The 57,671-nt window shown below is 27.4% G+C and carries 50 protein-coding genes and 9 tRNA genes (2 of these 59 running past the window's edge); 22 read left to right on the forward strand and 37 right to left on the reverse strand.

Features of this window, described 5'->3' with window-relative positions; all coding sequences use genetic code 11:
• On the forward strand, positions 1 to 194 hold the end of the coding sequence (gene aroC, locus H0H67_RS02290; RefSeq protein WP_185859165.1) for a chorismate synthase. The gene continues 892 nt to the left of window position 1, outside the view; only the last 194 of its 1,086 coding nucleotides appear in the window; the start codon falls outside the window, past its left edge; its stop codon occupies positions 192 to 194.
• 23 nt (positions 195 to 217) lie between these two features.
• A complete protein-coding gene (gene miaA / locus H0H67_RS02295) occupies positions 218 to 1,135 on the forward strand; it encodes a tRNA (adenosine(37)-N6)-dimethylallyltransferase MiaA (RefSeq protein ID WP_317168122.1) in 918 nt (305 codons plus the stop codon).
• Here miaA and H0H67_RS02300 read toward each other — a convergent pair.
• Both H0H67_RS02300 and H0H67_RS02305 read right to left on the reverse strand, forming a co-directional pair.
• A tRNA-Val gene (locus H0H67_RS02300) sits at positions 1,095 to 1,170 on the reverse strand. The two genes, miaA and H0H67_RS02300, sit on opposite strands and share 41 nt — an antisense overlap.
• A 10-nt stretch (positions 1,171 to 1,180) precedes the next feature.
• Positions 1,181 to 2,452 carry a bifunctional folylpolyglutamate synthase/dihydrofolate synthase gene (locus tag H0H67_RS02305; protein WP_185859616.1) on the reverse strand — a complete coding sequence of 424 codons (1,272 nt, stop codon included), beginning with the start codon at positions 2,450 to 2,452 and terminating at the stop codon, positions 1,181 to 1,183.
• A gap of 87 nt (positions 2,453 to 2,539) precedes the next feature.
• Here H0H67_RS02305 and glnS point away from each other — a divergent pair, with 87 nt between their 5' ends.
• Positions 2,540 to 4,195 (forward strand): glutamine--tRNA ligase, encoded by a 1,656-nt coding sequence (glnS, locus tag H0H67_RS02310; protein ID WP_185859617.1) that lies wholly within the window; start codon positions 2,540 to 2,542, stop codon positions 4,193 to 4,195.
• 12 nt (positions 4,196 to 4,207) lie between these two features.
• On the opposite strand, the gene rpoC is transcribed toward glnS, so the two are convergent.
• The 17 genes from rpoC to ileS all read right to left on the reverse strand — a co-directional run bounded on the left by rpoC (position 4,208) and on the right by ileS (position 21,467).
• Positions 4,208 to 8,443 carry a DNA-directed RNA polymerase subunit beta' gene (rpoC, locus tag H0H67_RS02315; RefSeq protein WP_185859618.1) on the reverse strand — a complete coding sequence of 1,412 codons (4,236 nt, stop codon included), beginning with the start codon at positions 8,441 to 8,443 and terminating at the stop codon, positions 4,208 to 4,210.
• 31 nt (positions 8,444 to 8,474) lie between these two features.
• Complete coding sequence (gene rpoB, locus H0H67_RS02320; protein WP_455737545.1) at positions 8,475 to 12,290, reverse strand: DNA-directed RNA polymerase subunit beta; 3,816 nt, start codon at positions 12,288 to 12,290, stop codon at positions 8,475 to 8,477.
• Positions 12,291 to 12,340: 50 nt separating this feature from the next.
• Complete coding sequence (gene rplL / locus H0H67_RS02325; RefSeq protein WP_185859167.1) at positions 12,341 to 12,712, reverse strand: 50S ribosomal protein L7/L12; 372 nt, start codon at positions 12,710 to 12,712, stop codon at positions 12,341 to 12,343.
• A gap of 52 nt (positions 12,713 to 12,764) precedes the next feature.
• Positions 12,765 to 13,307, reverse strand: coding sequence for a 50S ribosomal protein L10 (gene rplJ, locus H0H67_RS02330; RefSeq protein ID WP_185859168.1), 543 nt, complete (start codon positions 13,305 to 13,307; stop codon positions 12,765 to 12,767).
• On the reverse strand, positions 13,304 to 13,999 hold the full coding sequence (gene rplA / locus H0H67_RS02335) for a 50S ribosomal protein L1 (protein ID WP_185859169.1): 696 nt from the start codon (positions 13,997 to 13,999) through the stop codon (positions 13,304 to 13,306). Before rplA ends, rplJ begins: the two co-directional genes overlap by 4 nt.
• A 22-nt stretch (positions 14,000 to 14,021) precedes the next feature.
• Entirely contained in the window at positions 14,022 to 14,459 is a 438-nt protein-coding gene (gene rplK / locus H0H67_RS02340) for a 50S ribosomal protein L11 (RefSeq protein ID WP_185859170.1), read from the reverse strand.
• Positions 14,460 to 14,469: 10 nt separating this feature from the next.
• Positions 14,470 to 15,024: a transcription termination/antitermination protein NusG gene (nusG, locus tag H0H67_RS02345; RefSeq protein WP_185859171.1), complete on the reverse strand. Its 555-nt coding sequence runs from the start codon at positions 15,022 to 15,024 to the stop codon at positions 14,470 to 14,472.
• A 9-nt stretch (positions 15,025 to 15,033) separates the two neighbouring features.
• Positions 15,034 to 15,219, reverse strand: coding sequence for a preprotein translocase subunit SecE (gene secE, locus H0H67_RS02350; protein ID WP_185859172.1), 186 nt, complete (start codon positions 15,217 to 15,219; stop codon positions 15,034 to 15,036).
• A 37-nt stretch (positions 15,220 to 15,256) separates the two neighbouring features.
• A tRNA-Trp gene (locus H0H67_RS02355) sits at positions 15,257 to 15,329 on the reverse strand.
• Positions 15,330 to 15,345: 16 nt separating this feature from the next.
• Complete coding sequence (gene tuf, locus H0H67_RS02360; RefSeq protein ID WP_185859173.1) at positions 15,346 to 16,533, reverse strand: elongation factor Tu; 1,188 nt, start codon at positions 16,531 to 16,533, stop codon at positions 15,346 to 15,348.
• A 28-nt stretch (positions 16,534 to 16,561) separates the two neighbouring features.
• Positions 16,562 to 16,633: transfer RNA gene (locus H0H67_RS02365), tRNA-Thr, on the reverse strand.
• A gap of 18 nt (positions 16,634 to 16,651) precedes the next feature.
• Positions 16,652 to 16,724, reverse strand: a tRNA-Gly gene (locus H0H67_RS02370).
• Between the two features lie 9 nt (positions 16,725 to 16,733).
• A tRNA-Tyr gene (locus tag H0H67_RS02375) sits at positions 16,734 to 16,817 on the reverse strand.
• Between the two features lie 6 nt (positions 16,818 to 16,823).
• Positions 16,824 to 16,897, reverse strand: a tRNA-Thr gene (locus tag H0H67_RS02380).
• An 84-nt stretch (positions 16,898 to 16,981) separates the two neighbouring features.
• Positions 16,982 to 17,620: a lipoprotein signal peptidase gene (locus H0H67_RS02385; RefSeq protein ID WP_185859174.1), complete on the reverse strand. Its 639-nt coding sequence runs from the start codon at positions 17,618 to 17,620 to the stop codon at positions 16,982 to 16,984.
• Position 17,621: 1 nt separating this feature from the next.
• Complete coding sequence (locus tag H0H67_RS02390; protein WP_185859175.1) at positions 17,622 to 18,017, reverse strand: TraR/DksA family transcriptional regulator; 396 nt, start codon at positions 18,015 to 18,017, stop codon at positions 17,622 to 17,624.
• Between the two features lie 3 nt (positions 18,018 to 18,020).
• Positions 18,021 to 21,467, reverse strand: coding sequence for an isoleucine--tRNA ligase (gene ileS, locus H0H67_RS02395; RefSeq protein ID WP_185859176.1), 3,447 nt, complete (start codon positions 21,465 to 21,467; stop codon positions 18,021 to 18,023).
• 64 nt (positions 21,468 to 21,531) lie between these two features.
• Here ileS and mutS point away from each other — a divergent pair, with 64 nt between their 5' ends.
• The 3 genes from mutS to H0H67_RS02410 all read left to right on the forward strand — a co-directional run bounded on the left by mutS (position 21,532) and on the right by H0H67_RS02410 (position 24,317).
• The gene (gene mutS / locus H0H67_RS02400) at positions 21,532 to 24,099 is read left to right on the forward strand and encodes a DNA mismatch repair protein MutS (RefSeq protein WP_185859177.1); all 2,568 of its coding nucleotides are present in this window, start codon (positions 21,532 to 21,534) and stop codon (positions 24,097 to 24,099) included.
• 50 nt (positions 24,100 to 24,149) lie between these two features.
• Positions 24,150 to 24,222: transfer RNA gene (locus H0H67_RS02405), tRNA-Gly, on the forward strand.
• 10 nt (positions 24,223 to 24,232) lie between these two features.
• Positions 24,233 to 24,317, forward strand: a tRNA-Leu gene (locus H0H67_RS02410).
• Here H0H67_RS02410 and guaB read toward each other — a convergent pair.
• Positions 24,299 to 25,774 carry an IMP dehydrogenase gene (gene guaB / locus H0H67_RS02415; protein ID WP_185859178.1) on the reverse strand — a complete coding sequence of 492 codons (1,476 nt, stop codon included), beginning with the start codon at positions 25,772 to 25,774 and terminating at the stop codon, positions 24,299 to 24,301. The two genes, H0H67_RS02410 and guaB, sit on opposite strands and share 19 nt — an antisense overlap.
• Before the next feature lie 209 nt (positions 25,775 to 25,983).
• Here guaB and H0H67_RS02420 point away from each other — a divergent pair, with 209 nt between their 5' ends.
• Positions 25,984 to 26,253, forward strand: a complete 270-nt coding sequence (locus H0H67_RS02420; protein WP_185859179.1) for a hypothetical protein — start codon at positions 25,984 to 25,986, stop codon at positions 26,251 to 26,253.
• Positions 26,254 to 26,338: 85 nt separating this feature from the next.
• On the opposite strand, the gene rplS is transcribed toward H0H67_RS02420, so the two are convergent.
• Genes rplS through H0H67_RS02465 form a run of 9 tightly spaced genes read right to left on the reverse strand, consistent with a single transcriptional unit; the run spans position 26,339 to position 36,644 of the window.
• Positions 26,339 to 26,683, reverse strand: coding sequence for a 50S ribosomal protein L19 (rplS, locus tag H0H67_RS02425; protein WP_185859180.1), 345 nt, complete (start codon positions 26,681 to 26,683; stop codon positions 26,339 to 26,341).
• Positions 26,684 to 26,689: 6 nt separating this feature from the next.
• Positions 26,690 to 28,078, reverse strand: coding sequence for a phosphoglucosamine mutase (glmM, locus tag H0H67_RS02430; RefSeq protein WP_185859181.1), 1,389 nt, complete (start codon positions 28,076 to 28,078; stop codon positions 26,690 to 26,692).
• Between the two features lie 54 nt (positions 28,079 to 28,132).
• The gene (locus H0H67_RS02435; RefSeq protein WP_185859182.1) at positions 28,133 to 29,365 is read right to left on the reverse strand and encodes an ABC transporter permease; all 1,233 of its coding nucleotides are present in this window, start codon (positions 29,363 to 29,365) and stop codon (positions 28,133 to 28,135) included.
• A gap of 7 nt (positions 29,366 to 29,372) precedes the next feature.
• Complete coding sequence (gene dnaB, locus H0H67_RS02440) at positions 29,373 to 30,935, reverse strand: replicative DNA helicase (protein ID WP_185859183.1); 1,563 nt, start codon at positions 30,933 to 30,935, stop codon at positions 29,373 to 29,375.
• Positions 30,936 to 30,987: 52 nt separating this feature from the next.
• Positions 30,988 to 31,944 (reverse strand): acetyl-CoA carboxylase carboxyltransferase subunit alpha, encoded by a 957-nt coding sequence (locus H0H67_RS02445; RefSeq protein WP_185859184.1) that lies wholly within the window; start codon positions 31,942 to 31,944, stop codon positions 30,988 to 30,990.
• 11 nt (positions 31,945 to 31,955) lie between these two features.
• Complete coding sequence (locus tag H0H67_RS02450) at positions 31,956 to 32,717, reverse strand: succinate dehydrogenase/fumarate reductase iron-sulfur subunit (RefSeq protein ID WP_185859185.1); 762 nt, start codon at positions 32,715 to 32,717, stop codon at positions 31,956 to 31,958.
• A gap of 3 nt (positions 32,718 to 32,720) precedes the next feature.
• The gene (locus H0H67_RS02455) at positions 32,721 to 34,757 is read right to left on the reverse strand and encodes a fumarate reductase/succinate dehydrogenase flavoprotein subunit (RefSeq protein WP_185859186.1); all 2,037 of its coding nucleotides are present in this window, start codon (positions 34,755 to 34,757) and stop codon (positions 32,721 to 32,723) included.
• 14 nt (positions 34,758 to 34,771) lie between these two features.
• On the reverse strand, positions 34,772 to 35,443 hold the full coding sequence (locus H0H67_RS02460; protein WP_238784567.1) for a succinate dehydrogenase cytochrome b subunit: 672 nt from the start codon (positions 35,441 to 35,443) through the stop codon (positions 34,772 to 34,774).
• Between the two features lie 28 nt (positions 35,444 to 35,471).
• On the reverse strand, positions 35,472 to 36,644 hold the full coding sequence (locus tag H0H67_RS02465) for a cysteine desulfurase family protein (protein ID WP_185859187.1): 1,173 nt from the start codon (positions 36,642 to 36,644) through the stop codon (positions 35,472 to 35,474).
• 223 nt (positions 36,645 to 36,867) lie between these two features.
• Here H0H67_RS02465 and rny point away from each other — a divergent pair, with 223 nt between their 5' ends.
• From rny to lpdA, 3 genes are read left to right on the forward strand one after another with little or no spacing between them, the layout of a single operon-like run.
• Positions 36,868 to 38,439, forward strand: a complete 1,572-nt coding sequence (gene rny, locus H0H67_RS02470; RefSeq protein WP_185859188.1) for a ribonuclease Y — start codon at positions 36,868 to 36,870, stop codon at positions 38,437 to 38,439.
• A 13-nt stretch (positions 38,440 to 38,452) separates the two neighbouring features.
• Positions 38,453 to 39,427, forward strand: a complete 975-nt coding sequence (locus H0H67_RS02475; protein ID WP_185859189.1) for a deoxyhypusine synthase family protein — start codon at positions 38,453 to 38,455, stop codon at positions 39,425 to 39,427.
• Between the two features lie 44 nt (positions 39,428 to 39,471).
• Complete coding sequence (gene lpdA, locus H0H67_RS02480; protein WP_185859190.1) at positions 39,472 to 40,890, forward strand: dihydrolipoyl dehydrogenase; 1,419 nt, start codon at positions 39,472 to 39,474, stop codon at positions 40,888 to 40,890.
• 18 nt (positions 40,891 to 40,908) lie between these two features.
• Here the strand turns inward: lpdA and H0H67_RS02485 are convergent, their stop codons facing one another.
• Together H0H67_RS02485 and H0H67_RS02490 are read right to left on the reverse strand one after the other, a co-directional pair.
• Positions 40,909 to 41,565: a uracil-DNA glycosylase gene (locus H0H67_RS02485; protein ID WP_185859191.1), complete on the reverse strand. Its 657-nt coding sequence runs from the start codon at positions 41,563 to 41,565 to the stop codon at positions 40,909 to 40,911.
• 54 nt (positions 41,566 to 41,619) lie between these two features.
• A complete protein-coding gene (locus H0H67_RS02490; protein WP_185859192.1) occupies positions 41,620 to 41,961 on the reverse strand; it encodes a 4Fe-4S binding protein in 342 nt (113 codons plus the stop codon).
• 27 nt (positions 41,962 to 41,988) lie between these two features.
• Between H0H67_RS02490 and H0H67_RS02495 the strand changes: the two genes are divergently transcribed.
• Positions 41,989 to 43,032 (forward strand): acyl-CoA reductase, encoded by a 1,044-nt coding sequence (locus H0H67_RS02495; RefSeq protein WP_185859193.1) that lies wholly within the window; start codon positions 41,989 to 41,991, stop codon positions 43,030 to 43,032.
• A gap of 13 nt (positions 43,033 to 43,045) precedes the next feature.
• Here the strand turns inward: H0H67_RS02495 and ribD are convergent, their stop codons facing one another.
• From ribD to H0H67_RS02515, 4 genes are all read right to left on the reverse strand, one after another.
• The gene (gene ribD / locus H0H67_RS02500) at positions 43,046 to 44,074 is read right to left on the reverse strand and encodes a bifunctional diaminohydroxyphosphoribosylaminopyrimidine deaminase/5-amino-6-(5-phosphoribosylamino)uracil reductase RibD (RefSeq protein ID WP_185859194.1); all 1,029 of its coding nucleotides are present in this window, start codon (positions 44,072 to 44,074) and stop codon (positions 43,046 to 43,048) included.
• Positions 44,071 to 44,847, reverse strand: coding sequence for a shikimate dehydrogenase family protein (locus H0H67_RS02505; RefSeq protein ID WP_185859195.1), 777 nt, complete (start codon positions 44,845 to 44,847; stop codon positions 44,071 to 44,073). Before H0H67_RS02505 ends, ribD begins: the two co-directional genes overlap by 4 nt.
• A gap of 32 nt (positions 44,848 to 44,879) precedes the next feature.
• Complete coding sequence (gene rpsU, locus H0H67_RS02510) at positions 44,880 to 45,077, reverse strand: 30S ribosomal protein S21 (protein WP_185859196.1); 198 nt, start codon at positions 45,075 to 45,077, stop codon at positions 44,880 to 44,882.
• Positions 45,078 to 45,113: 36 nt separating this feature from the next.
• A tRNA-Val gene (locus H0H67_RS02515) sits at positions 45,114 to 45,188 on the reverse strand.
• A 63-nt stretch (positions 45,189 to 45,251) separates the two neighbouring features.
• Between H0H67_RS02515 and recG the strand changes: the two genes are divergently transcribed.
• The 7 genes from recG to H0H67_RS02550 all read left to right on the forward strand — a co-directional run bounded on the left by recG (position 45,252) and on the right by H0H67_RS02550 (position 53,631).
• A complete protein-coding gene (gene recG / locus H0H67_RS02520; protein ID WP_185859198.1) occupies positions 45,252 to 47,312 on the forward strand; it encodes an ATP-dependent DNA helicase RecG in 2,061 nt (686 codons plus the stop codon).
• A gap of 11 nt (positions 47,313 to 47,323) precedes the next feature.
• Positions 47,324 to 49,429 (forward strand): ATP-dependent helicase, encoded by a 2,106-nt coding sequence (locus tag H0H67_RS02525; RefSeq protein WP_185859199.1) that lies wholly within the window; start codon positions 47,324 to 47,326, stop codon positions 49,427 to 49,429.
• Between the two features lie 9 nt (positions 49,430 to 49,438).
• Positions 49,439 to 50,452, forward strand: a complete 1,014-nt coding sequence (locus tag H0H67_RS02530; RefSeq protein ID WP_185859201.1) for a cation diffusion facilitator family transporter — start codon at positions 49,439 to 49,441, stop codon at positions 50,450 to 50,452.
• Positions 50,453 to 50,475: 23 nt separating this feature from the next.
• Positions 50,476 to 51,084: a DUF4290 domain-containing protein gene (locus tag H0H67_RS02535; protein ID WP_185859202.1), complete on the forward strand. Its 609-nt coding sequence runs from the start codon at positions 50,476 to 50,478 to the stop codon at positions 51,082 to 51,084.
• Positions 51,085 to 51,086: 2 nt separating this feature from the next.
• Positions 51,087 to 52,403, forward strand: coding sequence for a UDP-N-acetylglucosamine 1-carboxyvinyltransferase (murA, locus tag H0H67_RS02540; RefSeq protein ID WP_185859204.1), 1,317 nt, complete (start codon positions 51,087 to 51,089; stop codon positions 52,401 to 52,403).
• 348 nt (positions 52,404 to 52,751) lie between these two features.
• Positions 52,752 to 53,234 carry a transcription elongation factor GreA gene (greA, locus tag H0H67_RS02545; protein ID WP_185859205.1) on the forward strand — a complete coding sequence of 161 codons (483 nt, stop codon included), beginning with the start codon at positions 52,752 to 52,754 and terminating at the stop codon, positions 53,232 to 53,234.
• Positions 53,227 to 53,631 (forward strand): HIT family protein, encoded by a 405-nt coding sequence (locus tag H0H67_RS02550; RefSeq protein ID WP_185859206.1) that lies wholly within the window; start codon positions 53,227 to 53,229, stop codon positions 53,629 to 53,631. The genes greA and H0H67_RS02550 overlap by 8 nt, the downstream gene beginning before the upstream one ends.
• A gap of 5 nt (positions 53,632 to 53,636) precedes the next feature.
• Here the strand turns inward: H0H67_RS02550 and H0H67_RS02555 are convergent, their stop codons facing one another.
• Positions 53,637 to 54,407, reverse strand: coding sequence for a type III pantothenate kinase (locus H0H67_RS02555; protein WP_185859207.1), 771 nt, complete (start codon positions 54,405 to 54,407; stop codon positions 53,637 to 53,639).
• Between the two features lie 107 nt (positions 54,408 to 54,514).
• On the opposite strand from H0H67_RS02555, the gene H0H67_RS02560 reads away from it, so the two are divergent.
• Together H0H67_RS02560 and H0H67_RS02565 are read left to right on the forward strand one after the other, a co-directional pair.
• On the forward strand, positions 54,515 to 55,330 hold the full coding sequence (locus H0H67_RS02560; RefSeq protein ID WP_185859208.1) for an alpha/beta fold hydrolase: 816 nt from the start codon (positions 54,515 to 54,517) through the stop codon (positions 55,328 to 55,330).
• A 5-nt stretch (positions 55,331 to 55,335) separates the two neighbouring features.
• A complete protein-coding gene (locus tag H0H67_RS02565; RefSeq protein ID WP_185859209.1) occupies positions 55,336 to 55,923 on the forward strand; it encodes a 5-formyltetrahydrofolate cyclo-ligase in 588 nt (195 codons plus the stop codon).
• Here the strand turns inward: H0H67_RS02565 and rseP are convergent.
• Complete coding sequence (gene rseP / locus H0H67_RS02570) at positions 55,913 to 57,244, reverse strand: RIP metalloprotease RseP (protein ID WP_185859210.1); 1,332 nt, start codon at positions 57,242 to 57,244, stop codon at positions 55,913 to 55,915. The two genes, H0H67_RS02565 and rseP, sit on opposite strands and share 11 nt — an antisense overlap.
• A gap of 105 nt (positions 57,245 to 57,349) precedes the next feature.
• On the opposite strand from rseP, the gene H0H67_RS02575 reads away from it, so the two are divergent.
• Positions 57,350 to 57,592: a FeoA family protein gene (locus H0H67_RS02575; RefSeq protein WP_185859211.1), complete on the forward strand. Its 243-nt coding sequence runs from the start codon at positions 57,350 to 57,352 to the stop codon at positions 57,590 to 57,592.
• Positions 57,577 to 57,671, forward strand: the 5' end (the start) of a protein-coding gene (feoB, locus tag H0H67_RS02580; RefSeq protein ID WP_185859212.1) for a ferrous iron transport protein B. Its footprint extends 1,960 nt past the window's final position; only the first 95 of its 2,055 coding nucleotides appear in the window; its start codon is at positions 57,577 to 57,579; its stop codon lies off the right edge, out of view. Before H0H67_RS02575 ends, feoB begins: the two co-directional genes overlap by 16 nt.

A 57,671-nucleotide genomic window follows, 5' to 3' on the forward strand; every position in this document is an offset into this window, starting at 1 on the left:
CTGTAGCTACAATAATGCAAAAACAAAAAACTATAGATAGAAATGGTAATTTTGTTTTGATAGAAGGGAAGGGAAGACATGATCCTTGTGTTTTACCACGTGCAATACCCATTGTTGAATCGATGATTGCTTTAGTTTTAGCAGATTATTGGATGTATACTAAATTATCTAAATTAAATACACTTCAATATTGAATCAAAAATTTATTATTTTTATTTTGGGACCAACATGTGTTGGAAAAACTTTCGTATCCTTATTTTTAGCTGAAAAATTAAAAACTGAAATCTTATCTTGTGATTCTAGACAATTTTATAAAGAACTCAGAATAGGCACTTCTATGCCTACAGAAAAAGAACTTTCTAGAATTCCTCATCATTTCATAGGACATTTAAATATTCACCAAATTTACAATGCTAAACTATTTGAAATAGACTGTTTAGAAAAAATTTATAAATTATTTGAAAAATATTCTATTCTAATTATGGTAGGAGGATCTGGATTGTATGAAAAAGCTATAACAGAAGGGTTGTCTAATTTACCTGAAATAGACTTAAATATTAGAAATGATTTAATTTTTCATTTTAAAAAAAAGGGAATATCTTTTTTGCAAAAGGAATTTAAAAAATTCAAAAAAAAAGATAAATTAATAATAGATATTAATAATCCAAGACGTCTGATGAGGTATTTGGAAATCGTAAAATCTACAGGACATTCTCCTTCCTTTTTTTTGAAAAAAAGACTAAAAAAAAGAAATTTTGTGATTTTTAAAATAGGATTGATCATGTCTAAATATGAAATCTATTCTAGAATAAATGATAGGGTAGAAAATATGATCAAAAAAGGTCTGTTAGATGAAGCAAAAAACTATTATCATTATAGAAATTTAAATAGTTTGAAAACTATAGGTTATAAAGAAATTTTTGAATTTCTTCATAATAAAGAAAGAAATTGTTTGAATGAAACTATAGAAAAAATAAAAACAAATACTAGAAAATATGCAAAAAGACAATTAACTTGGTATAGAAAAGATTCTTCTATAAAATGGTTTAATCCAAAAGAAAAAGAAAAAATTTTTAATTTCATTTTAAAAATAGTGGGCAATACTGGATTTGAACCAGTGACCCCCTGCTTGTAAAACAGATGCTCTAAACCAAACTGAGCTAATTGCCCTTCTATCCACTTACTCAAATGTAAGAAAAAAATTTTTATAATATAATAAAACTTCAGATACAATAAAGGTACTTCCACTTATTAGGATTAAATCATTTTTATCAGCTTTTCTTTTAGCAGATAAAAAAGCTTTTTCTACAGAATGATAAAAATTTATTTTTCTGCGATCTTGGAATATTTGATCAACCAATATTTTTAGATCATAAATAGGAAATTTTCTATCAATTTTAGGTTGACAAAAGTAATAGAACGATTCAATAGGAAAATGCTTTAATAATTTTTCTACTTTTTTCTCTCTTACAAAACCTAAAACCAAATGCAATTTATCATAAGATTCTTTTTTTAATTGATGATTAATCATATATATCCCTTCTTCATTATGAGCTATGTCACAAACAATCTTTGGATGATTTTTTTGTAAAATATGCCAACGACCTTTAAAATTTGTGTTTTTTATTACATTTTTTAATCCTTTTTTTATAGATTGATTAGATACAAATATATTTTTTCTACGATGTAGAATATTCACAATTTTTAATACAACACTTCTATTTAAATATTGATAATCTGCTTCAAAAGGAATTTTATATTTAAAATCCTCCTTTTTTTTTACAGAAAAATAAATGGGGGAATTCTTTTTTAAAGCTTCTTTAATAAAAAGGAATTGTATATCCTTCGACATTTTACTTCCTACTATTACTGATACGTTTTTTTTAATGATTCCTGCTTTTTCTAAAGCAATTTTTAATTGGCTATTTCCAAGAGTTTCTGTATGGTCTATGCTAATATTGGTTATGATAGATATTTCTGGAATTATAAGGTTAGTGGAATCTAATCGACCACCCATCCCTACCTCAATAATTGCTATATTTACTTCTCTTTCTTTAAAATATTGAAAAGCCAAAGCTGTATTCATTTCAAAAAATGAAATTTTTTCTTTTTCTATAAATTTCTTATTTTCTCTAATGAAGTCAATAATAAAGTTTTTTTCTATTAAAACTCCATTACAGGTGATCCTCTCTCTAAAGTCCATTAAATGAGGAGAAGTAAATAATCCGATTTTATATTTTTCTTCTTGAAGAATAGAAGATAACATATGAACTGTAGATCCTTTTCCATTTGTTCCTCCTACATGTATGCTTTTAAAAAAATTTTGAGGATTTCCTAAATGGGAACAAAAGTTTTGTATTCTTTTTAAACCTGGTTTGTATGATTTCAATCCTGACGTTTGATAAATTGGAAGACGTTTAAAAATCCATTGAACAGTTTCTAAATAATTCAAGTTCCAACTATTAAAAATAACATGACAAAAATATATTTTTTTCAAAAAATTAATTATATTCGCATTAGAATTGATTTCTAATTATTTATTGGGATAGAATCACATCTACATTTTATTGAGAGAATTATAGAGGAAGATATAAAAAATGGATTTCCTGTTGAAAAAATAAGATTTCGTTTTCCTCCTGAACCAAATGGATATCTCCATATTGGACATGTAAAAGCTATATGCCTCAATTTTGAGTTGGGAAAAAAATACAAATCACCAGTCAATTTAAGATTTGATGATACTAATCCTATAGTAGAAAATAGGAATTTTATAGAATCCATAAAAAAAGACATTCTTTTTTTAGGGTTCAAATGGGAGATAGAAAGTTATGCTTCAGATCATTTCTATCAACTTTATAAATGGGCTGTGAGATTAATTAAGAAAAATAAAGCTTATGTAGATGATCAATCTCAAAAAATCATCCAATCTCAAAGAAAAAATACTTTTGAAACTGGAATCAATAGTGATTATAGAAACAGGTCTATAGATGAAAATTTGTATTTGTTCGAAAGAATGAAAAATGGATTCTTTGAGGAAGGATCTTGCGTTTTAAGAGCTAAAATTAATATGAGTTCTCCAAATATGAACATGCGAGATCCGATTATGTATAGAATTTTGCAAAAAAAACATCATAGAACTGGATCCCAATGGTGTATTTATCCTACTTACGATTGGACTCATGGTCAATGTGATTACATTGAACAAATATCACATTCTTTATGTTCATTAGAATTTGAAAATAGACGACCATTATATAATTGGTATTTAGATCAAATTTGTGATCATGAAAAAATAAGACCTAAACAAATAGAGTTTTCAAGATTAAATTTAAGTCATACTATAACTAGCAAAAGAAAAATTCAATATTTAATTGAAAAAAAAATTATCCAATCTTGGGATGATCCACGTATATTAACAATATCTGGATTACGTCGTAAAGGATACACTTCAACCGCTTTAAAAAATTTTGTTCATAAAATAGGAATTACAAAAAGAAATAATATCATTGATATATCTCTTTTAGAATTTTGGATTAGAGAACATTTAAATAAAATAGCCCCTAGAGTAATGGTAGTATTTCATCCAATTAAATTAATTATTGACAATTATTCCATGAATACTACTGAATGGATAGAATCCGAAAATAATCCGGAAAATCCTAATTTTGGGAATAGAAAAGTACCCTTTTCTAAATTTTTATATATTGAAAAAGACGATTTTTTAGAAAAAAAAAGAAAAAATTTCTTTCGTCTTAGTATTGGAAAAGAAGTAAGACTTAAAAATGCTTACATTATAAAGGCTAATTCCATAATCAAAAATTATAAAGGAGAAATCAAAGAAATACACTGCACTTACGACCCAAAAAGCAAGTCTGGAAACAAAGAAAAAATAGAAGAAAAAGGAAGAACAAAAAGCACTTTACACTGGGTATCCATAAAACATTCTTTTCCCATAGAAATTAATTTGTATAATCCTCTTTTTTTGAAAAGAAATCCGGACATAGATTTTCATACATGCATCAACCCAAAATCAAAAGATAAAATCATAGGTTATGCAGAACCTTCTTTAAAAAAAGCGAAAAAAGGAGACCATTTTCAGTTCCAAAGAATTGGTTATTTTTATGTAGAAGATTCTACCATTAATAAAATTATTTTCAATAAAACAGCATACATAAAAAATCAATGGAAAAAATAAAAAAATATTTTCTTACTGAAAAAATCCTGTAGAAATATTTTCATACTCTCTTAATCCAGTTCCTGCTGGAATTTTATGTCCTACTATAACATTCTCCTTAAGTCCATATAAATAATCAGTCTTACTACTTATTGCTGCTTCACTTAGAACTTTTGTTGTCTCCTGAAACGAAGCTGCAGATATGAAAGATTTGGTCTGTAAAGCAGCTCGTGTGATTCCTTGTAATATAGGTCTAGCCGTAGCAGGAATCGCATTTCTAGTTTTTATCAACTTTTTATTTTTGTATTTTAAAACGGAATTTTCATTTCTTAAATCTCTATAATTAATAATATCTCCATTTTTAAAAATTTTGGAATCTCCAGAATCTTCAACTACTATCATCCGATAGATTCTATCATTTTCTTCTATAAAATCATCTTTATACTCAATATTCCCTTCTAAAAATTTAGTATCTCCAACATCTATAACTTCTACTTTTCTCATCATTTGTAGAACAATAACTTCAAAATGTTTGTCATTAATTTTCACACCTTGCAAACGATATACTTCTTGTATTTCTTTAACTAAATATTCTTGAACAGCTCTAGGCCCTCTTATATTTAAGATATCATTAGGAGTTACAGCTCCATCAGACAATGGCATTCCTGCTTTTACATAATCATTTTCTTGAACAAGTATTTGATTAGATAATTTGACAAGATATTTCCTGATTTCTCCTGTTTTAGATTCTACAATAATTTCTCTATTACCTCTTTTAATTTTTCCATGGCTTACTATTCCATCCATTTCTGAAACTACAGCAGGATTAGAAGGATTACGTGCTTCAAATAATTCAGATAAACGAGGCAATCCCCCTGTAATATCACCTGATTTTGCAGATTTTCTAGGTACTTTAACTAAAATTTTACCTACATCTATTTTTTCTTCATCTTCTACCATTAAATGGGCTCCTACCGGTAGATTATATACTTTCAATTCTTCGTTTTTATCATTCAATATTTTTAATGTTGGAACTAAATTTTTATTTCTTACCTCTGTGATTACTTTTTCTTGAAATCCAGTTTGTTCATCTATCTCTACTTGAAAAGTAACACCTTGTTCTAAATGCTGATAAGATATAATTCCGGAAAATTCTGCAACAATAACTGCATTATATAAATCCCATTTGCAAATCATATCTCCTGACTTTAATTGATCTCCATGCTTTACATATAAAGCTGCTCCATAAGGAATATTATTAACCATTAAAATGGATGATTTTTTTTGATTAAAAAGTTTCATTTCTGTAGATCTAGAAACTACTATTCTTATTTCTTCAGAATCTTTTTTTGTTTTTACAAATTTTAAGTCTTCAAATTCTATGATTCCATCATATTTAGCTCTTATTTGTGAAGACTCCGTAATATTTCCGGCTGTACCTCCAACATGAAAAGTCCGTAATGTTAACTGAGTTCCTGGTTCTCCAATAGATTGTGCGGCTATAACACCTACAGCTTCTCCCTTTTGAACGATTTCTCCTGTTGATAAATTACGACCATAACATTTAGAACAAATACCCATTTTTGCTTCACAAGTCAAAGGAGATCGTACTTCCACCATTTCAATTCCAGATTGATCAATTATTTTTGCTATTTTCTCATCAATCATATCACCAGAAGATACTATCAATTGATCATATTTTGGATGATAAACATCATTCAAAGATATACGACCTAAAATTCTATCAAACAAAGTCTCTACTATTTCTTCATTTTTTTTCAATGCCGATATTTCCAAACCACGTAAAGTATTGCAATCTTCCATTTTAATAATTACATCTTGCGCTGCATCAACTAAACGTCTTGTAAGATATCCAGCATCTGCTGTTTTTAATGCTGTATCAGCTAATCCTTTACGAGCACCATGAGTGGATATAAAATACTCCAAAATAGAAAGACCTTCTCTAAAATTGGATAAGATAGGATTTTCAATAATTTCTCCTCCAGAAGATCCCGCTTTTTGAGGTTTTGCCATTAATCCACGCATTCCAGAAAGTTGACGTATTTGTTCTTTAGAACCTCTTGCTCCAGAATCCAACATCATATATACAGGATTAAATCCTTGTCTATCTTCCCGCATATATTTCATTACTTTTTCTGTAAGTATAGCGTTTGTATTTGTCCATATATCAATAACTTGATTATAACGCTCATTATTTGTTATCAATCCCATATTGTAATTTATTTTGACATTGTCAACCTGTTGAATAGCATGATCAACCATATCTTTTTTATTATCAGGAATAATAATATCTCCTAATCCAAAAGAAAGACCTCCTTTGAATGCATTATAAAAACCTAATTCTTTAATATCATCTAAAAAATTGGCAGTGGTAGGAACGTCTGTAAGATGCAATATTTTTCCTATAATTTCTCTTAATGATTTTTTTGTAAGAGATTCATTAATAAATCCTACTTGACTGGGAACTACTTGGTTAAACAAAATTCTACCTACAGTAGTTTCTATCAATTTATTATAAAATTTATCTTCTTCACGAACATTGACTTTCACTTTAACTAAAGCATGTAAATCAACTACTCCTTGATTATATGCTATTTCAACTTCTTCTGGTGAATAAAAAACAAGTCCTTCTCCTTTAACTTTATTTTTAGAATCTGATAATAAAGGTTTCGTCATATAATATAATCCTAATACCATATCCTGAGAAGGGACTGTAATCGGAGATCCATTAGCAGGATTTAATATATTTTGAGAAGCTAACATTAAAAGTTGGGCTTCCAAAATAGCTCCATATGACAATGGTAAATGAACAGCCATTTGATCTCCATCAAAATCTGCATTAAAAGCAGCACAAACTAAAGGATGCAATTGAATAGCTTTTCCTTCTATTAATTTTGGTTGAAAAGCTTGAATTCCCAATCTATGTAAAGTAGGAGCTCTGTTTAATAATATAGGATGTCCTCTTAAAACATTTTCTAAAATATCCCATATCATTGGATCTCTTTTATCAATAATTTTTTTAGAAGATTTTACTGTTTTCACTATTCCTCTTTCAATTAACTTACGTATAATAAAAGGCTTATAAAGTTCTGCAGCCATATCTTTAGGAAGACCACATTCATGCAACTTCAAATGTGGACCAACGACGATAACAGATCTAGCAGAATAATCTACCCTTTTTCCAAGAAGATTTTGTCTAAAACGACCTTGTTTCCCTTTTAAAGCGTCTGATAAAGATTTTAAAGGACGATTAGCTTCCGATTTTACAGCAGAAACTTTTCTTGAATTATCAAAAAGAGAATCAACAGCTTCCTGAAGCATTCTTTTTTCATTTCTCAAAATAACTTCTGGAGCTTTAATTTCTATAAGTCTTTTCAAACGATTATTTCTTATAAGTACACGACGATACAAATCTGTCATATCAGAAGCAGCATAACGTCCTCCATCTAAAGGGACCAGAGGTCTTAATTCAGGTGGAATTACAGATAATACATGAATAATCATCCAAGATGGATTTCCTCCATTTTTTTTCCCTTCTCGAAAAGATTCCACTACTTGTAAACGTTTTAATGCTTCAATTCGTCTTTGTTTAGAAGTTTCATGATTTGCTTGATTTCTTAATTCAAGTGATAAAACATCTAAATCAATACGATTTAAAAGCTCTTCTATACACTCTGCTCCCATTTTAGCAATAAACTTATTTGGATCATGATCTTCTAATTGTTGATTTCCTTTTGGAAGTTTGTTTAAAACATGTAAATATTCTTCTTCAGTTAAAAAATCACCTTTTTGAAAAGAAGATCCATCCGAACGAAAAGCTAATCCTCCTTGAATAACAACATACCGTTCATAATAAATAATCATTTCAAGTTTTTTAGAAGGTAATCCCAATAAGTATCCAATTTTATTGGGAGAAGAACGAAAACACCAAATATGAACAACAGGAACTACAAGACTAATGTGCCCCATCCGTCCTCTTCTAACCTTTTTTTCAGTTACTTCAACTCCACATCTATCACAAACAATTCCTTTATAACGAATTCTTTTATATTTTCCACATGCACATTCATAATCTTTAACAGGACCAAAAATACGTTCACAAAAAAGACCATCTCTTTCTGGCTTGTGAGTACGATAATTTATTGTCTCCGGTTTCAATACTTCACCATGAGATTCTTTTAATATTGTTTCTGGAGAAGCCAACCTAATAGTTACTTTATTAAATTTGTTATTTTTCTTTCTATTCATTGTTTTTAAATAAAACATATAATGACAAAAATTATTCTTCTAAACGAACATCCAATCCTAATCCTTTTAATTCATAACAAAGAACATTAAAAGATTCTGGATTATTAGGTTCAGGCATTGGTTCACCCTTTACTATGGCTTCATAAGTTTTAGCTCTTCCAACCACATCATCCGATTTAACGGTTAGTATTTCACGTAAAATATTAGATGCACCAAAAGCTTCCAAAGCCCATACTTCCATTTCTCCAAAACGTTGACCTCCAAATTGAGCTTTACCACCTAAAGGTTGTTGAGTGATTAAAGAATAAGGTCCTATTGAACGAGCATGCATTTTATCATCTACCATATGGCCTAATTTTAACATATATATAACTCCAACAGTAGCAGGTTGATCAAATCTTTCTCCTGTTCCTCCATCAAACAAATAGGTAGTACCAAAACGAGGAATTTCAGCTTTATCTGTATACTCACATATTTGCTCTATTGTGGCTCCATCAAATATAGGTGTTGAAAATTTCATATTTAATTTTTGTCCAGCCCATCCTAGTACTGTTTCATAAATTTGTCCTATATTCATTCTAGAAGGAACTCCTAATGGATTTAAAACAATATCAACAGGACTCCCATCCTCTAAAAATGGCATATCCTCTTCTCTAAGTATACGTGCAACCACTCCTTTATTTCCATGTCTTCCTGCCATTTTATCTCCTACTTTTAATTTTCTTTTTTTCGCAATATATACTTTTGCCATTTTAATGATCCCAGAAGGGAGCTCATCTCCAACTGTAATAGAAAATTTTTTATGTTTTAAAGTGCTGTTTAAATCTCCAACTGCTATTTTATAATTATGTAATATTTCAGAAACTAAACTGTTGATTTCAGGATCATCAGTCCAACTATTAGAATGAATTCCTATATAATCAGGTATCTTATCAAGTATTTTCATATTGAATTTACTTCCTTCATCTATTATTTTCTTCTCTTTTTCATTAAAAACAGGATTATAACATAATTTACCATTCAAAATAAACAACAATTTTTCTAACAAAAGGTTTCTAAGATCTAGAAATTTTTTTTCATATTCTTTTTCCAAAGACTCTATTTTAATTTTATCCTGAATTCTAATTTTCTTATCTTTTATACTTCTAGTAAAAAGTTTTGTATCTATAACGACTCCAAATAAAGATGGTTCTGCTCTTAAAGAAGCGTCTTTTACATTTCCTGCTTTATCTCCAAAAATAGCTCTTAATAATTTTTCCTCTGGAGTTGGATCAGATTCTCCTTTCGGTGTTATTTTTCCAATAAGAATATCTCCAGGTTTCACTTCAGCTCCAACTCTTATAATCCCATTTTCATCTAAATCTTTGGTAGCTTCTTCACTAACATTAGGAATATCATTAGTTAATTCTTCCATTCCTAATTTTGTATCACGTACATCTAAAGAGTACTCATCTATATGTATAGAGGTAAACCAGTCTTCACTAACTACTTTTTCAGAAATTAAAACAGCATCTTCAAAATTATACCCATTACACGGAATAAAAGCTGCTTTCAAATTTCTTCCTAAAGCTAACTCACCATTTTCTGTTGCATAACCTTCACATAAAATTTGTCCTTTCATAACTTTCATCCCTTTTTTGACAATTGGTTTTAAATTAATGCATGTATTTTGATTAGTTTTTCTAAATTTAATTAAATCATAAACTTTAAGGGGAGAATCAAAACTGACTAAATCTTCTTTATCCGTTTGATCATAACGAATAATTATTTTTCTTGCATCAAGATATTCTACTACTCCATTTTTTTTTGCATTAATCAAAATACGAGAATCTATTGATACCTGTTGTTCTAATCCAGTTCCTACAATAGGAGATTCAGGTTTTAATAATGGAACAGCTTGACGCATCATATTAGAACCCATAAGAGCTCTATTCGCATCATCATGTTCCAAAAATGGAATTAAGGAAGCAGAAATAGAAGCTATTTGATTTGGGGCTACATCTATATAATCCACTTGATCCGATTTTACTATCGGAAAATCTCCATCTTCACGAACTATAATTCTGTCAGACAAAAAATTACCACTTTGATCAATAGCATTAGCTTGTGCAATAATTCTGCCTTCTTCTTCTTCTGCACTTAAATATTTTACTTTAGATTTCAAATCTACTTTTTGATGAAGAACTGTTCTATAAGGAGTCTCTACAAATCCCATATTGTTTATTTTTGCAAATACAGAAAGAGAGGATATTAATCCTATGTTAGGCCCCTCTGGAGTTTCAATTGGGCACAATCTACCATAATGAGAGTAATTAACATCTCTAACTTCAAAACCAGCTCTCTCTCTAGATAAACCACCAGGTCCTAAAGCTGAAAGTCTTCGTTTATGAGTAATTTCAGATAAAGGATTTGTCTGATCCATAAATTGAGATAACTGATTGGTTCCAAAAAAAGTATTGATCACTGACGATAAAGTCTTAGCATTAATAAGATCTACAGGCATGAAAACTTCATTATCACGAACATTCATTCTTTCTCTTATAGTTCTAGCCATTCTCGCTAAACCAATACTAAATTGAGTGTAAAGTTGTTCTCCTACAGTTCTAACACGTCTGTTAGATAAATGATCGATGTCATCAACTTCTCTTTTCGAATTAAACAAAGCATTTAAATGTTCTACAATCGCAATAATATCTTCTTTTGTTAAAACTAAATAATTTGGATCTATATTTAATCCAAGACGTTTATTTAACCGATATCTTCCTACAGGACCTAAACTATATCTAGTGTCAGAAAAAAAAAGTTTATCGATGATCCCTCTGGCTGTTTCCTCATCCGGAGGCTCAGTGTTTCTGAGTTGCTTGTAAATATATTCTACTGCTTCTTTCTCAGAATTAGTTGGATCTTTGTGTAAGGTATTATAAATAATTGAATAATCTTTTTTTCTTTCTCCCTCTTTATGTAACAAAACAGTTCTTATTTCATGATGAATTATAAGATCAATATGTTCTTCTTTTAAAGAAACATCTCTATCTATAAGAATTTCATTTTTTTCTATAGAAACAACTTCTCCTGTATCTTCATCCACAAAATCTTCATGCCAAATTTTTAAAATTCTAGCAGCTAAAGTTCTATTTAAAATGTTTTTTCCATTATCTGTAATTTTTATTTCTTCAGCTAAATCAAAAATTTCCAATATATCTTTATCTCTTTCGTATCCTATAGCACGTAATAAAGTTGTCATTGGCAATTTTTTCTTTCTATCTATATATGCATACATAACATTATTAATGTCCGTAGCAAACTCTATCCATGATCCCTTAAATGGAATAATTCTAGCAGAATAAAGTTTAGTTCCATTAGCATGATAAGATTGACTGAAAAAAACGCCTGGGGAACGATGTAATTGAGAGACGATAACCCTTTCCGATCCATTAAAAATGAAAGATCCAGAAGGAGTCATATAAGGACATGTTCCTAAATAAACATTTTGATACACTGTTTCAAAATCTTCATGTTCAGGATCTGTACAATACAATTTTAATTTAGCTTTCAAAGGAACACTATAAGTTAACCCCCTTTCAATACATTCTTCTATAGAATATCTAGGAGAATCTATAGAATAGCCTTTAAATTCTAAAACAAAAGAATTCCTTGCATCAGAAATTGGAAAATTTTCTGTAAAAGCTTTGAATAAACCTTCGTTCTTTCTATTTTCTGGTTTTGTATCTAATTGAAAAAATTCTTTAAATGATTTTATTTGAATATCCAAAAAATCAGGATACTCGACTTGTTTTGCTACTGAAGCAAAAGTAATTCTTTCTGATATTTTTTCTGTATTCACCAATTTTAATTTAATGGATATTTATAAAATTTTAAAACAAACTATATATAATATTATTTCAATTCTACTTCAGCACCTATTTCTTCAAATTTATTTTTTAAATCTTCCGCTTCTTTTTTGTTTACAGATTCTTTAAGAAGATTAGGAACATTATCTACTAAATCCTTAGACTCTTTAAGTCCTTTTCCAGTTATTTCTTTCACCAATTTTACCACAGATAATTTAGAATTACCGGATGATTTCAAAATTATATTAAAAATACTCTTTTCCTCTTTTTTCGATATCCTCTCTTCTTGAGGAGAAATATTTTCCGTTTTTTCCAAACTAGATGGCTCTATTCCATATTCTTTTTTTAAAATTGAGGCTAATTCATTAACTTGTTTAACAGTTAAATTCACTAATTGTTCTGCCAGCTTTTCTATCATATTATTATTTTTTAATAGTTATTTAAAAAGGAACCCCCAGATTTTTATTCTTTTATGATGAATAATTAGAAGATAAAGCTTCTAATATTCCATATATTTTCTGTTTTGTCGAATTTAAAAAAGATAAAAGAATATCTTTCATTGGAAATTGTAGCATATGTAATATCTCAACAATAAGATCCTCTTTAGATTTAATGTTAATCATAAAATCTAAATCTTTATTCCCAAAATAAAAAGATTCCTGGACATAAGCTCCTTTTAAATATGGTTTTTCTATTTTTTCTTGAATATGAAAATGTTTTATAATTTTCGAAGCCATATTTCCCTTTCCAAAATTTTCAAATAAAATAGTAGTATTTCCATTCAATAAAGAAAAAAATGAATCAAACTTTTTGTTTTTTATCTTTTCTAAAGCTTTTTTCAACAAAGTATTTTTTGCTACTTTCATTCTAATATTGAATTCATGAAAATTTTTCCTAAGAACAGATATTTGATTAGAATTTAAATTGGATATATCGATAAAATATATAGTTTCATTATCGGATAATATAGAAACTAATTCCAACAGTTCTTTTTCTTTTCTTTTTTTATTCATGCGTTCAAGAAACTTTTTGAATCCAATGAAATACTATTACTCATTGTGGTAGATAAATGAATACTCTTTATGTAACTTCCTTTGGAAGTGGAAGGTTTATTCCGAATCATTGTTATCATAAATTCTTTTATGTTATCCAGTAAATATTGATTTGAAAAAGAAACTCTTCCTATTGAAGCATGAACAATTCCATAACGATCAGCTCTAAAAGAGATCCTTCCAGACTTCATCTCTTTAATAGATTTTCCAGGATTTGTAGAAACAGTATCCATTTTAGGATTCGGCATCAATCCTTTGGACCCTAATATTTTACTTATAGATCCTAACTGATTCATAACAGAAGGAGTAGCGATAATAATATCAATATCTTTCCATCCAGATTTAATTTTTTCAATAAAATCTAATCCTACATAATCTGCTCCAGCTTCTTTAGCTTCTAATTCTTTTTCTTTAGTTACTAAAGCTAAAATACAAATATTTTTACCTGTTCCATGAGGTAATTTCACCGTTCCTCTAACCATTTGATTTGATAATCGAACATCTATACCAAGATGAACAGAAATATCAACAGATTCATCAAATTTTACAAAACTTATCTCCTTGATGAGAAGGACTGCTTCTTCCAAAGAATATTTTTTTTTAGAAATTTTTTCTAGAATTTCCTTTCTATTTTTAGTTAATTTTCTTGACATACGAAAAAAATGGAATATTTTTTTAGGTATCTATTTCTATTCCCATGGATCTGGCAGTTCCAGAAACCATAGATATGGCGGATTTAATTGAAAAACAATTCAAATCTTCCATTTTATTTTTTGCAATCATCTTAATTTTATCCAAACTTATTTTTCCAATTTTGGATCGATTGGATTCTTTAGATCCTTTTTCTTTTTTCATCATGTTCAGCAATTGAACAGAAACCGGGGGGCTTTTGATTATAAAAGAAAATGATTTATCTTCATACACAGTTATCACAACAGGACATATTTCTCCTTTTCTATCTTGAGTACGTAAATTGTATTGTTTACAAAATTCCATTATATTAACTCCTGAACTTCCAAGAATAGGACCAATTGGTGGAGCTGGACTAGCTTTTCCTCCATTAATATTTTGAATTTTAATTCTTTTTATAACTCTTTTGTTTTCTTTAACCATAGACTCAATTTTAAATTTTTTCTATTTGTGTAAAATTTAATTCCAACGGTGTTTTTCTTCCAAAAATCAAAACAGCTAATTCTAATTTTCTTTTTTCTTCATTAATTTTTTCAATTGTTCCATTAAAACCAGTAAAAGGTCCATCTATAACTTTAATTGTTTCTCCAACTATAAAGGGAATATGAAAATTTTCATAATTTTCAGATAGTTGATCTATTTTTCCCAACATTTTATTAACTTCCTCTTTTCTCATAGGGATAGGAACAGCGGTTCCTCCCTTTCCTTCACTTAAAAAATTAATAACTCCAGGAACATTTTTAATTGCATGAACGGCTTCTCCTTCTAAATTTGCTTCCACCATGACATATCCTGGATAATGAACTTTTTCTCTGTGAATTTTTTTTCCTTTTCTCATTTGTATAACTTTTTCAATAGGAACCAAGACTTTCCCTATATATTCTTGAAATCCGTTATCCCTAACTTCATTTTCGATATATGATTTAACTTTGTTTTCTTGTCCACTAATAGTTTTAATTACATACCACTTTCTTTCCAAATCACTCATATCATTTATTTATAAAGAAAACAATCTCTTAATTAAAAAAATGAAAAAAACATCCACTCCATATAAAAATATGGATAGAAATATAGAAAATATAGAGACTATCATTGTTGTTTCTTGTAAATCGTTCCACTTAGTCCATGTAATACGATGAAAAAATTCATTATAAATTTCCAAAAAAAAATTATTTTCTTTCATATCGTTTATATACGATTTTTTCTTTTCAAAAATCATGCACGGACGGTAAGAATCGAACTTACGACCTTCGGTTTTGGAGACCGACGCTCTACCAACTGAGCTACATCCGTATCAAAAATAAGAATATTAATCCATTATACGAATTACTTGTCCTGCCCCCACTGTTTTTCCTCCCTCACGAATGGCAAAACGTAAATTTTCACTCAATGCAACAGGTTGATGTAATTCCACTTCCATAGAAACATTATCTCCAGGCATTACCATTTCTACTCCTTCTGGAAGATGAATTTCTCCTGTCACATCTGTAGTTCTCAAATAAAATTGAGGACGATATTTATTATGAAAAGGAGTATGTCTTCCCCCCTCTTCTTTTGTAAGAACATATACTTCAGATTTAAATCTTTTGTGAGGTTTTACGGACCCTGGCTTACCAATAACCATCCCTCTTCGAATATCTTTTTTTTCTATTCCACGTAATAATAGACCAACATTATCTCCAGCTTGACCTTTATCCAATATTTTCCTAAACATTTCAACCCCAGTTACAGTAGAAGATAATTTTTTATCTCCCATTCCTATAATATCCACTAAATCTCCTGTGTTAATAATCCCACTTTCTATACGACCTGTTGCCACTGTTCCCCTTCCAGTTATGGTGAAAACATCTTCTACAGGCATCAAAAATGGTTTATCCATTTCACGAACAGGTTCAGGAATATAATCATCTAATATATTCATAAGATCTTTCACCTTATCAACCCACTTTTTTTCTCCATTTAAAGCTCCCAAAGCTGATCCTTGAATAATAGGAATATTTTCTCCATCATACTCATATTTTGAAAGTAATTCTCTAATTTCCATTTCCACTAATTCCAATAATTCAGGATCATCTACCTGATCTACTTTATTCATAAACACTACAATTTTAGGAACTCCTACTTGACGAGCTAATAATATATGTTCTCTAGTTTGAGGCATAGGACCATCTGTAGCTGCTACAACTAAAATAGCTCCATCCATTTGAGCTGCTCCTGTTATCATATTTTTGATATAATCTGCATGTCCAGGACAATCTACATGAGCATAATGTCGTTTCATTGTCTCATATTCAACATGAGATGTATTAATAGTAATTCCTCTAGCTTTTTCTTCAGGAGCATTATCTATGGCATCAAAACTTTTTTCTTCCGCTAATCCTATTTCCGATAATACTTTTGTAATAGAAGCAGTTAAAGTAGTTTTTCCATGATCAACATGACCTGTTGTTCCTATATTTAAATGTGGTTTGTCTCGTTTAAATTTTTCTTTTGCCATGATAAAATTATTAAAAAATTCAAAAAAAAGCCAACGGCGGGAATTGAACCCGTGACCTCTTCCTTACCAAGGAAGTGCTCTACCACTGAGCTACATTGGCCATATAGATTATCTTTAGAGCGGAAGACGGGATTCGAACCCGCGACATTCAACTTGGAAGGCTGATGCTCTACCAACTGAGCTACTTCCGCTTGATAATATGGGGAGAGCAGGATTCGAACCTGCGAAGGCAAAGCCAACAGATTTACAGTCTGTCCTCGTTAACCAAACTTGAGTATCTCCCCTAAAAAAGCCGGTAGAGGGATTCGAACCCACGACCCCGAGATTACAAATCACGTGCTCTGACCAACTGAGCTACACCGGCAAATTAAATTTTATTCCTCACAATGGAAATCAGGGTAGTACAAATCTATAGAGATTTTTATAATTCTCAAAAAAATAATAAATGTCACAAAATTTTTGTATTTTTTATTCTGTTCTTAAATATAAAAAATGAAATAACACCAATAAATATAGACATATCAGACACATTAAAAACCGGTTTAAAAAATTGAAAGTGAATCCCTCCAAAAAAAGGAATCCAGTCAGGAAAATGAGTATCTATTATAGGAAAATAAAACATATCTACTACACATCCTTTCATAAAGGATGCATATCCACCACCATTAAATTTCATTTTAGATATTCCTAAATAAGGAATCCACTTATGATGTTCTTTACTATAAACTGTCCCTGTGTTAAATAATAATCCATATAAAGCACTATCTAAAAAATTTCCTATAGCTCCCGATAAAATCAAACCAGTAGGAATAGTTAAATAACTAGAAGATCCTTTTTTTACATTTTTATAAAGAAAAAGGGATATTAAACAAACTAAAAAAAAACGAAAAAAACTTAATAATATTTTTCCATAATATCCAGTCCCAAGATAAAAACCATAAGCCATTCCAGGATTTTCCACAAAAAAAATCCAAAAAAAAGGAAATATGAATACTCCACTACCCAATTCAAAATGGGTCTTGATATAAATTTTTAAAATTTGATCTATTAATAAAATAGAAAAAACAACAAAAAAAATTTTTTTCAAATTATTTATTTCTTTTTTCTACAAGTCTTTTTCCTTCTATACTTAAGGTAGTATGAGGAACAGCCATAAGACGTCCTTTAGGAATTAATTCTTTTGTTATCCTACAAATTCCATAATCTTGACTTTCCACTCTAATCAAAGCAGAATTTAAACTTTTTATAAATTTTTGTAAGTGTTCCATAATTTGTGCCTTCTGTTCCTTACTCAAAGTTTCCGATCCTTCCTCAAAAGCTTTAAAAATAGGAGAAGTGTCATCTGTTCCATTATCCTGACTATTAGAAAAAGAATCTTTAAGAATCAATAAATCTTTCTTGGCTTTTTCTAATTTTTCAAGTATAAGTTTACGAAACTCTTTTCTCTCTTCCATAGAATACCTTTTTTTTCCCTTTTTTTCCATTTCTTATATATTTTCGACTTTTCGAATTTGTATATATAACATTAATCTTTCTCCAAAATTTTCTACGAAAAAAAATTCCATTTCCTTTTTTTTCATATTTTTTTCTTGTAAAAAAATATCAACAGCAAGAGTTTCTTGACAAAGAAAATTTTTGTTTTTTTGTATAATCAATTGTATTTTTTGAACAGTTCTTATGTATACAAATATTTTTTTGACCACATCATAGTTACGTTTTTTTCTCAATCTTTGTATATACCTAATTAATTCTCTTATGAAACCTTCCTCACGAAGAGAATCTGTAATGCGTAAATCTAATGCTATTGTTAATTCATGATCAAATAGAATCGACCAATTTTTAATATATTCAGTAGTAATTTTTACATCTTCTAAAAGAAGAAGAATTTTTTTTCCTCGCAAAAAAATCACACATTTTTTATTCTCTTCTACTTCTTTAATTTTTTCTTGAGTAAATTTTTCTATTATTTTGGAGATAATTCGAGTTCTATTTCCAAATTTAGGTCCCAAAGATTGATAATTTGGTTTAATGTGTTTGACCAATTCCAAGTTCTTATAAGAATCAGAAAATTCTATTTTTTTTACATTAGCTTCTTTCAAAAGAATTTCGGATGATTTTTCTAATTGAAAACGTATTTTTTCATCAGAAATAAGAATGAGAATCTTTTGCAAAGGCTGACGAATTTTAATTCTATTTTTTTTACGAATAGAAAAAACCATGGTAATTATTCTTTGAATCAAAAACATTCTATTTTCCAATTCTTTATCAATTAAATTTGAGTTATGGTTAGGAAAACTAGTTAAATGAATACTTTTACAATTTTCTTTATTAGTAATAGAATTTAAATCCAAATACAATTTCTCGGAAAAAAATGGAATAATAGGAGAAGTCAACTTGGCTACAATAACTAAGCATTTATAAAGTATTTGATATGCCGATATTTTATTTACTGTATATTCTTCTTTCCAAAATCTTCTTCTACATAACCTGATGTACCAATTACTTAATTTATCTAATACAAAAGATGAAATCAAACGTGCAACTTTATTTGGATTATAATTAGCATAATAATCATCTGATTTTTTTATCACAGTGTTCAATTCGGAAAGAATCCAAAGATCTAATTCCGTGTAATTGGAGCACTCTTCTTCTTTGTAAGAAAACCCATCAATATTAGCATACAAAACAAAAAAAGAATAGATATTATATAATGTTCCAAAAAATTTATTGATAACGGTATTAATTCCCTCTACATTAAATTTCAGATTTTCCCAAGGTTCAGAATTAAATATAATATACCAACGTATTGCATCAGGACCATAATTACTGATTAAATCAAAAGGATTTATAGTATTTCCTTTACTTTTAGACATTTTATGTCCATCTTTATCCAGAATTAATCCTGTAGATATTACATTTTTATATGCTATAGAATTAAACAACATACTACTAATAACATGCAAAGTAAAAAACCATCCTCTTGTTTGATCTATTCCTTCAGAAATAAAATCAGCAGGAAATAACAAATTTTTATCGATATATTCTTTATTTTCGAAAGGATAATGAAATTGAGCATAAGGCATAGCCCCAGAATCAAACCATACATCTACTAAATCTGACTCTCTCTTCATAGGTTCCCCTTTTGAAGAAACTAATATAACTTCATCTAAAATATCTTTATGCAAATCTATCTTATCATAATTCTCATTGCTCATGTCATCCAATATAAAATCTTTAAATATCTTATTAGAAGACATTAATCCATATTTAATAGATTTTTGAATTTCCATAAATAATTCTTTAATTGATCCAATAACTATTTCCTCGTCTCCTTTCTCTGTTCTCCAAATAGGAAGAGGCGTTCCCCAATATCTATCACGAGATAAGTTCCAATCTTTTGTATTCTTTAACCAAGAATCAAAACGTTTTTTACCTGTAAATTCAGGATACCATTTTATTTTTTGATTTAAAAGAATCATTTTATTTTTTATCTCTTTAGTTTTGAAAAACCATGAATTTAAAGGATAATAGAGTATTGGCTTTTCTGTTCTCCAACAATGTGGATAAAAATGAATATACTTTTCTGTTCTAAATATTTTTTTTTCTTTCTCCAAAAAAAGGACTATTTCTTGGTCTACTGAAAAAAAATTTGAATTCTTTGGATTGAAATCTTTTTTCACATATTTACCTCCAAATCCATGAGGAAAAATTTTTAGAAATCTACCTTGAAAATCGACTAAAGGAACAGCTAGGTTTTCTTCATTTAAAACTAACATTGGAGGAACTTTATATTTTTTAGCTACCATAAAATCTTCTATTCCAAATGTAGGAGATATATGAACAATCCCTGTTCCTTCATCTACGTTTACAAAATCTCCTTCTATAACTTGAAATGCATTTTTTTCGTTATAATAAGGTTTAAACCAAGGTAATAATTGTTCATATTTACTAAAGATTAATTCTTTACCTTTAAATTCTTCCACTATTAGATAAGGAATTTTATTATATTTTTTATCATTTGATAGAATATCTAATTCAAGATTATTTGAAACAGAATAAAACTTATTGGATAGGAGTATTCTATGAATTAATTTTTTAGAAAAAATAATATTTTCTTTACAATAAGTATAAGCATTATAAGTACTGATTAAAACATAATCTATATCATATCCAACGGCTAATGCTGTATTTGAAGGAAGAGTCCATGGGGAAGTGGTCCATGATAGAAAATATATATCCCCTAAAACATTTTTTAATTTTTTTGGAAAAGTATTTTTTATAGCTTTAAATTTTAAAAATGGAGATATTTGTTCCACTTTTTTGTAGGTCCCCGGCATATTTAATTCATGATGGCTCAATCCTGTTCCTGCAGCAGGAGAATAAGGTTGAATAGTGAAACCTTTGTAAATGAATTTTTTGCAATAAAAATTTTTAATCAACCACCATACACTCTCTATATATTTTGCATTACAAGTTAAAAATGAATCATCTAAATCTATCCAATAACCTATTTTTTCTGTAAATAAAAACCATTCTTTTAATGATTTATCGACAAAATTTTTGCAAAATTGATTATATTCCTTTACACTAATTTTTTTTCCTACATCATTTTTGGTAATCCCCATTTTTTTTTCAACATTTAGCTCAATAGGAAGTCCATGAGCATCCCAACCAGCTTTTTTAAATACTTTTTTCCCTTTTAAAGTATGATATCTGCAAAAAATATCCTTTATAGTTCTAGATAATACGTGATGTATTCCCGGTTTTCCATTTAAAGAAGGAGGCCCTTCATACAAAACATAGAAAAATGATTCTTTTTTATTAGAAAAATTAAAATTATTTTGATAAATCTTATGTTTTTTCCAATATTGAGATATCTCTATGGTTATTTGATTAAGATCCAGTTTTTTATATTCTCTAAATCTTTTTGACATAAGGGTTATTATTGTAATAATAAATTAAAAATCTTCTATTTTACTCTAAATAATTACATTTTTTATGAATAAAAACGATAACTTTTATTGTGAAAAAAAAGAAGAAACTCCATTAATTAAGCAATATAATGATATAAAAAATAAATATCCAGATACAATTTTATTATTTCAAGTTGGAGATTTTTATGAAATCTTTGGAGAAGATGCTGTTAAATGTTCTAAAATATTAAATATTATTTTAACTAAGCGATCGAATCTTCATCTAGCAGGGTTTCCTTATCATTCGTTAAATGCCTATTTACCAAAATTAATACGTTCAGGATTACGAGTAGCAATTTGTGATCAATTAGAAGAACCAAAAAAAGGAAAAAATATAGTAAAAAGAGGAGTTACTGAACTTGTAACTCCGGGAATAGCTATAAATGAAAATATTCTAAAAACTAAATCAAACAATTTCTTAGCTTCTATTCATGTTGGAATAAATAATTTAGGATTAAGTTTTTTAGATGTCTCTACAGGAGAATTTTTTATAACGGAAGATAAAAAAAATAATGTATTACAATATTTAAAACTTTTTAATCCCAGCGAAATTCTTTTTCAAAGAAAGGAAAAAAAATTTTTTGATCAATTATTAAAAAATAAGTATTATACTTTTTTAATGGAAGATTGGATATTCGATTATAGATTCGCATATGAAAAATTGATATCACATTTTAAAACAAATTCTCTAAAAGGATTTGGAATTGATGATTTAAAATTAGGCATTGTTTCTTCTGGAGTGATATTGTCTTATTTACATAATACACAACATTTCAACATCAAACACATTTCCAACATACGAAGGATAAAAAAAGAAGAACATATGTGGATTGATGACTTTACTTTTCAAAATTTAGAAATATTTCATTCTTTGAATAAAGAAGGAATTCCTTTAATTCATGTTATTGACCAGACAATCACCTCAATGGGAGGAAGATTATTGAAAAATTGGATCCTTTTTCCTTTAATAAATATATTTCATATAAAAAAACGTCATAAAATAGTCCAAGAATTATATTACAATAATTCTATCCGAAATTTCATAAAAAATAAACTTAAAGATATTCATGATATAGAAAGAATGATTTCTAAAATGGTTATCGGAAAAGTATCTCCTCGTGAGATATATACACTTCATAAATCTTTGATTTCTATTACTAAAATAAAAAAATTTTTTTTATCTCAAGAATCCAAAATACTTGTAGATCTTGCAAATTCTTTTCAAGATTGCAATATTATATCTGATAAAATCGTTAATACAATACAGGAAGATCCTCCACATCAAATTGAAAAAGGTAAAGGAAATGTAATTATCAAAGGATTTTCTAAAGAATTAGATGAAATTCGTCTGTTATATTTTTCGCAAAAAGAATATTTGGAAAAACTTTGCAAAATAGAACAATTAAATACAGGAATCAATAATTTAAAAATTGGATACAATAATATTTTTGGGTATTTCTTTGAAATAAAAAATTCAAAAAAACATAAGGTTCCATCTCACTGGATTCAAAAACAGACATTATCTAATTCCGTTAGATATATAACCGAAGAATTAAAAAATTATGAATCTAAAATTTTGAATGCTGAACAAAAAATATTCTCTTTAGAAAAAGAAATATTTAATAATTTAATTGATCAAATTCTAGAAAAAATAAAACATCTGCAAAAAAATGCAAAAATAATTGCAAAATTAGATGTTTTATGCTCCTTTTCTAATCTAGCATTAGAAAACAATTATGTCAAACCAAAAATTAATCACTCTTTAAAAATATGCATTAAAAAAGGAAGACATCCAGTTATTGAAAGACAGTTTATCTCAAAAATATCTTACATTCCAAATGATATTATCTTAAATAAGTCAGATAAACAAATTATGATCATAACAGGACCAAATATGTCCGGTAAATCTGCTATTTTACGTCAAACAGCTATTATCATACTAATGGCTCATATTGGAAGTTTTATTCCAGCTGAATATGCAGAAATAGGATTAATAGATAAAATATTTAGCAGAGTAGGAGCTTCAGATAATATTTCTTTGGGAGAATCCACTTTTATGGTAGAAATGAACGAAACAGCAAGTATACTCAACAATATTTCCAAAAGAAGTTTTCTTATTTTAGATGAAATAGGAAGAGGAACAAGTACTTATGACGGAATTTCAATAGCAAAATCTATTGTTGAATTTTTACATGAAAATAGTTTACGCCCTCTAACTTTATTTGCTACTCATTATCATGAATTAAATGAAATGAGTTCTCTTTTTAAAAGAATAAAGAATTATCATGTTTCCGTAAAAAAAATTGATGACAATATTATTTTTATGCGAAAATTGATGGTTGGAGGAAGTGAGCATAGTTTTGGAATTCACGTGGCAAAGATATCTGGAATGCCCATAAAAATCGTTGATAGAGCAAAAAAAATATTAAAAAAATTAAAAAATGAAAATAATAAAAAAATAAACAAAAAAAAAGCTTTCCATTTATTAAAAAAAATAATTTCTTCCTTAAAAAAAATAGATCACATTAATTCTCTATCTCTTGAAGATGCATATGTAAAAATGAATGAAATTAAAAATTTATTAGATCATTAAAATAATTTGCTCCATATACAAAAGTGTTTTTAAATTAGTTTATTATTATGGCGAGAATAGCTCAGTTGGTAGAGCACGACCTTGCCAAGGTCGGGGCCACGGGTTCAAATCCCGTTTCTCGCTTTTAAAAAAAACCTGGGTGGTGGAATTGGTAGACACACAGGACTTAAAATCCTGTGATCATTGCGATCGTACGGGTTCAAATCCCGTCCCGGGTATTTAGATAGTAATTTGGAGTTTCTTTTGTAATTCTGACACTGTGTGGATGATTTTCTTTTAATCCTGAATTAGTTATTCTTACAAATTTTCCTTTTTCCATTAACTCTGTAATGGATGAAACTCCACAATAACCCATACCAGAACGCAATCCTCCACAAATTTGATAAATTGTATCTTTCATTTTCCCTTTGTAAGGGACTATAGCTTCTATTCCTTCTGGAACAGATTTTTCACTAAATTGAAAATAACGATCTTTACTTCCTCTTTTCATAGCAATTAAAGACCCCATTCCAACATAAGTTTTAAATTTTCTTCCTTGAAAAATCACTTCCTCGCCAGGAGCTTCATCTGTTCCTGCAAATAAACTACCAATCATAACAGAACTAGCTCCTGCAGCAATAGCTTTTACCACGTCTCCTGAATATCTAATCCCCCCATCAGAAATCACATGAACATTTCTTTTCTTGGCGTATTCATACACATCATTAATAGCTGTTATTTGAGGCATTCCCACTCCAGATACTACTCTTGTCGTACAAATAGAACCAGATCCTATTCCTACTTTTAAAACAGTAGAACCAGCATCTATCAAATCTTTAGCTCCTTCCTTTGTGACTACATTCCCTGCTAGTAATGAAATTCCTGGAAAAAAAGAACGGATTAATTTAATAACCTGTAATATTCTAGAAGAATGACCATGAGCTGAATCTATAGCTATGAGATCTGCTCCCACTTTGACTAAAGATTCCACTCTATCTAAAGTGTGTTTATCTATCCCTACAGCAGCTCCTACACGAAGACGTCCTCTAGAATCTTTGCATGCATTAGGGTGCTTAATTAAATTATCAATATCCCTAATTGTGATTAATCCTACCAATTTATTATTTTCATCTACAATAGGTAATTTTTCTATTCTCTCTTTTAATAAAATATTCTTTGCTTTTTCCAGAGTAATATTTTTTTTAGAAGTAATCAAGTTTTCTCTTGTCATTACTTCCTCTACTAAAGAATCCAAATTTGTACGATATTTGATATCTCTTCTCGTAATAATTCCTACTAATGAATAATCTTTTTCTATAACAGGAAGTCCAGATATTTTATATCTTTTCATAAGATATTGAGCATGTTTTAGTGTAGAATCTCTGGAAAGAGTTATAGGATCATCTATCATTCCACTTTCACTTCTTTTTACCCTGTAAACTTCTTCTGATTGATTCTTTATACTCATGTTTTTATGAATAATACCTATTCCTCCTTCCCTAGCTATAGATATAGCTAAAGAAGATTCAGTCACTGTATCCATGGCAGCACTCAATATGGGGATGTTTAGAGAAATGTCAGGTGTCAAATAAGTTTTAAGAGAGACTTCTGATGGAAGAATTGAAGAAAAGGAGGGAACAAGCAAAACATCATCAAAAGTTAGAGCCTCTTTTAAAATCTTTTTATTTAAAGACATAATTTTTTATTTGTTTATAAAAATATATAATTTTGTTTAGTTCAATGAAAAAACGTAATTTTGTAATGTTCTTATTTTCAAACTTAAAAAAGTTGGTTATATTTCCTTTTGTATTTATTAGGAAAAAATACAAATAATGATATATTTTTTCATTCCAAATTTTTATATAAATTTGCCCAGAATATGTAATAATTGAAATACTATTGATTATGATGAAAAAATTAAGAATTACTGTTACTACGATCCTATTGGCGATATTTTTGTTTACTATCAGTTGTAATAACAAAAATAAAAATGAAAATCCCTCTACTACAACAGAAGAGGAAAAAACAGCTAATAATAATCAAACAGATTCCACTAATACAACAAACACTCCTCCTGCAACTTCTAGTGAGGAATCCTCAAAAAATAATAATGAGGAAAACGGAACAACAAAAGAAAAAATAACTACTGAAGAAAACGAAAAAAATAATAAATAATTAGGATTGATTTTAAAAATAGGATTGATTTTAAAAAAAAGCAAAAAAGAGAAACCCATCGTTCGCTCTTTTTTGCTTTTCCACTTCAACTTTTAACTCTTGCTTTTTTTCCCTTAAGAAATCTAAAATAATAAATTTTAGATCTACGAACTTTCCCTTTTTTATTAACTTCTATTTTTTGTATGTTTGGTTGATTGAAAATAAATATACGTTCTATTCCTACTCCAATACTTATTTTTCGAATAGTGAATGTTTTGGTTAATCCTTTTCCTTGTTTTTTTATAACTACACCTTTAAAAGATTGGATTCTTTTTTTTTCTCCTTCTTTAATTTCAAAAAAAACAGTAATAGTATCTCCGGAATTAAATAATGGAAAATTATTTATAGGAATAAATTTATTTTCTGTGTATCTAATAAAATTTTGTAACATAATTTTTTATAATTTTTTCACTTCGCACACAACTTCTTTTGCTAATAAATCAGCTCTTGTTTTTGAAAAACTTTCTGTATGTATTCTAATAATATTTTCAGTATTAGATTTTCTTATATGTATCCATTCATTATTTAATAAATCAATTTTAATTCCATCACTCAAATTCATTTTTTTCCCTTTATACTTTTCTTTTATTCTTTTTAGTAGAATTTTAATTTTTTCATGAGAATAAAGTCTGATTTTCTTTTTAGACATAAAAAAATTAGAATATTTTTTTTTTAATTTGGATAATGAAATGTTATAAAGTTTAGCTATTTGAGTTAAAAATAAAGCAATTCCTACTAACGCATCCCTTCCATAACGAAATTCAGGATAAACAATTCCTCCATTCCCTTCTCCTCCAATCACAGCATGAACCTCTTTCATTTTTTTGATAACATGAACTTCTCCTACAGAAGTAGAATGATAAGGAACTCCTTTTCTGATAGCAAGATCTTTTAATACATGAGAAGAAGATAATGTAGAAACAACAGGTCCCAATTTATTTTCTAATACATAATCAGCTATGGAGACTAAAGTATATTCTTCTCCAAAAAAATCTCCATTTTCACAAATAAATACCACACGATCAACATCTGGATCCACAGAAATCCCCAAATCTGCCTTGATTTCCGGAACTTTATTGCATATTTCTTTTAAATTTTTTTTGATAGGTTCAGGATTGTGAACAAAATCACCGTGAGGATCGCAATGCATCTCAATAACATGAACCCCCAAATGTTTTAAAAGAATAGGAACTGCTATTCCTCCTGTTGAGTTAATTCCATCGATTACAATTTTTAATCTTGCTTTTTGAATGATATTCCTATCTATAATAGGTAATGAAAGAATTTTTTCTATATGTTTTTGAATATAATCCTTTCTATGAAAAAGATTCCCTAATTTTTTATAAGAGGAAAACCGAAAATTTTCTTTTTCTGTTATATAAAATAATTTTTGAAAATCTTCTTCAGATAAAAACTCTCCACAAGAATTAAACATTTTTAATCCATTCCAATTTTTAGGATTATGACTAGCCGTTAACATAACTCCTCCATCAGCTTTTTCATTCATAACAGCTATTCCAACAGTAGGAGTTGTAGATAACCCAATATTTATCACATCTACTCCAAGACTTCTAAAAGTGATTATTAAAAACTGTTGAAATAAAACAGAAGTAACTCTCCCATCTCTACCTAAGATGATAACATACTTTTTTTTTCTTTTATATTTCCTTTTCATCCAGGAAACATATCCTGCAGAAAATTTAATTATATCTATAGGAGAAAAACCTTCTCCTACTTTTCCTCCCAAAGTACCCCTTATCCCAGATGAAGATTTTACAAGTGTCAAAAATTAGTTGAATTTTTTTATCATGAACAAAAATACAAAATTAAATTTTGAGATTTATTCAAATTCTAATACTTTGATGATAGGAATTTTATTAATAATAAATAAAATAGGGAAAAATATAGTCACAAAACAAATCAAAATAATAGATAAATTGATAATGAATAGATGGCTTATATTAATACAAATTGGAACAAAATCTACAAAGTATTGTATTTTATTTAGTAATACTAAATGAAATTTTTTTTGCAGTATCAATAAGGTAATTCCTATAGTATTTCCTATGATTAATGATGGAATAAATATTTGCAGAACATAAAACAGAAATATTTTGTGTATAACTTTATTTTGAGCTCCTAAAGTTTTTAAAATACCTATAGTTCTGATTCTTTCCAAAAGAAGTATTAGAATAAATACAATCATATTTATAACTAATGATATAAAAACAATAAAACTAATAACAAGTATATTCGTATCAAATATGTTTATCCATTCTATAATATCACGATTATTTTGATCATAAATAGTTTTAACTAAAAAATTGTTAGGTATTTTTTTTAAAATTTTTTCCTTTATATTTTCTTTGTTATAAGGAAAATAAGACAGAAAAATTTCAAATTTTTCTGATAAATCTTTTTTACATCCATAAATCTGTTGAATCGATTTTATATTTCCAATAATGTATAGATCATCAAATTCTGTAATTCCTGTTTCGTATAAACCAGAAACTCTAAATTTTTTAGATATAATAGTAGGATCGCCATTTTTTTTAAAAAAAAGGAAATCTATTTTCACATTTGATCCAATATTTAATCCTAATGATAAGGATATTTTTTTGGATAAAATAATGTTTTTATTACAATCATTATTTTTTTTTTTGTTACAAAAATTTCCATCAATTAAAAAATATTTAAAAAAAATGGGATTATAATCTTCATATAATCCTTTATATATATATCTTCCTGTTTTATTATCCGTTCCAATAATTATATCTTTTTCAACAATTTTATAAATTTTTTTTACATAATTGTAATTGATATATTTTTTTTGAAAAAAAAGTTTTTCAGGAAAAATTGAATTTATATTTTCTATAACAATTTGTCCTCTAACATTTAACAATTTATCTTTTATAATTTCTTTGAATCCATATCCTATAGAAAAAGTCAAAATAGCAATAATTAAACCGAAAGTTATTGTTATTTGTGTTATTATAACTATTGTTCTAAGAGTTCTATTTTTTCTACAATCTTTCCAAACTGTTTTTTTAGAGAAAAACCATTCAAAATTCAATATACTTTTATTTTAGATCCTCATAATTTTCATTATCAAAATCGATTTTATTATTGTATTGAGATTCTGAAGAAATATTATCAAAATCACTATAAGGAGATAAAAATAAATTTTCTTGATCAAGAATATTTTTTTTATAATCCTCTTCCCAAATTAATGATGGACGTTTTTTTTCTTCCAAGTTGATAAATTTGGCTTGATCACTTATAAATTTTAAACGAAATTTATCTAATCCTCCATTTCTATGTTTAGCTATTATAATTTCTGCTTCACCAATACAAGAATCATTTTCTTCATCAGAATCCCAAGTTTTAAATCCATAATACTCTGGTCTATAAATAAATAAAACTATATCTGCATCTTGTTCAATCGCACCTGACTCACGTAAATCGGATAACAAAGGACGTTTACTTCCTCCTCTTGTTTCAACAGCTCTAGAAAGCTGTGATAAAGCTATAATAGGAATATCAAGTTCCTTAGCTATAGACTTTAAATTTCTAGAAATAATTGATATCTCTTGCTCTCGATTTTGCAATTTAGAACCATGATCATTAATCACCATTAATTGCATATAATCTATCAATATTAATTTTATTCCATGCTGAGATATCAAACGACGGCATTTTGCACGAAAACTAAATATGGATAAAGAAGGAGTATCATCTATAAATAGAGGTGCATCCTTTAAATTTTTTGTTTTATTAATCAAGCATTCCCAATCTGAACTAGACAAACTAGCTCTTTTGATTTTTTCTGAAGAAATCCCGGTTTCTGATGAAATGAGTCTTGTGATTAATTGAATAGAAGACATTTCTAATGAAAAAACTATAACCGGAATTTTTTGTTCTACTACAATATTTTTAACCATGGACAACATAAAAGTTGTTTTTCCCATACCAGGTCTAGAAGCTAATATAATTAAATCAGAATTTTGCCATCCGGAAGTAATCTGATCCATTTTGTGAAATCCAGAAGAAATTCCACTCAACCCTTCTTTTTCTGCTTTTTTTATTTTATCAATAGCTTTTTTTATAAGACATTGAGTTGTTTCATATTTTTTTGTGATCAAATATTTCTGGTTAATCTCAAAAAGTTTTGATTCTGCATAATCTAAAAGATCAAAAACGTCTGTACTATCCTCATGACATTTTTGAATAATATCAGAAGATATACTAATTAATTTTCTTAAAAAAAACTTTTGTAATACGATTCTACTATGATACTCTATATGTGCAGAAGAAATAACTTTTTGTGTTAATTCTATCAAATAAAATTCTCCCCCTACTAATTCCAATTTTCCAATCTTGCGAAGATCGTTCGAAACAGTATATAAATCAATCGGTTTAGAATTATGATATAATCTTTGTACTGCCCCAAAAATTTCTTGATGTGCTTTTTTATAAAAAACTTCAGGAAAAAGTATATCAATAATTTCATCTAACCCATTTTTATCTATCATGATTGCTCCTATTACAGCTTCTTCCAAATCCAATGCTTGAGGAGGTATTTTTCCTTTTTTAGAATGAAAATTATTTTCTTCTCCTTGTCTGATACAATTCATTTGAATCATTAAATCATTTTAAATAAAGCATCACTATACGTGAATAGAAAAAATTTGAAGTCTATTCATCAAAATAACCCATGGAAATATACTTATTTTTTCTCTTTCTAATAAGAGATTCTATGTCAATAATAGATAATTCTTTATCATATTTTATGATCTGTTTTTTAACTATCTTATACGCTTTTTTTGGACAAAAATGAGCTCCACCTAAAGGTTCTTTAATGATATCATCTATAAGATTTGACTTATACATATCTTCTGCCGTTAATTTTAATGCTTCTGCTGATTCCTCTTTTTTGTCCCATTTTCCCCAAAGAATTGTAGAACAACTTTCAGGAGAAATAACAGAAAACCAAGAATTTTCCATCATAGAAACTTTATCACCTATTCCAATTCCTAAAGCACCTCCACTAGCTCCTTCACCTATAATTAAAACAATAATCGGAACTTTCAAACACATCATTTCATAAATATTTTTTCCAATAGCTTCCCCTTGACCTCTCTTTTCCGCTTCAATTCCAGGAAAAGCTCCTGGTGTATCAATAAGAGTAACAACTGGTTTACGAAATTTTTCCGACAGTTTCATCAGACGCAAGGCTTTTCGATATCCTTCAGGATTAGGCATTCCAAATCTTCTGTATTGTCTATCCTTAGTATTTTTTCCTTTCTGTGTTCCTATCAACATAAAAGTCTTATCTTCTATTTTTCCAAAACCTCCCACTATAGCTTTGTCATCTCCAAAATAACGATCTCCATGTAACTCTACAAAAGAATCTTTTTTTGTTATAGACTGTATATAATCTAAAGTATAAGGTCTATTTGGATGTCTAGATAATTGAACTCTTTGCCAAGGAGTTAAATTGCTGTGCAATTTTTTAATTGTTTTTTCCAATTTAGATTGCAATTGGGAACAAACTTTTTTCATGTCTATTCCACTTTTTTTTTCTATAAGAATACACTTAATATACTGATCCTTAATTTCTTGTATAGGTTTTTCGAAGTCTAAGTATTCCATAATCAAGAAAATTATATAATAAATGAACGAATATATTCTTTATTCATCAAAGAAATATACTCTGTAGATATTCCTTTTGGACATTCTGCTTCACACGCTCTGGTATTAGTACAAGATCCAAACCCTTCTTCATCCATTTTATTCACCATATTTAATACTCTCTTTTTTCTTTCTATTTTTCCTTGAGGGAGAAAGGAAAATTGTGAAACTTTTGCTGAAACAAATAACATGGCAGATCTATTTTTACATGCAGAAACACACGCTCCACAACCAATACATGTAGCCGCATCAAAAGCTTGATCGGCTTTATCTTTTGGAATAGGAATCATATTTCCATCTATTGTTTTTCCTAATGTATTTACAGAAATAAAACCACCTGATATAATAATCCTATCAAAAGATGATCTATCTACAATAAGATCTTTAATTATAGGAAAAGGTTTGGCTCTCCAAGGCTCAATATATATAGTTTCACCATCACGAAAATGACGCATGTGTAATTGACAAGTAGTGATTAAATTATCAGGACCATGAGCTCTCCCATTAATATACAAAGAACACATTCCACAAATTCCTTCACGACAATCATGATCAAATGCTATAGTAGAAGATTCTTTCTTATCACATATGATTTGATTGTTCAAAAGATCTAGCATTTCTAAAAAAGAACTATTAGGAGATATATCATGAACTTGATAAGTTTTGAAATAACCTTTTTCTTTATTATTTTTTTGTCTCCATATTTTTAATTTGAAATTCAGAAGTTGTTTCATATTCTATTTATAAGAGCGTGATTGCACTTTTACAAAAGTATAATTTAAATTTTCTTTATGCATAATTTCATCACTAATAGACTTATTTTCTCTATATTCCCATACAGAAACATGTTGATAATGAAGATCATCGCGAAGAGCTTCTCCTTCTTTTGTTTGATATTCTTCTCTAAAATGACTTCCACAAGATTCTTTTCTACTCAAAGCATCCATAGCCATCAATTCACCCAATTCTAAAAAATCTGCTACACGTCCAGCTTTTTCTAATTCAGAATTTAATCCATCCTCAATTTTTCCAGGAACAAAAACATTTTTCCAAAATTCATCACGAAGTTCTTGTATCCTTTTTATGGCTTCAGATAATCCAACATGATTTCGACTCATTCCTACATTTTCCCACATAATATTTCCAAGTTTTTTATGAAAGAAATCAACAGGCAAGCTTCCATTGTTTTGAACAAGTTTTTTAATTCTATCTTTTACATTCTTTTCTGATTTATCAAATTCTTTATGTTGTGTAGATATTTTTTTTGATACTCTTATGTATCTAGACAGATAATCTGCTATAGTGTATGGCAAAATGAAATATCCATCAGCTAATCCTTGCATTAATGCAGATGCTCCAAGTCTATTGGATCCATGATCAGAAAAATTAGCTTCCCCTATTACATAACATCCAGGAATGGTTGACATTAAATTGTAATCGACCCACAATCCACCCATTGTATAATGAACTGCAGGATAAATCTTCATAGGAGTTTTGTAAGGATTTTGATTAGTAATTTTTTCATACATATGAAATAAATTTCCATATTTAGATTCTATGATTTCTTCTCCAAAATTCATCTTTTCTAACTCACTAGGATTTATAATTCCAAGTTCATTCGCTTTTTCTTTTCCATATTTCTTTATGGAAGAATGAAAATCCAAAAATACACCTTCTTTGGTTTCATTATCCTCTATTCCAAATCCTCTGTCACAACGTTCTTTAGCCGCTCTAGAAGCAACATCTCTTGGAACAAGATTTCCAAATGAAGGATAACGTCTTTCTAGATAATAATCTCTTTCTTCTTCACTTATATTTTCAGGATTTTTAGTTCCATTTCGAATATCAATGGCATCTTCCAATTTTTTTGGAACCCATATTCTTCCATCATTTCTCAATGATTCAGACATCAATGTTAATTTAGATTGATAATTTCCATGTACTGGAATACAAGTAGGATGTATTTGTGTATAACAAGGATTAGCAAAGAATCCTCCTTTTTTATGAACTTTCCATATAGCACTAGCATTGGATCCCATTGCATTAGTGGATAAAAAAAATACATTTCCATAACCTCCTGATGCTATTATTACAGCGTGCGCTGCATGCCTTTCTATTTTTCCAGAAATCAAATTTCTAGCAATAATCCCTCTAGCTACTCCTTCTATAATTACTAGATCAAGCATTTCATGACGATTATACATCTTAATTCGACCTTTTCCTATTTGTCTAGACATAGCAGAATAACAAGATAATAACAGTTGTTGACCTGTTTGTCCTTTAGCATAAAAGGTTCTGGAAACTTTTGTACCACCAAAAGATCTAGTTTCCAAATAACCAGCATAATCACGAGCAAATGGAACACCTTGAGCTACACATTGATCAATAATATTAGAAGAAATTTCCGCTAAACGATAAACATTAGCCTCTCTAGATCTGTAATCACCTCCTTTGATTGTATCATAAAAAAGTTGATAAATAGAATCATTATCTCCTTTATAATTTTTAGAAGCATTGATTCCTCCTTGAGCTGCTACAGAATGTGCTCTTCTAGGAGAATCTTGGTAACAAAAAGCTTTAACCTGATAACCCAACTCAGATAAAGATGCACAAGCAGAACCCCCAGACAATCCAGTCCCAACAACAATAATTTCTATATTAGATCTGTTATTAGGAGATACTAATTTTAAAGTAGATTTTTGATTTTCCCATTTATGATTGATAGTACCACCTCCTGTAACTTTTGAATTTAACTTAAAAGAATTTTTAATCATTAACAAGAAAAATATTAGTTACTATTGATAAAAAACCAAATAGCGATAATAGAAAATCCAGAACAAATGAACCAAAAATAAAAAAAACCAAATCTTTGGATCCAAATCAACCTATTTTTATTGGACAATCCTAAAGATTGAAAAGAAGACTGAAATCCATGATTCAAATGAATTCCTAAAATAAAAAAGGAAAATACATATATGAATGTGTACAAAGGGTTTTTAAATAAAGAAATAACTATATTATAATCAGAAGTTAAATGATTATTTGAATATTTCATGGGAATCATGAAATTTATGATATGTAAAATTAAAAAACATAAAATCAAAACTCCTGTATATATCATTGTACGACTGCTAAATGAAGTTGTTAAACAAGAATTCATAGCATAATCTACTTCTCCTTTTATTTTTTTATTTTTTAAATGCAATTTCACTCCAAATAAAATATGAATCAAAAAACCAGAGGCAAGTACATATTCCATGATTCTAACAAGTAAATTTTTTCTCATAAAATAAACAGCTTCATTAAAAGATTGTTCTCCTGAAAAAAGAAAAAGATTAACAATCAAATGCAATAGTAAGAAAATCATTAAAAAAATACCTGTAGTTGCCATAACCACTTTTTTTCCAATAGAAGATCTAAAGAAATTACACTGATTCACTGACTGAACTAACTTGATCATCTAAGTAAATATAATAAGATATTTGAAATTATGATAAATTTTTTTGTTTTCTGATTTTTTGTAAAGCTTCTATTAACAAATCTATGTCTTTTTTTTCATTAAAAATTCCAAAAGAAATTCTAATAGGCATCATTTTATTTAGTAAATTTTCATTTGTGATAGATTGAATTACATGAGACATTTTTTTCACGTTATTATTACAAGAACTTCCGTTAGAAACTGCTACACCCATTAAGTCCAAATGGAAATACAATAAATAATCTTTTTTTTTTGTCGGATATAAAAAATTTAATATAGAGGGAAGACTTTGATTAGGACAAGATGATAGTCCGTTGAAAATAATATTTGGAATAATTTTTTTTAATTCTGAAATACAATAAAATTTTAAATCTTGTATTTTTTCCATGTGATGTGAAAAATTACAACAAGATAACTGTAAAGCTTCTGAAAGTCCTGCTATTCCATGTGTATTTTCTGTTCCAGAACGAATTCCATATTCCTGAAACCCTCCAGTAATAAAATGTTTTATTTTTTTGATAATATGATTTCTAATAAAAACAAAACCTACTCCTTTTGGACCATAGAACTTATGGGCACTTGCAGTGGCAAAATCGAAAGATAATTTTTCCATATCAATAGGAAAATTACCGATCATCTGAATCGTATCTGAATGAAAATAAGCATTGTATTTTTGACATAAAAATATAACTTTATCTACCTCCAAAAGATTTCCAATTTCATTGTTTGCATACATTAGACTTACAAGTGTTTTTTTAGAAGAATTTCTTTTTAAAAGATCTTCCATATGATTTAAATTAATAACTCCTTTTTTTTGAATTTGAATGAAATTTACACATACTTTATATTTATAGGATAAATCTAAAACAGTTTGTAAAACAGAAGAATGTTCTAATTGAGAAGTCAAAATATGTTTTACTCCTAAGTCTAATATAGAAGATCTTAATACAAGATTATTTGCCTCAGTCCCTCCAGAAGTAAAAATAATTTCAGAAGGAGATGCCATTATGTTCTTTGCTATACGAATTCTAGATTCTTCTATTATAGAAAGAGCTTCTCTTCCATAACTGTGTTGTACGGAAGAAGGATTCCCAAATGAATATTTTAATGTATTTACCATGACTTTGATGACTTCATTCCTCACAGGAGTTGTAGCTGCATTGTCTAAATATGCTCTTTTCATTAAAAAATTTCAGTTTTATATGCAAATATATAATGTATTCAAATTCCGTATGTTAAAAATGTTTTTAAAAAAAACTCATCTTTAATTTTGTATATTTATCATAGTAACCCTTGATTCAGTTGAAGTCTTTTTGAAAAAGAAATTTTATAATTTCTGTTAAGTATTTTTTGTTTTAAAAATGTTATTAAAATGTCTATTTTATTTTTATTTAAATTGAGTAAATATGAAAATAAATGTTGGATTTTCGGTCCTCATGGGGTTTGTGATTGGAATTATTATATCTTATTTTTTTGGAAAAAAAACCATATTAAGAAAATATATTCAATTATTAGAAAAAGCTAATTTTCAAGCTAAAAAAATCATAAAAAATGCGGAAAAAGAAGGTGAATCCATAAAAAAAAAGAAAATGCTTCAAGCAAAAGAAAAATTTATAGAACTTAAATCAAAACATGAAAAAGATGTTCATCTTAGAGAGAGAAAAATAATCGACATAGAAAGCAAAACAAAAGAAAAAGAAAATAGATTGTCTAGAGAAATAGAAATTTACTTTAAAAGAAACAATCGTTTAGAAGCACAAATACATGATTATGAAAAAAAATCAAAATTACTGAAAAATAATCAAGAAGAATTTAAAAATATGCAAATTAAGCAAATAGAATTGCTTGAAAAAATATCTAACTATTCTTCTGAAGAAGCTAAAAATGAGTTAATTGAAATTCTTAAAAGTGAAGCAAAAATCAAAGCACAATCTCACATTCAAAATATTATAGAAGAATCACAGTTAACTGCAAAAATAGAAGCCACAAAAATTGTGATTCAAGCTATTCAAAGAATTGGAACGGAACAAGCCGTAGAGAACGCTGTCTCTGTTTTTAATATAGGATCAGATGATGTAAAAGGTCGCATCATTGGTCGAGAAGGAAGAAATATAAGGGCTTTAGAAAAAGCAACAGGAGTAGAAATTATTGTAGATGATACTCCAGAAGCTATTCTTTTATCTTGTTTCAATCCTATTCGTAGAGAAGTAGCTAGATTAGCTCTTCACAAATTAGTGATTGATGGACGTATACATCCTGCAAGAATTGAAGAGATAGTAGAAAAAACGGAAAAACAAATCGAAGAAGAAATAGTAGAAATAGGAAAAAAAAATATAATAGATTTAGGAATTCATGGCATTCATCCAGAATTAATTAGAATGATAGGAAGAATGAAATATCGCTCTTCTTATGGTCAGAACTTGTTACAACATTCTCGAGAAGTAGCACATTTGTCAGGAATATTGGCTTCTGAATTGGGATTGAATGCAAAATTAGCAAAACGTGCAGGTCTATTGCATGACATAGGTAAAGTTCCTGAAAGTGAATCAGAACTTCCTCATGCTATTTTAGGGATGCAATGGGCAGAGAAATATGGAGAAAATATGGAAGTTTGCAATGCTATAGGATCACATCATGATGAAATAGAGATGAAAGTCCTAATATCTCCTATAGTACAAGTTTCAGATTCCATTAGTGGAGCTCGTCCTGGAGTAAGAAGGAATACTTTTGAGTCCTATTCAAAAAGACTAAAAAACTTGGAAAATATAGCCTTTAGTTTTGATGGAGTTAATAAAGCTTTTGCTATACAAGCAGGAAGAGAATTACGTGTTTTGGTAGAGAGCAATAAAATTGATGATAAAAAAGCTTTTCAGTTATCTTGTGATATAACAGAAAGAATAAAGAATGAAATGACTTATCCTGGTCAAATAAAAGTAACAGTGATTAGAGAAACTAGAGCCGTGCAAATAGCTAGATAAAAAAATAAAAATTATGAAAAAATCTTCTATTACTTCTTTTATTGAAAAATACTTTCTTCATTTTAATGCTTTAACTTTATCAGAGGCTGCTAAAGCATATAAATATCACACTCAAAATAATGGAAAAATGATGATAACGCTAGCGGGAGCAATGAGTACTGCAGAATTAGGTAAGATATTAGCGGAAATGATTCGAAAAGATCAAGTTCATATTATTTCTTGTACAGGTGCTAATTTAGAAGAAGATATATTAAACTTGATAGCTCATTCTCATTATAAAAAGATACCTCATTACAGAGACTTAACTCCTGATAATGAAAAAGATTTTTTAAAAAAAGGATATTATAGAGTGACAGACACCTGCATTCCAGAAGAACAAGCTTTTAAAAAATTGCAAAAGCATATTTTTCAAGTATGGAAAAGAGCTCAAGAAAAATCAAAACGTTATTTTCCTCATGAATATATTTATCAATTGTTATTAGAAAATATTTTAGAACCTTATTACAACATAAATCCGGAAGACAGTTGGGTCTTAGCTGCTGCAAAAAAGAATCTTCCCATGATAGTTCCAGGTTGGGAAGATAGCACAATAGGAAATATTTTTGCTTCATGTTGTATGAAAAAACAATTTCAAACTTTTCTTGTAAAAAATGGAATTGAATATATGATGCATTTAGCTAAATGGTACAAAAAAGAATCTATTAAACATAAAATAGGTTTTTTCCAGATTGGAGGAGGTATATCTGGAGATTTTCCTATTTGTGTAGTCCCTATGCTCTCTCAAGATATAGGATTTTATCCTACTCATTTTTGGGCTTACTTTTGTCAAATTTCAGATTCTACTACGAGTTATGGATCTTATTCAGGAGCTATTCCAAATGAAAAAATCACTTGGGGAAAACTTGATAAGGATACTCCAAAATTTATTATAGAATCAGATGCAACCATAGTTGCTCCACTTATTTTTGCATATGTGTTAGATATGTAATTATGTGTGTAAATTTGAATATAACATAAAAAAATATTTTTATAATGAATAATGTATATGACCTTGTTGTTATCGGTTCTGGTCCAGGAGGATACGTTTCTGCTATCAGAGCTAGTCAATTAGGACTTCGTACTGCAATTGTAGAAAAATACCAAGAATTGGGTGGAACATGTTTGAATGTAGGATGCATTCCTTCTAAATCTCTTTTAGATTCTTCTAAATATTTTTCATTAGCTAAAAATCATTATTCTTCACACGGAATTTTTTTTGAAAAATTATTTTTTGATTTCAAAAAAATGATGAATAGAAAAAATGAGATAGTCAAAAATATGAATAGTGGAATCAAATATTTAATGAAAAAAAACAAAATTGTTTTGTATCAAGGAATAGCTTCATTTAAGACAATGAATACTCTTTCTATAAAAGAAATTAAATCATTAGAAGAAAAACAAGAAATAAAATTTAAATATTGTATAATATCCACAGGTTCTATCCCTTCATGTTTACCAAATTTAAACTTCGGAAACAAAATCATTTCTTCTACAGAAGCTCTTTCTTTGAAAGAAGTTCCCAATAAGTTAATAATCATTGGAGGTGGAATCATTGGATTGGAATTAGGTTCTATTTTTAATAGATTAGGAAGTCAAATAACTATCATAGAAGTTATGGACAAAATCATATCAAATATGGACGAATCATTAAGTCAAGAAATTAGAAAAATTCTAGAAAAATCTTCTATCAAAATAGAAACATCTTTATCTATTACCAATATTCTTATGGAAGAAAACAATAAAGAAATATCAGTTTTTGTGAAGTATAAGAATGAAAAAGAAATGAAATTTACAGGAGACTACTGTTTATTATCAATCGGTAGAATCCCGTATACAAAAAATCTAGGATTAGAAAATATAGGAATTAAAAAAGATCAAAAAGGATTTATATTAGTGAATGATTCTTTGCAAAGTAATATAAAAAATATATATGCAATTGGAGACGTTATAGGAGGAAAAATGCTGGCACACAAAGCTGAAGAAGAAGGATTATATGCAGTAGAACACATGATTGGACAAAAACCAAACAAAATAAATTATGATTTAGTTCCATCAGTAATTTATACATATCCTGAAGTAGCTAGCGTTGGACATACGGAAAATGAAATTAAAAAAGAAAAAATGGAATATAATGTAGGAACTTTTCCCATGAAAGTATTAGGAAGAGCTCGTACAAGTGGATGTACAGAAGGTTTTTTGAAAATGATTACCCACAAAAAAACAGATGAAATAATGGGAGTTCATATAATCGGAGATCATGCTGCAGATATGATAATGGAAGCATCCGTTGCTATGGAATTCCGTTCTTCTTCAGAGGATATATATAGAATTTGTCATCCTCATCCTACTTTTAGTGAATCCTTTAAAGAAGCAGCTTTACTAAATTTTGAAAACCGTTCTATCCATATGTAGAGAGAAGAGAGATATGTGTTATCCCCAAATAATGGGTTTTTTCCCTTTTTTATCCAAAAACTCATTGGTTTTCAAAAAATGTCTAGATCCAAAAAAGCCAAGATGAGCAGAAAAAGGAGATGGATGTGAGGTTTTTAAAATATAATGATTATGAAAAGAATTAATTAAAAATATTTTCTTTTGAGCATATTTTCCCCATAGAAGAAAAACAATATTTTTTTTCTCATTAGAAACAGTTTTTATAATTTGATCTGTAAAAAATTCCCATCCCATGTTTTTATGAGAAACAGGACAACCTTTTCTAACTGTTAATATAGAATTAAGCAATAAAACTCCTTGTTTTGCCCAATGAATTAAAGAACCACTAGAAGGAAATGAATTGTTAAAACAGTTCTTGATTTCTATGAATATGTTTCTTAATGAAGGAGGAAAAGGAACTCCATTTGGAACAGAGAAACAAAGACCATCAGCTTGATTTTCTTTGTAATAAGGATCTTGTCCTAAGATGACTACTTTTAATTCTTGAAAATGACAGTATTTTAAAGAAGAAAATATATTTTCTTTTTTTGGAAAACAAATAAAATTATTGTATTCTATCTGAAGGTATTTCATTAATTTCTTAAAATAAGGTTTATTCCGTTCTTTTTTTAGAAAAAAACTCCAATCATAATCCATAGTTTTTTTTTATTTAAATCGTTACGTTATCTATTTATGTTATGCATAAATATTTTAATTGATCCCATGCAAAAAATTCTTTTTTTCAATAAGTTGTTCTTTAGTTTCCAGATTATTTTTATCTGGAACACAACAGTGGACTGGACATATTACAATACATTGTGGTTGATCATAAAAACCAACACATTCTGTACATTTTTCTGAAACAATAAAGTATATATCCTTTTCTTTTGGTTCTTGATCTATAGTTAGATTCGTAAAAAAAGTTTCCTTTTTTCTTAAAGAAGTTCCATCTGACATTCTCCATTTTTTTCCTCCTTCATAAATTGCATTATTAGGACATTCTGGTTCACAAGCACCACAATTAATACATTCTTCTGTAATTTTTATGGACATTGGGCTAGACTTTAAAATTAAAAAATAATGATTAAAACTTTTGATGAATTAGGCCATTTTCTAAGAAAATTTAATAAATTTTATGCACATAAGAAATATATTCCTCAAAATTTTAAAAATTTATTTTTTGATTTACAAGAAATTATTCAAAAAATAACTATTGCAAATAGTTGGTTTAGAGAAGAAGATTTATTAATAACCATCAATCAATGGGGAAAAATTCTTAAAGGAAAAAAATTAGAATCTTGGATCAAAAAATACTCTTTGAATAAAAAAAAAGAATCAAAAAAAGTTCTTGTCATTATGCCTGGAAACATTCCAATAGTGGGATTTCATGACCTTTTATGTGTTCTTTTATCAGGACATAATATCATAATTAAATTATCTGAAGAAGACAATTTATTACTTCCTTTTTTATGCAAAATCATAACATATAAAAAACCTATGTTAAAACATAAAATAAGATTTACAAATAATATTTTTCATGAAAAATTCGATTATGTTATAGCCAGTGGAAACAACAACACTGCTCGTTATTTTGAGTATTATTTCAGAAATCATCCTCTACTACTTAGAAAAAGAAAAACTTCCATTGCTGTATTACAAGGAAATGAAAAAGAAAAAGAATTAATTTCTTTAAACAAAGACATACTTACTTACTCTGGAAGGGGATGCAGAAATGTAGGAAAAATATTTGTTCCTTATAATTATAATCTTCATTTGATTTTAGAAAAATCATTTGTATCCGAATATATCACAAAAAATTACAAATACATAGACAATTATAAATATTGTCTTTCTATTTATACTATGAACAAAATATCTATTCAAAAAAATCACTTTCTTATTTTCAAAGAAAAAAATGATTATTATAGTCCAATATCTGTAGTTTATTATGAATTTTATGATAATTTAAATCAATTGAGAGAAATTATTCTAAAAAATGACCAATATATACAATGTATAGTCTCTAAAAATTTTTTTAAAAAAGAAGTTGATTTTGGAAAAACACAATATCCAGAATTAGAAGATTATGCAGACGGAATTGACACAATTCAATTTTTGAATTGATCTTTTTAATTCTTCAATAAGAAATTTTTATAAAAAGCTGATCCTTACCAATATTCATTTTTTTTAATATTTTACCACCTATTCTAGGTGCTCTTATTCCATTTTTTAATGTAACATCACATATAAAAATTCTACATTCATCCCAAATATTTTCTCTTATAAAACTTTCCAAGGTTTTTTTTCCTCCTTCCACAATTAAGGATAATATATTTTTTTTATGTAAAAAATCTAATATATGATTGATTATTCTTTTGTCGAAAGATATTTGAACATATTCTGTATTTTTCTTATTTTCTTTTTTTTTTTCTGTAAAAACAATAGTCTTCTGTGAATCGTCTAAAATAAAATAAGAAGTAGATATGCTTAGTTCTTTATCAAGAAAAATTCTAATAGGGTTGGATCCAAACCATTCTCTGACATTTAATTTTGGGTTATCATTCAATACAGTTTTTCTACCTACTAAAATACTATCTTCTTCAGATCTCCATTTATGATTCAATTGCCTAGCATAAATTCCACTAATCCAAGAATTTTTTTTATTTATAGAATCTATAAAACCGTCATGGCTTTGAGCCCATTTTAAAATAACATAAGGACGATTTTTTTCATGAAAAGTAAAAAATCGTTTGTTTAAAATACGGCATTGATATTTTAAAATATCTTCTATGACTTCTATTCCAAACTCTTTAAGTTTTTGGATTCCAGCCCCTCTAACTTTATAACATGGATCTTGTATTCCGATCACTACTCTTGGTATATTATTTTTGATTATTAAATCAACACAAGGAGGCGTTTCGCCAAAATGAACACACGGTTCTAATGTAACATAAAGAGTTGAATCCAAAAATAAGTTCTTGTTTTTTATTCTATTGATTGCATTGACTTCTGCGTGATTCATTCCTCTTTTATAATGCCATCCCTCTGAGATAATGAATCCATTTCTTTCTATTACACAACCAACCATAGGATTAGGCGATGTCATTCCTAATCCATTTTTAGCTAATTGAATAGCTCTTTTCATAAAAATTTCTTTATCATTCATTCATCAATTAGTGAATTCCATATTCTCCAAGATTCTTCCGCTTGAAGATACAACATTTCCAATCCATTCTTAATTAAAGCTCCTTTTTTTTCGGCTTTTTTTAAAAATAAAGTTTTATTTGGATTATAAACCAAATCATAAAAATAATGTTCTGAAGAAATATATTGATAAGGTAAAGAAGGACATAAGTTAATATTGGGAAATGTTCCTAAAGGTGTGCAATTAATAATAATTTTATATTGTTTCAACAAATCTTTATTTATGTCTTCATAAACTAAAAATCCCTTTTTTCTAATTCTAGAAACATATTGATATGGAATTCTTAATTTTTTTAAAACAAATGAAATTGTTTTGGATACTCCTCCAGTGCCTAAAATTAATGCTTTTAAGTTTTTTTTATGAGACAATCTATCGATATCCTTTTTAAAGGATAACTCAAAACCTAAAACATCTGTATTATATCCAATTTTATGTCCATTCTTATCAATTTTTACAACATTAACAGATTCTATGGATTTTGCTTCTGCAACAATTCTGGTTAAAAAAGGAATAATACTTGTTTTATAAGGGATCGTCACGTTAAATCCTTTTAGACAAGGATTCTGAAATATTATTGATACATTCTCTATTTTTGGAATATCAAAAATTTTGTAATCTGCATGAAAAATGGATTCTTTTTTAAATTTTTCTAAAAAAAACTTTCTTGAAAAAGAATAATTAATCCCTCTTCCAATTAATCCAAAAATAAATTTATAATTTTCTATTTTTTTCATACCAGAAAATCAATATAATAAAGATGAAAAACTTATTCTTCTTTTTTTAGTTTCATACGTTCTCTATACTTTGCTCTCAATATTTCATTTCTTCTTCCTTCAGAAGGTTTTATATATTGTTGTTTTTCTCTAAATTCTTTTAAAATACGAGTTTTATCAAATTTTTTTTTACACTTTTTTAAAGCTTTATCAATCGACTCTCCTTCTCTAACTGTAGTAATTAAAACCATAAAAAATAAATAACTAATTAATTAAATTCATTTTTGTGGACACTATCGGATTCGAACCGACGACCTCTACTCTGTCAAAGTAGCGCTCTAAACCAACTGAGCTAAATGTCCTTTTAAATCAACAAAATTAAGTATTTTTTAAAAATATAACGGATCATAATCTATTTAAAAAATATGTCCTGCAATATTCTTCAAAAATCTATAGAACATTTAAAAGGATTAAGTTTAAGAAAAGCTCATTTATTTAATACTGAATTAAAACTTCACACATACGAAGATTTATTATCTTTTTATCCAAAAGGATATATACATCTACCTACATTAAAAAATATATCAGAATTATCAAAAAATAATAATAATGATTTTGTCCAAATATTAGGAGAAATAACAAATATAGAAGAAATAAATTATAAAAAAAGAAAAATATGGATTGCCCGTTTAGAAGATCAAACAGGTTTCATCGAATTAGTATGGTTTCAAAAAACCAATTTCTTAAAAAATGTAAAAAAAAACATTACAATAATAGTTTACGGTAAAATTAAATGTTTTCAAGAAAAAATTCAGATTATTCATCCGAATATCCAATATTTGGAAAAAAATTATTCCATATATCCAGTCTACTCTATTCCCAGTAATTTGAAAAAAAAAGGAATTAATAATTCTTTCATCATCAATTTATTGAAAAATTTGATAGAAGAATCGAAAAATGATATAGATGAATTTTTTTTCCAAGAGTTTCTTGAAAAAAAATTAATGTCAAGAAAAAAGGCTTTGATTCAAATTCACTTTCCAGAATCTTTAGATAGTTTATTACAAGCACAATATTCTTTAAAATTTGAAGAGTTATTTTTGTTAAAATTATTTTTTTTATCAAGAAAAAAAGCGGCATCCAGTCAACCATTTCCAAAACTAGGAAAAAATTTTCATAATTTTTACAAACATTCTTTGCCTTTTACTCTAACAGAAGAACAAAAAAAAGTGCTTAAGGAAATATGGAATGACTTGAAAAAACCTATTCAAATGAATAGGTTATTACAAGGAGAAGTAGGATGTGGAAAAACCATAATAGCTATATTATCAATGCTCATTGCTTTAGACAACGGGTTTCAATCCTGTTTAATGGCTCCTACTGAAGTATTGGCTATACAACATTTTTTTTCTATAAAAAAAATGTTTTCAACAATTGGGATTAAAATAGCTTTGTTAACAAGTTCTACTTCTGATTCTATACGAAAATGTCTTTATCATGAAATATTTACAGGAAAAATTTCCATTTTAATAGGAACTCATGCTTTGATTCAAGAAAAAGTTCAATTTAAAAATTTGGGATTAGCAATTATAGATGAAGAACAACGTTTTGGAGTGGAACAAAGAGCTAAAATTTGGAAAAAAGAAGATAAATTTCCTCATATTTTGATTATGACAGCCACACCTATTCCTAGAACCCTAGCAAAAATTATTTATCATGATTTAAATATTTCAATTATCAAAGAATTACCTTTAGGAAGAAAATCTGTTAAAACTATCCATTTTTGGAGCAAAAATAGAGATAGAGCTTTTGAAATAGTAAAAAATCAAATTTCAAAAGGAAGACAGGTCTACATTATATATCCCACTATAAATACTTCTTTAAAAAAGAAAAACATGAATTTAATGAGAGGATATCAAGAAATTAAAGAAAAATTTAAAAATTTAGAAAACAGAATTGGAATTCTTCATGGAGAAATGAATTTTCAAGAGAAAAATATACAAATGAGCCGATTTTTACGTGGAGAAACTAAAATTATGATAGCTACTACAGTTATAGAAGTCGGAGTAGATGTCCCCAATGCATCAGTTATTTTAATAGAAAATGCAAATTTTTTTGGATTATCTCAATTACATCAATTAAGAGGAAGAGTAGGAAGAGGAATTCATCAAAGTTATTGTATTCTTATTACTGATCAAAAAATAAGTATAGAAGGTCTTTTTAGAATCAAAAAAATGTGTGAAACAAATGAAGGGTTAGAAATAGCAAAAGAAGATCTAAAATTGCGTGGAGGAGGTGATTTGATAGGAACTCAACAAAGCGGAAAAAATTACTTTCGTATTGTAAATCTTATAAAAGATTATAAATTGATAAAAGATGTATTTCCAATTGCTCAAAATTTTTTTCACAAAAATCCTGATTTTTTAAAAAACACAAAAAATATTTTTTATAAATATTATAAAATGAATGGAAAATTCAAAAAATAAAAAATTTTTTTATGTCTCTAAATAGTTTTCAACGGAAAATTATAGAAACCATCAATGGACCTATACTCGTTCTTGCTGGGGCAGGATCGGGAAAAACTCGTGTAATTACATATCGCATTGTTCATATGATTCAAAATATAGGAATCAGTCCTTCTAATATATTGGCTTTAACTTTCACTAAAAAATCTGCTAAAGAAATGAAGGATAGAATTTCTAATATGATGGATCAAAAAAATCTGGATCAAATCACATTGGGAACTTTTCATTCTGTATTTTCTATTCTTTTGAGAAAAGAATCTCATTGGTTAGGATACAAACCAAATTACACTATTTATGATCAAAGAGATTCAGAAAATGTAATAAAAAAAATATTAGAGGATATTAATTTGGATATTTCTTTGTCTCCTAAAGAAATAATAAGAATCATATCTGAATACAAAAATAACTTATACATCAATAAAAAAAATAATAGAGAATCAGAATGTTTAGCGAAAATATATAAATCTTACGTCAAACGTTGTTTACAAGCAGAAGCATTAGATTTTGATGATATTTTGTTACATACCAATCACTTATTCTCTTATTTTCCAAATGTTCTACGAAAATATCAAGATAAATTTAAATACATATTAATTGATGAATATCAAGACACTAATTTATCTCAAAATACAATCATAAAAAGTTTAGCTTCTCAGCACAAAAACCTTTTTGTAGTAGGAGATGACGCTCAAAGTATTTATGCTTTTCGTGGTGCAAATATTTTGAATATTTTAAATTTTCATCTTGATTATGAGAATGCTAAAATTTTTCGTTTAGAGCAAAATTATCGTTCTACTCATCACATAGTTCAAGCTTCTAATAACATTATTTCTTTCAACAAGAATCAAATTTTAAAAAAAATATGGACAAACAATGAAAAAGGAGAAAAAGTAAAAATATATTGTGCTTTTTCCGAAAAAGAAGAAGCACAATATATTGCTTCTTCTATTCTTTCAATCAAAGAAAAAACAAAATATCATTATAAAAACATCGTTATTCTTTATAGAGCAAATATTCAATCGAATATTATAGAATACGCACTGAAAGAAAAAAATATACCTTATAAGATCTATGGATCCATTTCATTTGAAAAACGAAAAGAAATCAGAGATTTATTGGCTTATTTGAGGATCATTACTAATTCAAATGATGAAGAGTCTTTATTACGTATTCTTAAAAAGATAAATAAAAAAACTATTAAAACTATATTAGACTTATCTAAAAAGATAAAAATAAAAATTTACAAAATAATAAAAAATATAGAAAACTATCAATATGTATTGAATATAAACAAAAAAACAAAAAATAAACTTAATAATTTAATTCTTACAATAGAAAAGTTACGAAAAATAGAGAAGAAAGATGCATATACAATAGCAAAAGAGATTGTGGATTTTTTATTATCAGAAGATCCGAAAAATTACAATAGAAAAGATTTCCAATCTATACTTAACAATATATTTTTTTACGTTAACGAACAGAAAAAATTAAAAGGAGATATCAGCTTATCTGGATTTTTACAATATTTTTATTTGGATCTTGATGAAGATATGAATGATGAAGAAAATAAGGTTTCATTAATGACGGTTCATTTATCTAAAGGATTGGAATTTTCTATTGTTTTTATTGCAGGATTAGAAGAAAATCTATTCCCTTCAAAATCCAGTTTTTTAGACAACCAAAAAATAGAAGAAGAACGTCGTTTATTCTATGTCGCTTTAACTAGAGCTCGAAAAAAAGCTGTGCTTACTTATGCAAAGTATAGATTTTTATGGGGAGAAAGAAAAAAGAATATTCCTAGTCGTTTTATTAACGAATTGGATAAAAATTTTATTGATATAGAAAATCAGAATTCTATATCTTCAGAAAAAAAAGAAAAAAATACTCCATTGAATCACAAACATTATGAAGAAATGGATTTCAAAATAGGAGTCAAAGTTTTTCACAAAAATTTTGGAATTGGTATAATTTTAGAATTACAAAATGAAAATAAAATAGCTCTAATTAAATTTAGAAAATCAGGAAAAAAAAGAATACTACTCAAATTAGCATTAGATAAGCTAATTGTTTATTCATAACGATATTGTATGGATGATTCAAAAAAAATTAAACTGAATCTTAATTTACAGAAAATAATTTGTTTTGTAGCTATTGTTTTCTTTTTGATCAAATTAATTACTTGGTATATAACTTCTTCTCTTTCCATATTTAGTGACGCAATGGAAAGCTTAATCAATATAATTAGTGGATTTATTGGATTATGTAGTCTTTATATATCTTCTTTACCTAAAGATCAAAATCATCCATATGGTCATGGAAAAATAGAATTTATATCAACTGCGATAGAAGGTGTATTAATTTTTATTGTAGGGATAACAATTTTTATAAACACTTTTATACGTGTTAAACATCATATGCATGGAGTTTTTTTATCTAGATTAAATTATGGAGTGATTTTAATGTCTTTTACTGCTATTATTAACTATTTATTAGGATTTTTAGCATGTAAAATAGGACATAAAAATGGAGCTTTAACATTGGTAGCCAGTGGAAAACATCTTCAAATAGATACCTATTCTACTTTTGGTATTGTTGTAGGACTAATTTTATTAAATATCACTAAATGGATATGGATAGATCCTATTATTTCTATAATTTTTTCATCTGTAATTTTGTATACTGGATTAAAATTATTAAGGAATGCTACAGCTGGAATTATGGATGAATCCGATAAAAAACTTCTAAAAAAGTTATCTTTCTATCTCAATGAAAAAAGGGATGTTCATTGGATTGATCTTCATCATTTAAAAGTTATTAAATATGGGAGTGCTTTGCATGTTGATTGTCATCTAACCGTTCCATGGTTCTTTAATATAAAAGAGGCGAATCAAGAAGTCAATAAATTGACTCAATTAACTAAAAATGAATTCGGATCTAAAGTAGAATTATCTGTTCATGTAGAAGCATGTTCTAATAATCATTGTATATTTTGTTTTAATCATTCATGTCAAGTAAGACAAAATTTTTTTCAAAAAAAAATTCTTTGGACTTTAGATAAAACATCATATTATAATAATAATGACAAGACTAAATCTTATTAGATCTATAAACATAAATAAATAATATGGAATATAACACTAATCGTTTCAAATTGGTGATACCAGAATATGGTAGAAACATTCATAAAATGATAGACTATGCAATCAAAATAAAAGATAGAAAAAAAAGAAATCGTTGTGCATGGAGTATTATAAAATTAATGACAGATTCTACTCATCCTAAGTTCAACAAATCAATTCCTTATTTTCAACATAAATTGTGGAATCAATTATTTATTATGTCTAATTATCAATTAGATATAGACCCTCCTTTTCCTAAACCAAGTCCAGAAAAAATAAAAATTTTATCTTATAAAAGAGTAGTCTATCCTGAATATTTAACTAATTTTAGATATTATGGAAAAATAATTAGAAACATGATACATGTAGCAATTCATTGTAAAAATAGACAAAAAAAAGAAGGATTGTTTTATGCAATAGCTAATACAATGAAGAAAAATTATTTGAGATGGAATAAAAATATAGTAGAAGATGATATAATATTTAAAGATTTAAAAGAACTTTCTAAAGGAAAAATATGTTTAATGAATACAGATCCATTGCTGCAATGTTCTCATATTTTGAAGTCTAAAAGAAAAAAAACATTAAAAAAACAAAAAGAAAAAGTTGTATAATAATGGGAACTTTTAAAATTAAAGGAGGATTCCCTTTAAAAGGAGAAATAAAACCACAAGGAGCTAAGAATGAGTCTTTACAGGTTTTATGTGCTGTATTACTAACTCAAGATAAATTAAGAATAAAAAATATTCCAGAAATAGGGGATGTAAAGTGTTTAATGCAAATTCTTAAAGATTTAGGAGTTTTAATCAAGAGAAATGATATTGGAGATTATACTTTTCAAGCAAAAAACATCAATATTGAATATTTAAACACAAAAAAATTTCGTGAATACGGAAAATCAATTAGAGGTTCCATTATGATAGCAGGACCTTTACTTGCTAGATTTGGTAAAGTTTGTATTCCAATTCCTGGAGGAGATAGAATAGGAAGACGACGTTTGGATCCTCATTTAACAGGATTAAAATCATTAGGTAGCCATATCTGTTATCATCATGAATACAAATACTTTAATTTGCATACAAACAATAGAATTTTGAACGGAAGTTATATTTTAATGGAAGAAGCTTCTGTGACTGGAACAGCTAATATTATAATGGCTGCAACTTTAGCTAAAGGGGAAACTACTATTTATAATGCTGCTTGTGAACCCTATATTCAGCAATTATGCAAATTGTTAAACAAAATGGGAGCTAAAATAACAGGAATAGGATCTAACTTGATTAATATAACCGGAGTGAAAGAATTAGGTGGATATTGTACACATACCATATTACCGGATATGGTAGAAATAGGGAGTTGGATAGGTTTAGCTGCTATTACTTGTTCTGAGATACGAATTAAAAATGTTAGTTGGAAAAATTTAGGAATCATTCCAAAAACATTCCAAAAAATGGGAATCAAATTAGAAAAAAAAAAAGATGATATTTATATCCCATCACAAAAATCTTATCGAATTAAAAAATTATTAAATAATGCGATATTAACAATATCTGATTCTCCATGGCCTGGTTTAACACCTGATTTATTAAGTATTTTGACTGTGGTAGCTACTCAAGCTAAAGGAAGTGTTTTAATTCATCAAAAAATGTTCGAAAGTAGATTATTTTTTGTAGATAAACTTATTGAAATGGGAGCGCAAATCATACTATGTGATCCTCATAGAGCAACTATTATTGGATTAAATCATCAATCTCATTTACGAGGATCCATACTAAACTCTCCAGATATAAGAGCAGGAATATCTCTCTTGATAGCTGCTCTTTCTGCTAAAGGAACTAGTCTTATTAAAAACATAGAACAAATAGATAGAGGATATGAAAATATAGATCAAAGATTACGAATTTTGGGTGCTAATATTTTAAGAATGGAATAAAAAAACGTTTTTTCTATTTTCTTTCCAATCATAGTAGAATTGATAGATTGATGAACAATCTATATCAGTTATTCTCATTTTTTTTGTGCTACTTTTTAAAGGGTCTCCCTTAACTGTTTTTTCAGTAATTTTTGATGCAAATAAGAAAAAAATGAAACAAAAACACAAAAAATCGTAATTTTAGAACATAAAAATCTGAATATACAACAATCAAAATCAATATCATTATTATAAAAATAATGCATAAAAATTTGATATTGTTTTTTGTTCATAAAATCACATAACTTTATGTGTCATATAATAAACAGATAAATGAAAAAGATCCGGAAAAAATAATAATGAAAAATTATGGCAAAATTTGAATATATAACTAAAGAAGGATTAAAAAAATTGCAAAAAGAAATAGAGAGACTAGAAAATATAGAACGTCCAAAAATATCGATGCAAATCGCAGAAGCAAGAGATAAAGGGGATCTTTCAGAAAATGCAGAATATGATGCAATAAAAGAAGCACAAGGATTTTTGGAAATGAATATAGCTAAGTTAAAAAAAAAACTATCCAACGCACGTATTATAGATGGGTCACAAATAAATAGAAGCAGAGTTTCTATTCTTTCTACAGTAAGAGTGAAGAATTTAACTTATGGAGGTGAACAAATATACACTTTAGTTCCAGAAGGAGAAGCTGATTTGAAATCAGGTAAGATTTCCATAAATACTCCTATATCCACAGGATTACTTGGTAAACAAGTAGGACAAATTGCTCATATTAAATTGCCTAATAAAATGATACTTGATTATGAAATTTTAGAAATAGCATTTAGTGAATAATAATATTTTTCATAAAATAATTAATAACGAAATTTCTGCTTACAAAGTAGCAGAAAATTCTGATCATTTAGCTTTTTTAGATCTTTATCCTATTAAAATAGGACATACTTTAGTAATTCCCAAAAAAAGCAATAGAGATAAAATTTTTTCTCTTTCTGAAAAAGAATTTATCTCTATTATGTTTTTCACGAGAAAAGTAGCTATCGGGATAGAAAAAATCATTCCTTGCAATCGTGTAGGTATATTTGTTATGGGATTCGAAATTCCTCATGTACACATTCATCTCATTCCTATGGATCAAGAAAGCGATAGTAATTTTTCTAAAAAAAGAATGATTTTATCTGAAAAAAAATTTCAAATTTTGTCCGAAAAAATAAAAAAATCTATTAAAATATAATTTAATCAATGATTCCAATGAAATAAAATTTTTAAACCTTTTATTGTATGTAATTTATCTTTAAGATGAATTTTTTTTGTTAAAGGTGTATAGATATGGGAAAGACCTCCAGTTGCAATTACAAAACAATTTGTTCTCAATTCTTTATTGACTCTATCAATCAATCCTTCAACCATACCTAAGTACCCATAAATAATTCCACTTTGAATACATGTTTCTGTATGCTGTCCTAATATGCTAGGAGGTTTCTTTAATTCTATCTGTGATAATTGAGCAGTGTTTCCAATTAATGCTGTTAAAGAACTATTTACTCCCGGAGCAATAATAACACCTTGAAGGTTTCCATATTTATCAATACAAGTCAAACTTAATGCAGTTCCAAAATCTACTACTAAAGTAGTATTCTTATTATTATATAATGTATATGCAGCTATAGCATTGGCATATAAATCTGTTCCTAATTGATGAGAATAATGTTTTATAGGAGAATCTGAATATCTATCTACTATTAGAGATTTTATTTTATGTATTTCATATAAAGATTGTTCTACAATATTTGTAAGTGGAGGGACTACTGATCCTATTACAATATTTTGTATTAATTTAGAGGAAATCCCATACTGTTGATATATATTCCTAAATAACAAAATATATTCATCTAATGATCTATGTGGATTACTATTAATAATCCACGAACAATTACATTTTAAATTAAAATTATTATTAAATAGTCCAAAACGAAGACTGGAATTTCCAATATTTATTGTTAACAACATGATTCATTTCATTTTTGAATAATAAAAATGTATTTTGAATCAGAAAATTTTTTTTTCATAATTTTTTATAAAAAAATATTGTATTTAATTTTCATAGTTTTTCTCATATGATCATAGATAATATCTACAAAAAAATAAATTTAAAAATAGAAGGAAAAGGACTACCAATCGTTCTATTACATGGATTTATGGAAAGTTTAGAAATATGGAATTATATATATTCCGACATTTCTAATAAATATAAAGTTCTTTCAATTGATTTACCTGGTCATGGAAAAAGTTTTTCTACATTAAATCATGATACCATTTTTACTATGGAAAAATCTGCAGAAATTGTGAAAAAAATTTTAGAAAAAGAGAATATACAAAAAGCAGTTTTTGTTGGTCATTCTATGGGAGGATACATTGCTTTAGCTTTGGCAGAAAAATATCCAGAAATTTTTTTGGGGTTGTGTTTGCTTCATTCTACAGCAGAATCAGATTCTGATGATAAAAAGAAAATCCGTATGCAATCTATACGGTTAGCAGTCAATAATTATACCATGCTTGTAGACACAAGTATAAATAAATTATTTAATCTTAAAGAATTCTCTTTTTTACAAGAAAAAATTTTTTTTGTAAAAAAAATAGCTTTATCCACTTCTGTGGATAGTGTGATTTCTTTTTTAAAAGGAATGGAAATTCGTAAAGATAGAAGATTTTTACTAAAAGAAACTAGTTTTCCAAAATTACATATAATTGGTTTATACGATTTAATTCTTGATCCAAAAAAAATTCGTGAAGAAGCTAAAAATGGAAATAAAACTAATTCTTTTATTGAAATTCCTACAGGTCATATGGGGCATATAGAAAAACCTAAAGAAATAACAAAAATATTAGAAAATTTTATGAATCATGTGATTCTCAAAAACTATCGGATTTGATAATTATGGATAAAAAAAAATTGCGGAAAAAATATTTTTTTTACAGACAGATCCTATCTCAAGGAGAAGTATTTGAGAAGAGTTATGAAATATTTTTTCTCCTGAAAAAAATATTTTTTATATGGGAAAAAAAATATTATCATATTTTTTTACCTATACGGGAATATAAAGAAGTGGATACATTTATTATTGTCAATTTTTTATTAAAAATAGGGAAAAATATAACTATTCCCTATTCTAATTTTCATCTAATTTCTATAGATAATTGTTTATTTGATAAAAACACTTTATTAAAAAAAAACAAATATGGAATTTTTGAACCTATTTATACACATAAATATATAGTTTCACCTTCTTTTATTGAAGTAATGTTTATCCCATTATTAATATTTGATTTAAGAGGTTATCGTATCGGTTATGGAAAAGGTTTTTATGACAGATTTATTCCTTTATGTAAAAAAAATGTTATTAAAATAGGTTTGAGTTTTTTTACTCCTATAAAGAAGATTATAGATATTCATAAAAACGATCTATCAATAGATATAGGAATCACTCCTGATCATATTTTTTTCTTTGATGAGATCAAGAAATAAATACTTTGAAAATATCCCAAATAATAATAAAAATCATAATTAAACTAATTATTACAAATCCAAAAATAGTACAACGTTCAAGAATATCTTCATTAACTTTCTTTCTTGTGATCATTTCTATCAAAATAAATAATATATAACCTCCATCTAATGATGGAATGGGAAATAAATTTATAAAAGCTAACCAAATGGACAAAGTAGCAGTTAAAGTCCAAAAAATATCCCAATTCCATTTAGAAGGAAATTCTTTTGCCATAGAAAAAAAACTTCCTATTTGTTTATAAGCTTTGGTTTCTATATGAAAAACATTTTTTAAAAAAAATATTTGGTTTTTTAAAACATCCAAAGATTTCATTATTCCATGAGGAATACTTTCAAAAAAAGAATAATTCATTTTTTCAAATGAAAAAATTTGATCCAAATCCATAAAATTTTTTAAGTAAATTCCCAAGATTCCTTTTGAATCTATAAAAATCTCTTTTTGAATCATTTTTCCATTTCTATTAATCGATATTACTATGTTCTCATTTCTATATTTTGATAACAAATCCTTTAATTGATCAGAAAAAAGAATGAATTCAGAATTTATAGCTAATATTTCATCATTATTTTTTAAACCATATTTTTCCGCCTCTGAATTTTTGATGACATGATTTATAATAGGAGGAACACGAGGTTTAATAAAGAAACTGATTTTTTTTCTGTCAAAAAGAAATCTTTTTTTATTGTTGTTGAGTGACAATTTTATAATCTTTCCCATACGATCTACAGTCACAGACTTTCCCAAAAGAATTTCTTTAGGAAGATCATTGAAATATGGAATATATTTTCCATTTACAAGTAAAATTTTATCTCCATTTTTGAATCCTATTTTTTCTCCTAAATAATCAACTTCTATCCCATATTTAACATTTTTTGTTGGAAGATATGTTTCTCCATATTTAAATAATAAACAAGTAAAAATAAAAATAGATAATAATATATTGGAAATAATTCCTCCAGAAATAATTAATAGCCTTTTTATTGCTGATTTTGAACGGAATTCCCAATTTTTTTCAGTCTCTTTTGAAGAACCATTTTTTTCATCTTTCATCATTCCAGATATTTTTACGTATCCTCCTAAAGGCAACCATCCAATTCCATAAATAGTGTGTCCAATCTTTTTTTTAAAAAGAGAAAACCAAGGATCAAAAAATAAAAAAAATTTTTCAACTCTTACTTTAAATATTTGAGCTAAAGTAAAATGACCTAATTCATGAATAACGACTAATATAGAAATGCTAAGCAGCAATTGTATAGATCTAACCAAAATAGATGTCATTTCCAAAACTTAAAAAAATAAAAGAGATAAATTTAAACCTTTATTTCATTTTTTTTCATTACTAAAAATTTATTTTCTATTTTTCTGATATAAAATATATAAATTTTGAATTTATCTAACCTTAAAAAAGGAGAAAAAGGAATTATCAAGGGATATAAAAACGAAGATTTTCCTATCAAATTATTAGAATTAGGGGTTTTACCTGGAGTAGAATTCGAAATACTTTTTGTTTCTATTTTTTATGATCCATTGTGTATAAGTTATAATCAGTCTTGTTTAGTATTACGTAGAAAAGAAGCAGAAAACATTATAATAGAACCTAAAATTTTAAAATGCAAAGAAGAATAATAAAATTAGCACTTATTGGAAATCCAAATGTAGGAAAAACTTCTTTGTTCAATAAATTGACTGGACTTAACCAAAAAGT

It is taken from the genome of Blattabacterium cuenoti (assembly GCF_014251575.1).
Classification (GTDB): Bacteria; Bacteroidota; Bacteroidia; order Flavobacteriales; family Blattabacteriaceae; genus Blattabacterium; species Blattabacterium cuenoti_N.

Excerpts from the sequence above, each read along its gene's own strand:
- H0H67_RS02495 (WP_185859193.1), top strand. The coding sequence starts at position 41,989 with ATGATTAAAACTTTTGATGAATTAGGCCATTTTCTAAGAAAATTTAAT.
- H0H67_RS02455 (WP_185859186.1), bottom strand. The coding sequence starts at position 34,757 with ATGATTAAAAATTCTTTTAAGTTAAATTCAAAAGTTACAGGAGGTGGT.
- recG (WP_185859198.1), top strand. The coding sequence starts at position 45,252 with ATGTCCTGCAATATTCTTCAAAAATCTATAGAACATTTAAAAGGATTA.
- rplJ (WP_185859168.1), bottom strand. The coding sequence starts at position 13,307 with ATGAATAAAAAAAGAAAAGAAAAAGAACTGTTGGAATTAGTTTCTATA.
- H0H67_RS02420 (WP_185859179.1), top strand. The coding sequence starts at position 25,984 with ATGATGAAAAAATTAAGAATTACTGTTACTACGATCCTATTGGCGATA.
- H0H67_RS02565 (WP_185859209.1), top strand. The coding sequence starts at position 55,336 with ATGGATAAAAAAAAATTGCGGAAAAAATATTTTTTTTACAGACAGATC.
- H0H67_RS02475 (WP_185859189.1), top strand. The coding sequence starts at position 38,453 with ATGAAAAAATCTTCTATTACTTCTTTTATTGAAAAATACTTTCTTCAT.
- H0H67_RS02525 (WP_185859199.1), top strand. The coding sequence starts at position 47,324 with ATGTCTCTAAATAGTTTTCAACGGAAAATTATAGAAACCATCAATGGA.
- H0H67_RS02505 (WP_185859195.1), bottom strand. The coding sequence starts at position 44,847 with ATGAAAAAAATAGAAAATTATAAATTTATTTTTGGATTAATTGGAAGA.
- rplK (WP_185859170.1), bottom strand. The coding sequence starts at position 14,459 with ATGGTTAAAGAAAACAAAAGAGTTATAAAAAGAATTAAAATTCAAAAT.
- H0H67_RS02450 (WP_185859185.1), bottom strand. The coding sequence starts at position 32,717 with ATGAAACAACTTCTGAATTTCAAATTAAAAATATGGAGACAAAAAAAT.
- H0H67_RS02555 (WP_185859207.1), bottom strand. The coding sequence starts at position 54,407 with ATGTTGTTAACAATAAATATTGGAAATTCCAGTCTTCGTTTTGGACTA.
- murA (WP_185859204.1), top strand. The coding sequence starts at position 51,087 with ATGGGAACTTTTAAAATTAAAGGAGGATTCCCTTTAAAAGGAGAAATA.
- H0H67_RS02460 (WP_238784567.1), bottom strand. The coding sequence starts at position 35,443 with ATGATCAAGTTAGTTCAGTCAGTGAATCAGTGTAATTTCTTTAGATCT.
- rseP (WP_185859210.1), bottom strand. The coding sequence starts at position 57,244 with ATGACATCTATTTTGGTTAGATCTATACAATTGCTGCTTAGCATTTCT.
- H0H67_RS02445 (WP_185859184.1), bottom strand. The coding sequence starts at position 31,944 with ATGGAATACTTAGACTTCGAAAAACCTATACAAGAAATTAAGGATCAG.
- H0H67_RS02560 (WP_185859208.1), top strand. The coding sequence starts at position 54,515 with ATGATCATAGATAATATCTACAAAAAAATAAATTTAAAAATAGAAGGA.
- H0H67_RS02465 (WP_185859187.1), bottom strand. The coding sequence starts at position 36,644 with ATGAAAAGAGCATATTTAGACAATGCAGCTACAACTCCTGTGAGGAAT.
- ribD (WP_185859194.1), bottom strand. The coding sequence starts at position 44,074 with ATGAATGATAAAGAAATTTTTATGAAAAGAGCTATTCAATTAGCTAAA.
- H0H67_RS02390 (WP_185859175.1), bottom strand. The coding sequence starts at position 18,017 with ATGGAAAAAAAGGGAAAAAAAAGGTATTCTATGGAAGAGAGAAAAGAG.
- rpoC (WP_185859618.1), bottom strand. The coding sequence starts at position 8,443 with ATGAATAGAAAGAAAAATAACAAATTTAATAAAGTAACTATTAGGTTG.
- guaB (WP_185859178.1), bottom strand. The coding sequence starts at position 25,774 with ATGTCTTTAAATAAAAAGATTTTAAAAGAGGCTCTAACTTTTGATGAT.
- secE (WP_185859172.1), bottom strand. The coding sequence starts at position 15,219 with ATGAAAGAAAATAATTTTTTTTTGGAAATTTATAATGAATTTTTTCAT.
- nusG (WP_185859171.1), bottom strand. The coding sequence starts at position 15,024 with ATGAGTGATTTGGAAAGAAAGTGGTATGTAATTAAAACTATTAGTGGA.
- rplS (WP_185859180.1), bottom strand. The coding sequence starts at position 26,683 with ATGTTACAAAATTTTATTAGATACACAGAAAATAAATTTATTCCTATA.
- dnaB (WP_185859183.1), bottom strand. The coding sequence starts at position 30,935 with ATGATTCAAATGAATTGTATCAGACAAGGAGAAGAAAATAATTTTCAT.
- H0H67_RS02490 (WP_185859192.1), bottom strand. The coding sequence starts at position 41,961 with ATGTCCATAAAAATTACAGAAGAATGTATTAATTGTGGTGCTTGTGAA.
- rplL (WP_185859167.1), bottom strand. The coding sequence starts at position 12,712 with ATGATAGAAAAGCTGGCAGAACAATTAGTGAATTTAACTGTTAAACAA.
- H0H67_RS02530 (WP_185859201.1), top strand. The coding sequence starts at position 49,439 with ATGGATGATTCAAAAAAAATTAAACTGAATCTTAATTTACAGAAAATA.
- rny (WP_185859188.1), top strand. The coding sequence starts at position 36,868 with ATGAAAATAAATGTTGGATTTTCGGTCCTCATGGGGTTTGTGATTGGA.
- greA (WP_185859205.1), top strand. The coding sequence starts at position 52,752 with ATGGCAAAATTTGAATATATAACTAAAGAAGGATTAAAAAAATTGCAA.
- rplA (WP_185859169.1), bottom strand. The coding sequence starts at position 13,999 with ATGTCAAGAAAATTAACTAAAAATAGAAAGGAAATTCTAGAAAAAATT.
- tuf (WP_185859173.1), bottom strand. The coding sequence starts at position 16,533 with ATGGCAAAAGAAAAATTTAAACGAGACAAACCACATTTAAATATAGGA.
- ileS (WP_185859176.1), bottom strand. The coding sequence starts at position 21,467 with ATGTCAAAAAGATTTAGAGAATATAAAAAACTGGATCTTAATCAAATA.
- lpdA (WP_185859190.1), top strand. The coding sequence starts at position 39,472 with ATGAATAATGTATATGACCTTGTTGTTATCGGTTCTGGTCCAGGAGGA.
- H0H67_RS02535 (WP_185859202.1), top strand. The coding sequence starts at position 50,476 with ATGGAATATAACACTAATCGTTTCAAATTGGTGATACCAGAATATGGT.
- H0H67_RS02485 (WP_185859191.1), bottom strand. The coding sequence starts at position 41,565 with ATGGATTATGATTGGAGTTTTTTTCTAAAAAAAGAACGGAATAAACCT.
- mutS (WP_185859177.1), top strand. The coding sequence starts at position 21,532 with ATGAATAAAAACGATAACTTTTATTGTGAAAAAAAAGAAGAAACTCCA.
- rpsU (WP_185859196.1), bottom strand. The coding sequence starts at position 45,077 with ATGGTTTTAATTACTACAGTTAGAGAAGGAGAGTCGATTGATAAAGCT.